The organism is Nostoc sp., from assembly GCF_036919815.1.
In the GTDB taxonomy this organism is placed as follows: domain Bacteria; phylum Cyanobacteriota; class Cyanobacteriia; order Cyanobacteriales; family Nostocaceae; genus Nostoc.
On record NZ_JBALCE010000031.1, the window covers coordinates 57,672 to 114,448 of the forward strand.

Annotated in this window: 58 protein-coding genes and 1 pseudogene (1 of these 59 only partly in view); 31 read left to right on the top strand and 28 right to left on the bottom strand. The window is 41.1% G+C overall.

The window, feature by feature from the left end; all coding sequences use genetic code 11:
* From gcvP to V7K15_RS09055, 3 genes are all read left to right on the top strand, one after another.
* On the top strand, nucleotides 1-2,709 hold the 3' portion of the coding sequence (gcvP, locus tag V7K15_RS09045) for an aminomethyl-transferring glycine dehydrogenase (RefSeq protein WP_334904962.1). 273 nt of this gene lie to the left of the window's left edge; the window shows 2,709 of its 2,982 coding nt (coding positions 274-2,982); its start codon lies beyond the left edge, outside the window; the stop codon is at nucleotides 2,707-2,709.
* Nucleotides 2,710-3,111: 402 nt separating this feature from the next.
* A complete protein-coding gene (locus tag V7K15_RS09050; protein WP_334904964.1) occupies nucleotides 3,112-3,792 on the top strand; it encodes a hypothetical protein in 681 nt (226 codons plus the stop codon).
* A gap of 29 nt (nucleotides 3,793-3,821) precedes the next feature.
* Entirely contained in the window at nucleotides 3,822-4,073 is a 252-nt protein-coding gene (locus V7K15_RS09055; RefSeq protein ID WP_334904966.1) for a hypothetical protein, read from the top strand.
* Here the strand turns inward: V7K15_RS09055 and V7K15_RS09060 are convergent.
* The 4 genes from V7K15_RS09060 to V7K15_RS09075 all read right to left on the bottom strand — a co-directional run bounded on the left by V7K15_RS09060 (nucleotide 4,070) and on the right by V7K15_RS09075 (nucleotide 8,632).
* Nucleotides 4,070-4,942: an SDR family oxidoreductase gene (locus V7K15_RS09060; protein ID WP_334904967.1), complete on the bottom strand. Its 873-nt coding sequence runs from the start codon at nucleotides 4,940-4,942 to the stop codon at nucleotides 4,070-4,072. The genes V7K15_RS09055 and V7K15_RS09060 overlap by 4 nt on opposite strands.
* Nucleotides 4,943-5,015: 73 nt before the next feature.
* Nucleotides 5,016-5,759, bottom strand: coding sequence for a tetratricopeptide repeat protein (locus tag V7K15_RS09065; RefSeq protein ID WP_334904969.1), 744 nt, complete (start codon nucleotides 5,757-5,759; stop codon nucleotides 5,016-5,018).
* Nucleotides 5,760-6,073: 314 nt separating this feature from the next.
* Nucleotides 6,074-7,768, bottom strand: a complete 1,695-nt coding sequence (gene crtO, locus V7K15_RS09070; protein WP_334904971.1) for a beta-carotene ketolase CrtO — start codon at nucleotides 7,766-7,768, stop codon at nucleotides 6,074-6,076.
* Nucleotides 7,769-7,873: 105 nt separating this feature from the next.
* The gene (locus V7K15_RS09075) at nucleotides 7,874-8,632 is read right to left on the bottom strand and encodes an LmeA family phospholipid-binding protein (RefSeq protein WP_334904973.1); all 759 of its coding nucleotides are present in this window, start codon (nucleotides 8,630-8,632) and stop codon (nucleotides 7,874-7,876) included.
* A gap of 420 nt (nucleotides 8,633-9,052) precedes the next feature.
* Here V7K15_RS09075 and V7K15_RS09080 point away from each other — a divergent pair, with 420 nt between their 5' ends.
* Both V7K15_RS09080 and V7K15_RS09085 read left to right on the top strand, forming a co-directional pair.
* Nucleotides 9,053-11,266 (top strand): phosphoketolase, encoded by a 2,214-nt coding sequence (locus V7K15_RS09080; RefSeq protein WP_334904975.1) that lies wholly within the window; start codon nucleotides 9,053-9,055, stop codon nucleotides 11,264-11,266.
* Between the two features lie 770 nt (nucleotides 11,267-12,036).
* Entirely contained in the window at nucleotides 12,037-13,368 is a 1,332-nt protein-coding gene (locus tag V7K15_RS09085; RefSeq protein WP_334904977.1) for a GIY-YIG nuclease family protein, read from the top strand.
* Between the two features lie 33 nt (nucleotides 13,369-13,401).
* On the opposite strand, the gene V7K15_RS09090 is transcribed toward V7K15_RS09085, so the two are convergent.
* The gene (locus tag V7K15_RS09090; RefSeq protein WP_334904979.1) at nucleotides 13,402-13,611 is read right to left on the bottom strand and encodes a DUF2281 domain-containing protein; all 210 of its coding nucleotides are present in this window, start codon (nucleotides 13,609-13,611) and stop codon (nucleotides 13,402-13,404) included.
* Nucleotides 13,612-13,856: 245 nt separating this feature from the next.
* Here V7K15_RS09090 and V7K15_RS09095 point away from each other — a divergent pair, with 245 nt between their 5' ends.
* The 10 genes from V7K15_RS09095 (at nucleotide 13,857) to V7K15_RS09145 (ending at nucleotide 20,401) form a co-directional block, all read left to right on the top strand.
* The gene (locus V7K15_RS09095; protein ID WP_334904981.1) at nucleotides 13,857-14,117 is read left to right on the top strand and encodes a DUF2281 domain-containing protein; all 261 of its coding nucleotides are present in this window, start codon (nucleotides 13,857-13,859) and stop codon (nucleotides 14,115-14,117) included.
* The gene (locus V7K15_RS09100) at nucleotides 14,104-14,391 is read left to right on the top strand and encodes a type II toxin-antitoxin system VapC family toxin (RefSeq protein ID WP_334904983.1); all 288 of its coding nucleotides are present in this window, start codon (nucleotides 14,104-14,106) and stop codon (nucleotides 14,389-14,391) included. Before V7K15_RS09095 ends, V7K15_RS09100 begins: the two co-directional genes overlap by 14 nt.
* A gap of 68 nt (nucleotides 14,392-14,459) precedes the next feature.
* Nucleotides 14,460-14,819, top strand: a complete 360-nt coding sequence (locus tag V7K15_RS09105) for a CopG family transcriptional regulator (protein WP_334904985.1) — start codon at nucleotides 14,460-14,462, stop codon at nucleotides 14,817-14,819.
* Nucleotides 14,816-15,217, top strand: a complete 402-nt coding sequence (locus tag V7K15_RS09110; RefSeq protein ID WP_334904987.1) for a type II toxin-antitoxin system VapC family toxin — start codon at nucleotides 14,816-14,818, stop codon at nucleotides 15,215-15,217. The genes V7K15_RS09105 and V7K15_RS09110 overlap by 4 nt, the downstream gene beginning before the upstream one ends.
* A 21-nt stretch (nucleotides 15,218-15,238) precedes the next feature.
* Nucleotides 15,239-15,466, top strand: coding sequence for a DNA-binding protein (locus V7K15_RS09115; RefSeq protein WP_334904989.1), 228 nt, complete (start codon nucleotides 15,239-15,241; stop codon nucleotides 15,464-15,466).
* Between the two features lie 5 nt (nucleotides 15,467-15,471).
* On the top strand, nucleotides 15,472-15,723 hold the full coding sequence (locus V7K15_RS09120) for a hypothetical protein (RefSeq protein ID WP_334904991.1): 252 nt from the start codon (nucleotides 15,472-15,474) through the stop codon (nucleotides 15,721-15,723).
* Nucleotides 15,724-16,041: 318 nt separating this feature from the next.
* Nucleotides 16,042-16,629: a LemA family protein gene (locus V7K15_RS09125; RefSeq protein ID WP_334904993.1), complete on the top strand. Its 588-nt coding sequence runs from the start codon at nucleotides 16,042-16,044 to the stop codon at nucleotides 16,627-16,629.
* 6 nt (nucleotides 16,630-16,635) lie between these two features.
* Nucleotides 16,636-18,567: a M48 family metallopeptidase gene (locus V7K15_RS09130; RefSeq protein WP_334904995.1), complete on the top strand. Its 1,932-nt coding sequence runs from the start codon at nucleotides 16,636-16,638 to the stop codon at nucleotides 18,565-18,567.
* A gap of 273 nt (nucleotides 18,568-18,840) precedes the next feature.
* The gene (locus V7K15_RS29940; protein ID WP_442949657.1) at nucleotides 18,841-19,296 is read left to right on the top strand and encodes a thermonuclease family protein; all 456 of its coding nucleotides are present in this window, start codon (nucleotides 18,841-18,843) and stop codon (nucleotides 19,294-19,296) included.
* 385 nt (nucleotides 19,297-19,681) lie between these two features.
* A complete protein-coding gene (locus V7K15_RS09145; RefSeq protein WP_334904997.1) occupies nucleotides 19,682-20,401 on the top strand; it encodes a hypothetical protein in 720 nt (239 codons plus the stop codon).
* A 251-nt stretch (nucleotides 20,402-20,652) separates the two neighbouring features.
* On the opposite strand, the gene V7K15_RS09150 is transcribed toward V7K15_RS09145, so the two are convergent.
* On the bottom strand, nucleotides 20,653-20,799 hold the full coding sequence (locus V7K15_RS09150; protein WP_334904999.1) for a hypothetical protein: 147 nt from the start codon (nucleotides 20,797-20,799) through the stop codon (nucleotides 20,653-20,655).
* Here V7K15_RS09150 and V7K15_RS09155 point away from each other — a divergent pair.
* Nucleotides 20,798-21,565, top strand: a complete 768-nt coding sequence (locus V7K15_RS09155; protein WP_292793901.1) for a DUF1350 family protein — start codon at nucleotides 20,798-20,800, stop codon at nucleotides 21,563-21,565. The two genes, V7K15_RS09150 and V7K15_RS09155, sit on opposite strands and share 2 nt — an antisense overlap.
* A 154-nt stretch (nucleotides 21,566-21,719) precedes the next feature.
* On the top strand, nucleotides 21,720-22,868 hold the full coding sequence (locus tag V7K15_RS09160; RefSeq protein WP_334905001.1) for a PP2C family protein-serine/threonine phosphatase: 1,149 nt from the start codon (nucleotides 21,720-21,722) through the stop codon (nucleotides 22,866-22,868).
* Here the strand turns inward: V7K15_RS09160 and V7K15_RS09165 are convergent.
* From V7K15_RS09165 to V7K15_RS09180, 4 genes are all read right to left on the bottom strand, one after another.
* Nucleotides 22,857-23,183: an STAS domain-containing protein gene (locus tag V7K15_RS09165; protein ID WP_334905003.1), complete on the bottom strand. Its 327-nt coding sequence runs from the start codon at nucleotides 23,181-23,183 to the stop codon at nucleotides 22,857-22,859. The two genes, V7K15_RS09160 and V7K15_RS09165, sit on opposite strands and share 12 nt — an antisense overlap.
* Nucleotides 23,184-23,703: 520 nt before the next feature.
* Nucleotides 23,704-24,369 (bottom strand): nucleotide exchange factor GrpE, encoded by a 666-nt coding sequence (gene grpE, locus V7K15_RS09170; protein WP_334905005.1) that lies wholly within the window; start codon nucleotides 24,367-24,369, stop codon nucleotides 23,704-23,706.
* Between the two features lie 191 nt (nucleotides 24,370-24,560).
* On the bottom strand, nucleotides 24,561-25,052 hold the full coding sequence (locus V7K15_RS09175) for a Dps family protein (protein WP_292793906.1): 492 nt from the start codon (nucleotides 25,050-25,052) through the stop codon (nucleotides 24,561-24,563).
* A 111-nt stretch (nucleotides 25,053-25,163) separates the two neighbouring features.
* Nucleotides 25,164-25,427, bottom strand: a complete 264-nt coding sequence (locus V7K15_RS09180; RefSeq protein WP_292793909.1) for a sulfiredoxin — start codon at nucleotides 25,425-25,427, stop codon at nucleotides 25,164-25,166.
* Between the two features lie 112 nt (nucleotides 25,428-25,539).
* On the opposite strand from V7K15_RS09180, the gene V7K15_RS09185 reads away from it, so the two are divergent.
* Complete coding sequence (locus V7K15_RS09185; protein WP_334905007.1) at nucleotides 25,540-27,207, top strand: SpoIID/LytB domain-containing protein; 1,668 nt, start codon at nucleotides 25,540-25,542, stop codon at nucleotides 27,205-27,207.
* 190 nt (nucleotides 27,208-27,397) lie between these two features.
* Here the strand turns inward: V7K15_RS09185 and V7K15_RS09190 are convergent, their stop codons facing one another.
* On the bottom strand, nucleotides 27,398-27,697 hold the full coding sequence (locus V7K15_RS09190; protein WP_334787692.1) for a ferredoxin: 300 nt from the start codon (nucleotides 27,695-27,697) through the stop codon (nucleotides 27,398-27,400).
* A 585-nt stretch (nucleotides 27,698-28,282) separates the two neighbouring features.
* On the opposite strand from V7K15_RS09190, the gene V7K15_RS09195 reads away from it, so the two are divergent.
* The 4 genes and pseudogenes from V7K15_RS09195 to V7K15_RS09210 form a co-directional block, all read left to right on the top strand.
* On the top strand, nucleotides 28,283-29,299 hold the full coding sequence (locus V7K15_RS09195; protein ID WP_334905008.1) for a Gfo/Idh/MocA family protein: 1,017 nt from the start codon (nucleotides 28,283-28,285) through the stop codon (nucleotides 29,297-29,299).
* Nucleotides 29,299-30,084, top strand: a complete 786-nt coding sequence (gene map, locus V7K15_RS09200; RefSeq protein WP_334905010.1) for a type I methionyl aminopeptidase — start codon at nucleotides 29,299-29,301, stop codon at nucleotides 30,082-30,084. The genes V7K15_RS09195 and map overlap by 1 nt, the downstream gene beginning before the upstream one ends.
* A 23-nt stretch (nucleotides 30,085-30,107) precedes the next feature.
* The gene (locus tag V7K15_RS09205) at nucleotides 30,108-30,737 is read left to right on the top strand and encodes a restriction endonuclease subunit R (protein ID WP_334905012.1); all 630 of its coding nucleotides are present in this window, start codon (nucleotides 30,108-30,110) and stop codon (nucleotides 30,735-30,737) included.
* Nucleotides 30,738-30,789: 52 nt separating this feature from the next.
* A pseudogene (locus V7K15_RS09210) lies at nucleotides 30,790-31,032 on the top strand (Uma2 family endonuclease); the annotation flags it as partial.
* 127 nt (nucleotides 31,033-31,159) lie between these two features.
* Here the strand turns inward: V7K15_RS09210 and V7K15_RS09215 are convergent.
* Together V7K15_RS09215 and V7K15_RS09220 are read right to left on the bottom strand one after the other, a co-directional pair.
* Entirely contained in the window at nucleotides 31,160-31,738 is a 579-nt protein-coding gene (locus tag V7K15_RS09215) for a hypothetical protein (protein WP_334905014.1), read from the bottom strand.
* Nucleotides 31,739-32,114: 376 nt separating this feature from the next.
* Entirely contained in the window at nucleotides 32,115-33,467 is a 1,353-nt protein-coding gene (locus V7K15_RS09220) for a pentapeptide repeat-containing protein (protein WP_334905016.1), read from the bottom strand.
* 30 nt (nucleotides 33,468-33,497) lie between these two features.
* Here V7K15_RS09220 and V7K15_RS09225 point away from each other — a divergent pair, with 30 nt between their 5' ends.
* The gene (locus V7K15_RS09225; RefSeq protein ID WP_334905018.1) at nucleotides 33,498-33,818 is read left to right on the top strand and encodes a hypothetical protein; all 321 of its coding nucleotides are present in this window, start codon (nucleotides 33,498-33,500) and stop codon (nucleotides 33,816-33,818) included.
* 260 nt (nucleotides 33,819-34,078) lie between these two features.
* Nucleotides 34,079-34,654 (top strand): hypothetical protein, encoded by a 576-nt coding sequence (locus V7K15_RS09230; RefSeq protein ID WP_334905020.1) that lies wholly within the window; start codon nucleotides 34,079-34,081, stop codon nucleotides 34,652-34,654.
* A gap of 146 nt (nucleotides 34,655-34,800) precedes the next feature.
* Here the strand turns inward: V7K15_RS09230 and chlP are convergent, their stop codons facing one another.
* The 4 genes from chlP to V7K15_RS09250 form a co-directional block, all read right to left on the bottom strand.
* Nucleotides 34,801-36,021, bottom strand: a complete 1,221-nt coding sequence (gene chlP, locus V7K15_RS09235; protein WP_334905022.1) for a geranylgeranyl reductase — start codon at nucleotides 36,019-36,021, stop codon at nucleotides 34,801-34,803.
* A gap of 589 nt (nucleotides 36,022-36,610) precedes the next feature.
* Nucleotides 36,611-37,252 carry a hypothetical protein gene (locus V7K15_RS09240; RefSeq protein WP_334905024.1) on the bottom strand — a complete coding sequence of 214 codons (642 nt, stop codon included), beginning with the start codon at nucleotides 37,250-37,252 and terminating at the stop codon, nucleotides 36,611-36,613.
* Between the two features lie 106 nt (nucleotides 37,253-37,358).
* The gene (locus tag V7K15_RS09245) at nucleotides 37,359-37,787 is read right to left on the bottom strand and encodes a hypothetical protein (protein ID WP_334905026.1); all 429 of its coding nucleotides are present in this window, start codon (nucleotides 37,785-37,787) and stop codon (nucleotides 37,359-37,361) included.
* Nucleotides 37,771-37,941: a hypothetical protein gene (locus V7K15_RS09250; protein WP_334905028.1), complete on the bottom strand. Its 171-nt coding sequence runs from the start codon at nucleotides 37,939-37,941 to the stop codon at nucleotides 37,771-37,773. The genes V7K15_RS09245 and V7K15_RS09250 overlap by 17 nt, the downstream gene beginning before the upstream one ends.
* Here V7K15_RS09250 and V7K15_RS09255 point away from each other — a divergent pair.
* Entirely contained in the window at nucleotides 37,934-38,950 is a 1,017-nt protein-coding gene (locus V7K15_RS09255) for a sulfate/molybdate ABC transporter ATP-binding protein (protein ID WP_334905030.1), read from the top strand. The genes V7K15_RS09250 and V7K15_RS09255 overlap by 8 nt on opposite strands.
* A gap of 198 nt (nucleotides 38,951-39,148) precedes the next feature.
* On the opposite strand, the gene V7K15_RS09260 is transcribed toward V7K15_RS09255, so the two are convergent.
* The 9 genes from V7K15_RS09260 to V7K15_RS09300 form a co-directional block, all read right to left on the bottom strand.
* Entirely contained in the window at nucleotides 39,149-39,760 is a 612-nt protein-coding gene (locus V7K15_RS09260; RefSeq protein ID WP_334905061.1) for a DUF4360 domain-containing protein, read from the bottom strand.
* 189 nt (nucleotides 39,761-39,949) lie between these two features.
* On the bottom strand, nucleotides 39,950-40,597 hold the full coding sequence (locus V7K15_RS09265; RefSeq protein ID WP_334905032.1) for a DUF4360 domain-containing protein: 648 nt from the start codon (nucleotides 40,595-40,597) through the stop codon (nucleotides 39,950-39,952).
* 388 nt (nucleotides 40,598-40,985) lie between these two features.
* Nucleotides 40,986-41,618 (bottom strand): DUF4360 domain-containing protein, encoded by a 633-nt coding sequence (locus V7K15_RS09270; RefSeq protein ID WP_334905034.1) that lies wholly within the window; start codon nucleotides 41,616-41,618, stop codon nucleotides 40,986-40,988.
* A 780-nt stretch (nucleotides 41,619-42,398) separates the two neighbouring features.
* Nucleotides 42,399-42,983 (bottom strand): Uma2 family endonuclease, encoded by a 585-nt coding sequence (locus tag V7K15_RS09275; protein ID WP_334905036.1) that lies wholly within the window; start codon nucleotides 42,981-42,983, stop codon nucleotides 42,399-42,401.
* Between the two features lie 98 nt (nucleotides 42,984-43,081).
* Nucleotides 43,082-43,816: an HAD family hydrolase gene (locus tag V7K15_RS09280; RefSeq protein WP_334905038.1), complete on the bottom strand. Its 735-nt coding sequence runs from the start codon at nucleotides 43,814-43,816 to the stop codon at nucleotides 43,082-43,084.
* A gap of 113 nt (nucleotides 43,817-43,929) precedes the next feature.
* Complete coding sequence (locus tag V7K15_RS09285; protein ID WP_334905040.1) at nucleotides 43,930-45,123, bottom strand: 30S ribosomal protein S1; 1,194 nt, start codon at nucleotides 45,121-45,123, stop codon at nucleotides 43,930-43,932.
* A 293-nt stretch (nucleotides 45,124-45,416) separates the two neighbouring features.
* Nucleotides 45,417-45,521, bottom strand: coding sequence for a photosystem II reaction center protein T (locus tag V7K15_RS09290; RefSeq protein WP_292763946.1), 105 nt, complete (start codon nucleotides 45,519-45,521; stop codon nucleotides 45,417-45,419).
* A gap of 110 nt (nucleotides 45,522-45,631) precedes the next feature.
* Nucleotides 45,632-47,161 carry a photosystem II chlorophyll-binding protein CP47 gene (psbB, locus tag V7K15_RS09295; RefSeq protein WP_334905042.1) on the bottom strand — a complete coding sequence of 510 codons (1,530 nt, stop codon included), beginning with the start codon at nucleotides 47,159-47,161 and terminating at the stop codon, nucleotides 45,632-45,634.
* A 425-nt stretch (nucleotides 47,162-47,586) separates the two neighbouring features.
* A complete protein-coding gene (locus tag V7K15_RS09300; RefSeq protein ID WP_334788283.1) occupies nucleotides 47,587-47,910 on the bottom strand; it encodes a hypothetical protein in 324 nt (107 codons plus the stop codon).
* A 723-nt stretch (nucleotides 47,911-48,633) separates the two neighbouring features.
* Here V7K15_RS09300 and V7K15_RS09305 point away from each other — a divergent pair.
* The 4 genes from V7K15_RS09305 (at nucleotide 48,634) to V7K15_RS09320 (ending at nucleotide 52,956) form a co-directional block, all read left to right on the top strand.
* A complete protein-coding gene (locus V7K15_RS09305; protein ID WP_334905044.1) occupies nucleotides 48,634-50,286 on the top strand; it encodes an ABC transporter substrate-binding protein in 1,653 nt (550 codons plus the stop codon).
* Nucleotides 50,287-50,568: 282 nt separating this feature from the next.
* Nucleotides 50,569-51,594 carry an ABC transporter permease gene (locus V7K15_RS09310; RefSeq protein ID WP_334905046.1) on the top strand — a complete coding sequence of 342 codons (1,026 nt, stop codon included), beginning with the start codon at nucleotides 50,569-50,571 and terminating at the stop codon, nucleotides 51,592-51,594.
* A 637-nt stretch (nucleotides 51,595-52,231) separates the two neighbouring features.
* Nucleotides 52,232-52,639 (top strand): helix-turn-helix domain-containing protein, encoded by a 408-nt coding sequence (locus V7K15_RS09315; RefSeq protein WP_334905047.1) that lies wholly within the window; start codon nucleotides 52,232-52,234, stop codon nucleotides 52,637-52,639.
* Between the two features lie 74 nt (nucleotides 52,640-52,713).
* Complete coding sequence (locus V7K15_RS09320; RefSeq protein WP_334905049.1) at nucleotides 52,714-52,956, top strand: hypothetical protein; 243 nt, start codon at nucleotides 52,714-52,716, stop codon at nucleotides 52,954-52,956.
* Between the two features lie 4 nt (nucleotides 52,957-52,960).
* On the opposite strand, the gene V7K15_RS09325 is transcribed toward V7K15_RS09320, so the two are convergent.
* Together V7K15_RS09325 and V7K15_RS09330 are read right to left on the bottom strand one after the other, a co-directional pair.
* Nucleotides 52,961-54,076, bottom strand: a complete 1,116-nt coding sequence (locus V7K15_RS09325; protein WP_334905051.1) for an ABC transporter permease — start codon at nucleotides 54,074-54,076, stop codon at nucleotides 52,961-52,963.
* Between the two features lie 165 nt (nucleotides 54,077-54,241).
* Nucleotides 54,242-55,123: an Npun_R2479 family HD domain-containing metalloprotein gene (locus V7K15_RS09330; protein WP_334905053.1), complete on the bottom strand. Its 882-nt coding sequence runs from the start codon at nucleotides 55,121-55,123 to the stop codon at nucleotides 54,242-54,244.
* Between the two features lie 420 nt (nucleotides 55,124-55,543).
* Between V7K15_RS09330 and V7K15_RS09335 the strand changes: the two genes are divergently transcribed.
* Together V7K15_RS09335 and V7K15_RS09340 are read left to right on the top strand one after the other, a co-directional pair.
* Nucleotides 55,544-56,020 (top strand): hypothetical protein, encoded by a 477-nt coding sequence (locus tag V7K15_RS09335; RefSeq protein WP_334905055.1) that lies wholly within the window; start codon nucleotides 55,544-55,546, stop codon nucleotides 56,018-56,020.
* A gap of 180 nt (nucleotides 56,021-56,200) precedes the next feature.
* Nucleotides 56,201-56,482, top strand: coding sequence for an endonuclease domain-containing protein (locus V7K15_RS09340; RefSeq protein ID WP_442949658.1), 282 nt, complete (start codon nucleotides 56,201-56,203; stop codon nucleotides 56,480-56,482).
* The last annotated feature ends 295 nt before the right edge of the window (nucleotides 56,483-56,777 follow it).

Consider the following 56,777-nt stretch of genomic DNA (forward strand, 5'->3'; position numbering starts at 1 on the left):
GTTTTCCGCTCATACATTGGTATGGGATATTACGACTGCATCACCCCACCTGTGATTGGACGCAATATCCTAGAAAACCCCGGTTGGTATACTGCCTATACTCCTTATCAGCCAGAAATTGCCCAAGGGCGATTAGAAGCGCTGCTGAATTTCCAAACCCTGATTATCGATTTAACAGGTTTGGAAATCGCCAATGCCTCGTTACTCGATGAAGCCACAGCCGCAGCTGAAGCGATGAGCCTAAGCTATGGTGTTTGTAAAAATCAGGCAAATGCCTATTTTGTCTCTGGTGATTGCCATCCCCAAACTATCGACGTGTTACAAACACGGGCTAAACCATTAGGGATTAAGATTATTATCGGCGATCATCAGACGTTTGATTTTGATCAAGCAATTTTTGGGGCTGTTCTGCAATATCCTGCAAGTGATGGCACCATTTATGACTACCGCGCTTTTATAGAAAAAGCTCATGCTAAGGGTGCATTGGTGACGGTAGCAGCAGACCCTTTAAGTTTAACTTTGCTAACCCCTCCTGGGGAATTTGGCGCTGATATTGCTGTCGGTAGCACCCAGCGCTTCGGTATTCCCTTGGGGTTTGGGGGACCTCATGCGGCATACTTTGCTACGAAGGAAGAGTATAAGCGGCTGGTTCCAGGGCGAATTGTGGGAGTATCAAAAGATGCTCAAGGTAAGCCTGCATTGCGTCTCGCCTTACAAACCCGCGAACAGCACATCCGCCGCGAAAAAGCTACTAGTAATATCTGTACCGCACAGGTGCTACTGGCGGTAATGGCGAGTATGTACGCCGTCTATCATGGCCCGACTGGACTGAAGCAAATTGCCGAAAATATCCACTCTTTGACGGTTTTACTGGCAGAAGGACTGAAGCGTTTGGGTTATAGCATCAGTGACAAAGATTTCTTTGATACGCTACGAGTAGAACTGGGAAGACGCAATTTAGAAGATATTCTGGCAGCTAGCGAACAACTTCAAATTAATCTGCGGGTTTTTGATGCAACTGCTGTTGGTATTTCGCTAGATGAAACAACTACACCAGAAGACTTAATCGACCTCTGGCAGATTTTCGCTGGTACAGATGATTTACCCTTTACCCTCGAAGAATTAACTTCTCCCTCTCTTACCCATCTCTCCCGTACAAGTACATATCTCACCCATCCTGTATTTAACCGCTATCATTCAGAAACTGAGTTGTTGCGCTATCTGCACAAACTAGAAAGCAAGGACTTGTCGCTAACTACATCGATGATTCCCTTGGGTTCTTGCACAATGAAGTTGAATGCGACAGCTGAGATGATTCCGGTAACTTGGGAGGAATTTGGCAAGATTCATCCATTTGCCCCGGCATCGCAAACGCAAGGTTATCAAATCCTGTTTGAGCAACTTGAAGCATGGTTAGCTGAAATTACGGGGTTTGCCGGAATTTCTCTGCAACCAAATGCTGGTTCTCAGGGCGAATACGCGGGACTTTTGGTGATTCGTCAGTATCACGAAAATCGGGGTGAAGGACACCGCAATGTCTGTTTGATTCCCACCTCTGCACACGGTACAAACCCTGCAAGTGCGGTGATGTGCGGGATGAAAGTAGTGGCAGTTGCCTGTGACTTACAAGGTAATATTGACGTTGATGACCTGAAGAGTAAGGCAGAAAAACACAGCAATAAACTCGCTGCCTTGATGGTGACATATCCCTCAACTCACGGTGTTTTTGAGGAGCCAATTCAGGAAATCTGCGCTGTTGTCCATAGTCACGGTGGACAAGTTTACATGGATGGGGCAAATATGAATGCCCAAGTGGGAATTTGCCGTCCTGGGGATATTGGCGCGGATGTCTGTCACTTGAATCTGCACAAAACCTTCTGTATTCCTCATGGTGGCGGTGGCCCTGGTATGGGGCCGATTGGCGTTGCCTCTCATTTGGTGCCATTTTTGCCTGGACATCCTGTTGTGGGGAGTGGGGAGTGGGGAGAGACGCGATTAATCGCGTCTGTACAAGATAGTGGGGAAGAAATCTTTAATTCCCAACGTGTTGGTGCGGTGGCAGCTGCACCTTGGGGTAGTGCTAGTATTTTGGTGATTTCTTGGATGTACATCGCCATGATGGGTGCAGCTGGTTTAACCCAAGCAACTAAGGTGGCGATTCTCAACGCCAACTACATCGCCAAGAAACTGGAATCCTACTATCCGGTTTTGTATCAGGGGAAAAATGGTCTAGTTGCCCATGAATGTATTTTAGATTTGCGTAGCTTGCGAGGCGCTTCGCCATCGCTTAAAAAATCGGCTGCGATCGAAATCGATGATGTTGCCAAGCGTCTGATGGATTATGGTTTTCATGCGCCAACTGTCTCCTGGCCTGTAGGGGGTACAATCATGGTGGAACCTACAGAAAGTGAATCTAAGCAAGAGTTAGATCGTTTCTGTAATGCGTTGATTTCTATTCGCCAAGAAATCGCCGAAATAGAATCAGGTAAGGTGGATAGTGAAGATAATGTTTTGAAGAACGCACCCCACACTGCCGAAAGCCTCATCATCGGAGAATGGCATCATCCCTATTCTCGTGAACAAGCTGCTTATCCTGCGCCTTGGACTCGTGAGTATAAATTTTGGCCGGCTGTTGGTCGCATTGATGCAGCCTTTGGCGACAGGAATTTTGTTTGTTCTTGTCTGCCAATGGATGCTTATTCGTCATAAAACCATACAGTTTAGTTAAAACTTGCTCCCCACAACTCTCGTTTCCAGAAAGTTGGGGGGATTTTTTTTAGAATAAACTCTCTCTCTGGGTCTGGGCGCTTCTGCGTGAGATAAAAAATATTTATTGTTGAGCTTCAGAAGGTCAACGTCGAGCCTCAGAAGGTCAAAGTTGAGGTTTGGAAACCGAAACGGCTAGGTAATGTCTACTAACAGCTACACCTATGCGCTTTGGCAATAAGTGTGAGAATCGAACCGCAGAGGGCGCGGAGGAAGAGTTTAAGAGGGTGCTTTAGCGCAGCTTACCAAAGGTATCGCTATTATATCTATACGTATTTGCTTAATTTTGGCATCAGTCGTTAGGATATATTACAGGTGTAAAAATTATCTCTACTGCTAGCGAAAATGAGTATTGACCTTGTAGTTAATGCACTTAAGAGTATTGCTAAACCTGCGGCTTCTCTAGTTATCAATCAAGCCATCCTAAATCTTTTTCGAGAAAGAGAAATTAAAAATGCTTTTTGGAGTGCTTATACTGCAAATAATCCCTTGGGTTTCTGCAAGGAAGTAGAAAAGTTTTTGAAGGGAAATGATTTAGAATATGATATCCGATTGTTGAGAATTGAACTGCGATCGCAGTTGGAGGAATTTGGGGAAATATTTATTCAGGTTGCTCAAAGAAGTAAATCAAAAGAGTTTGAGCCTTTCACTGAATGGAATTTAGACGAGTATCCAGCAGAATTTAAGTCGTTAATTAGAGAAAAAATTCGCTCGTTTTGCGGTCGTAAGTTTGTTTTTAAGGCTTTTAAGCAATTTTGCGACAAAAATCGCAGTGGTTATTTTACAGTAATAGGTGATGCAGGGATGGGCAAGAGTACCATTGCTGCTAAATACGTCTGGGACAATAAATCACCATGCTATTTTAATATTCGCTCAGACGGTCGCAATCGAGCGAAGCTATTTCTTGACAGTATTCGCAAACAATTAATTAAGCGTTACCAGTTGCAGAATGCTGAAAAAGCTAATTTAGCGGATTTACTAGAACAGGTTAGCAAAAAACTGCCTACTAGCGATCGCCTAGTTTAGAAGCATATTATCGGCAGCATTTACAGCAAATGATTCCACCTGAACAAGGGACGGAACATAGCACAGATGTGTTAAATGTCTTAATTCAGCAGCAAAAAGCAATCTCAGTAGAAGCGATTGCACAAATCATTGATACTGATGAATATGAAGTTGAGGAAGTTCTAGAAAGTTGGCTTGAATTCTTACACCAAGAACAAATTGACGGAGAAACCCATTATAGTCTCTATCATTCCAGCTTCCGTCATTGGTTAGGTACACAACAAATACAACCTGATGATTAACTATTGATTAATTTGTGCAATTCTTCTTTTAAAGATAACGGCTCATACCCTAATGCAAATGCTTTGGAACTATCCAAAGAAACATCTGCTGGTCTAGGTGCTGCCATTTTCACATCTTGTTGTCGGCAAGATTTAAGCCCAGTGACGGGAAGTTGAAATACTTCCACTAATAGCTGTCCAAAATCATAACGCGAAATCCGCTCTTTGCCACCTAAATGAATGATGCCGTTAACTTTTTCTAATGCTAATAAAAGTCCTTTGGCGGCAGTTGTTCCACTTACTGGTGTGCGAAATTCATCTATAAATAAACTTAATTCTTTTTCGGCTTGTAAAGTTTGAATAAATGGCTGAATAAAGCTTTTAGCTGTGGGTGTTGCTGCACCAAACATCAACGGCATTCGACACACTGCGGTCATCAGATATCTTTCTAGCATACCTGCTTCTGCGATCGCTTTTTGCTCACCGTAAAGATTGACAGGACACACGGGGTCTGTTTCTCGATAGGGGGCATTTAAGCCATCAAAAACTAAGTCGGTTGAGGTAAAAGCACAGGGAATAGAATTATCTGCACATAGTCCGGCTATATTACAGGATGCTGTGACGTTAATTGCGTGCGATTCTTCGGGGTGGGTTTGACAAAAATTTGGTTGCGAATGTGCAGCTGTATGAATAACTGCTGTTGGTTTAACATTACTAAATATGCGCTGCAATTCCTGAAAATCTGTTAAGTTCACTTTTAGCATTTTGATGCCAGGAATCTCTAGAGGATGGGAAAAATAAGTGCCATAAACTTCCCATTCTTGTTTTGCAAGCTGGCAAAGATGCCATCCTAAAAAACCACTTCCTCCGGTGATTAACAATTTTTTCATGTCTAATTGTAAACCGCTCAATCAAAAAATTACAGCAATTTTATATTGTATACTGAGTGGTGGTGACAAAATGCTATTGCAGTAATTCCTGAAAGCGCTTTTCACTACGCACTTTGCTAAAGTCTGGGTCAGTTTTTGCTAACTTCTTGTATTTATCAGGAACAAGCTGGATTGCTTTGTCTAAGTTCTCAATTGCTAATTCCAGATTGCTTTGTAAAGCATAAGAGCAAGCTTTGTTGTAATATACTTGGTGCAAATCTTGCTTGATAGCGATCGCTCGATCATAAGATCCGATCGCATCTTGGTAGCGGTGCAGCTTTGTTAGAGCAATGCCTTGGTTAATTAAGGCTTCATACTTGTCGGGCTGAATGGCGATCGCTTTGTCGTAAGATGCGATCGCGTCTTTGTAGCGTTGCAACGATGTTAAGGCGATGCCACGATTATACCACGCTTCATATTTGTCGGGTTTGATGGCGATCGCTTTGTCGTAAGATGCGATCGCGTCTTTGTAGCGTTGCAACGATGTTAAGGCGATGCCACGGTTAATCCAAGCTTCAGGATTCTCAACTTTGATGGCGATCGCTTTATCATAAGCTTTTATGGCATCTTCGTAGCGTTGTCCATCTAATAAATGATTGCCTTGATGAAAGAAATCTTCTGCTTTTTGCGTAGCCTTCGCTTCGATCAAAAGTTGGGTTACATTAGTTTCTTGGACAACTTGTGTAGTGTTTGCTATCGATGAGTTTTCCCCACCACTACAGCCAAATGCGAAGAAAGCTATCAAGCCAGATGCAACGAAGCAGCGCTGAAAAACCATGCTGTACCTACAAAACTTATCAGATGATGTTAAAATTTGTGCGTTTTTTGAGTATTATCAAAATACACTAGTTTTAACCCCTTAATTTACTTATTTTTTGAGAAAGAGCTTTATTGACGAGGCATAAAAGCTGCTTTAAATCAAGTGTATGTTACATTATCATATTAAATACATATAAAGCAATTGCTTTACTTAAAGCTTACTTAAACAATAATTTGCCTTGCTATATAGGCAGCGTAAGCGTAGCCCGTACTTCAACTAAAAACACAAAGAGGCAAAAGATGCGATCGCGCTTTTGCCTCTTTAGATAAAACCTAACTAATCCCAAATACTGACTCGACAGTTGACTTAATCGAATCGCGTGCATCCTTTAAAGTTTGGCTAATAGGATGTTTTGCTTGCAAAAATGCGCGGGCACAATTGCGTCCCGGCATTCCCGAAATCGAACCACCTGGATGAGTCCCTGCACCAGTCAAAAATAGATTATCAATTGGCGTTTTGTAGTTGGCTATTTCTGGCAAGGGACGGAAAAATATCATCTGATCTAAGGTCATGTCAACATGGTAATAATTCCCTTTGTATGCACCTAATCTTTCTCCTAGTTCTGCTGGACTTTCTACACGACGGGCGATAGTTGCATTCTTGACATTCGGTGCATAGTCTGCCAACTTATCAATCACCCTATCTGCAACTTTGTTTTTTAATTCATCTGTCCAACCAGTACCTTTTAAACCAGTGCCTTCTGCGCCGGCAATTTGATAAGGGGCAAAATACTCAATCCATAAGGTGTGCTTACCTGGGGGCGCTAATGTGGGGTCTAAATAACTAGGCATCACCAAATACATTGAGGGGTCAGCATCAGGAATTTCTCCCAAGGTACATTTACTATGAGCCTGTTCTACATGAGCCACGGAATCTGCAATCAAGATAGAACCGACGAGATATTCGTCTTTGTGCTCGTGGTGTGGAAAACGTAGGGGTTCGTCTAAAGCCAAATCTATCTTGAGGATGGTTTCGTTGTTGTTAACGATGCGGCGGTCTAATCTTTCCCATAAGTCAGGATCAGCTCCATCAACATCGCTTTTATCAGTCATTTGCAAAAATAACCGCTTGGCATCAATATTAGAAATAACCCCGTGTTTAGCGCGATATTCTTTACCACCAGCAACCCGCACACCCACAGCTTTCCCATCATCAATTAAAACTTTTTCAACGTGCTGGTCTGTGAGAATAACGCCACCTTTACTTGTGACTAAATTCACCAACGCTTGCACAAGTGCGCCAGTTCCGCCGCGAGGTCTGGCCATCCCAGGATTATGACGCATTGCCATCATAATTGCCCCAATTGCAAGGGTTTTTTGTGATGGTGGCGCACCAAGTTCTGATGATAGTCTGGCTAGTGGCGCTTTCAGAAATTCCTCATCAAACCATTCGTTAAGTAAATCCTCGGCGCTGGTTAACATAGTGCGAATAAAGTCCAGCGTTTTGTTTGGAGAACCAATAACCGAAAATAAATCTTTCAGTTTGGTAATGTCGTAGTTACCAAGGATATCTATAATTGACTTGGGCGGTGCATTAAACATCGGAATCATTGCACCCAATGCCCTCTGCCAAAAGTCTACAAATTCCCCGTATTTTTTGGCATCACGTTCACTATAACGGGCGATTTCTGCACAAGTCTTTTCCACCGACTTATGTCCTAAGAAATACTTGCCATCAGGATGAGGACAGAAAACAACTGGATCGCACTCCAGATAATGCAAGCCGTATTTTTCTAGTTCTAATTCTTCAACAACTGGCCCCAAATGAATAAATTCATGGTCAATAGCACACAAGTTAAATTTAAATCCCGGAGCTTCTTGGGGTAAACATTCTTCAGTTGTTGCTGCACCACCTGGAACAGAACGCTTTTCTAGTAACAGAACGCTATAACCAGCTTTCAGCAAATAAGCTGCACAAACTAGCCCATTGTGTCCAGCACCGATCAGTACAATATCATACTCTTGCATAGTTGTTCTTTTTAAATTAAGTAACTTTCAAAAGCTTATTAAATTTTTAATAAATTTACATCACTCCCTAGTTACAAAAATTATCTTTAACTAGGGTGAATACTACTAAAGAGATAGTCCACTTAACGATGACGGTATTTGCTTCAGTTGAGTTTCTACCATAAGTATTAAACTACCTGTTTCTACCTGCATATCTTTAATCGAAAAAGCTATATCCTCCCATTGAAAATATGGGATGTTCATCAGTTCTTTGGCTTTCTGCATTAATGCTGTAACCCATTCTATAGAAATACCGTTTCCCTCAGTGCAGTGAAAACTTTCCAGCATTGCGGGTTGTGAATGAGTACGTGGACGAAGCAGCGCAGTGTAAGCGAAAGGGCGAGTATTTCCCATTTCTTTTAACAGCACCTTTCCCCGACATTCTATTTTGCCATCACCAGGTAAAAATACCTGAATTTCTTCCGGCTCAAAACTCACAATTTCGCCATCTACATCCAAATCAAAGTTTGGCATCTGGCTGCGAACAAAATCTGATGCCAAGGCGCAGTTAATATCTATTTCTGTAAGTATAATGCGAGCGATCGCATTTACTGGCTGATTAAATTCTATTTGACCAAAAAGAGCGCTGAAGGGATTGATAGCAATACTTTCTGTTTGCAGTTTTATTTCCTGTACGCGAATGCCTTCTTGGATGACTAATCCTTGCCCTGTAACCGAAACTCCATCCGCTTGTCCCTGAACTATTTTCAATAGATCGGTTTTTACATCTATTTTTATTTGTTCTATTTCATCTAGCTTTTCGGATATTCTTTTTTCAGCTTCTTGGGATAGAAATTTCTCCTCCAAACGATGCTCATCAGGCATGAATTAGTAATCTCCTAAATGTTCTCTTATTAGTTACTGTAAAGGCTAGTTATGAAGAGTGAATCTATATTAGGGTAGATGTAATTCTGAGGATTAAAGTAATTGTTAATTCCTAAATAGGACTGCGATCGCTAGAGGATGTTTGCGAAAGTCACAAAGTATACTAGAAACAAAGTCAATTTTTTTAACTAACCGCAGAGGCACGGAGAACACAGAGAGAAGGAAGAAATGCTTAACTGAACTATATTGCATTAAACAGTGCTTGTCTGAACGAATTGAAATTTTGGTTGGGTGACTATTTAAATTACTTATTTTAACGTTGCAAAAAAGCAATAAACTGTTACAACCTCGAAGATGTAAAATTTTTGTTAAATTCAACAAGCATCTACAGTTTCACCTCATCGTTATAAGGTACTCAGCATGACTGCAATCTCCCCAAAGGCATCTTCAGCGCTTCCTGATTTTTCTAAAGGTATTCAATATTTTGGTGAAGCGTTACCAGATTTTGAAACTTATGGTGCGACACCTGCTATTGAGTCAGGCAAAATAGCGATCGCATCTCCTACAGATCCGAATGCAGTATATCAAACTTTACTTGCTGCCGATGCCCTTCGCTACCTGACTTTACAAGTTACCGGTAGTAAGGCTTCTGGACATCCCGGCGGATTCGCCAGCCAAACTGAGGCTTACGCATCTCTTGTCATGCTGGGATATAAGAACATTCTCACTGAAGTCGGACACCACGCCCCTGGATTTTATAGTGCCATGTTCTTGGATCGTTCGCTAGAGGATATGGGAATTTTTACAGTTCAACAATTGCGCGATCGCTTCCGAGAAAAGCACGGACTTCTAGGACACCTTTCTGGTTTCATCCCCGGTATTCTCGCACCTGCGGGGCCTTTGGGACAAGGGCAACACTTTGCAATGGCGGCTGCACTGTTACACAAAGATAAGTTGTTCCCCTTTACAGTTGGTGATGGTGGATTGGGTGAACCTTATATTGTAAGTGCGATCGCGCATTTCCATACTGCTTATCCTGCTGTCACCAACTTTTTACCAATACTAGTATGGAACGGTTACAGCCAAGAACATCACAGTATGGTTTCCCTGAAAACCAACGAACAGATGCAAGCATATTGGCAAGGTAACGGTTTTGATCAAGTCGTGTTAGTGGATGCCAAAGATTTTGACGATCAAAACCAACCAGGGGATTACGTTGATAGCACCGCCTTTTCCTTTGAGAAGCGGCTAGCATTTACTCAAGCAGTACTTTCCGGTGTAGATAAAGCAGCGCGATCGGCATTGGGCGGTAAACTTACCGTCTTCATTATTAAACAACTTAAAGGTGCAGGAGTCCACGCGCGGGGGGCAAAATCTCACAACTTGTATCCTAAAGATACGCTAGATGCACCGCATATTATCAGTGCATTGCAAACCCGTGCTTTGTCTGCGGAAGCTTGGCAATTAGTACGCACAAATGCAGAACGCGCAGGCGGTGGACCAGCAGCAAAAACTGTGGTGACAGAATTTGAATTCTCATTACCAGAATTAGGCGAATTACCTTTAGAAGAATATGCAGTTGGAGGTGAAGCCAAAGTTTCCACAACTGCGATGGGACGATTAGTAGGAATAGTTGGAAAGAAAGATCAGAATTTCCTAGTCACCAACGCCGATGGTAACGAAGCATCAGGAATTGCCAACATCAACCAAGCATTAAAGATTATCCACCCTACAACCGATGACTTATATTATCAAGCACCAAATGGACAAGTTTATGAACCATTGAGTGAAGATGCTTGTGCCGGTTTAGCTGCGGGTTTGGCGTTAATGGGTGCGAGAACTTTGTGGTGTTCCTACGAATCTTTTGCCATCAACGGAGTACCAATTTGGCAAACTGTAACCCAATCAATGGCAGAATTACGCCGTAAAACTCCCTCGACTATTACTTTATTCACAGCAGGCGCATTAGAACAAGGGCGTAACGGTTGGACTCACCAACGTCCAGAAATTGAAGCTTACTTTGCTTCGTTGATGCGAAATGGAAATGTTTTCCCATTATTTCCGCCTGATGCTAATAGTATTCAAGTCTGTTATGACTGGGCGTTGAAAAGTAAGAATAAGGGAATTGTGATTACTGCAAGTAAATCGCCGTTGCCAATTCGCACAACTTTAGAACAAACTCGTCAAGGGTTGCGCGATGGTGCAGTGTTATTACATGAAATTGCTGGTGATAAACAAGTTGTATTTGCTGTAATTGGTGATATGACATTAATGCCAGTATTTGAAGCTGCGGCTTTCTTGGAAACTGAAGGTATTGGGGCGAAGATAGTTTCTATCATCAATCCTCGGCAATTGTATCGTCCTCATGATACTGCATGGGATACCTGTTCAGAACCCTATAGCGATTTCTTAGATGATGCCAAATTTGCCGAATTATTTGATGGCGATGCGCTAATTGCTGTGACAGGTGGTGCTGCGGGAATGCTAGAACCGATTCTGTTGCGGACTACAGCCAAGCGCGACACCTTCGCTTGGAAGCGTGGGGAAACTACAGCCAGTGCTGGAGAGTTGATGGCGTTTAATGGATTGACTGCTGAAGCGTTGACGAAACGTGCGATCGCTTTAGTCCATTAAAGGTAAAATTGTTTCAACTTTAATCGCATTTATACGTATACAAACGCTGAAAGATTGCGTTCCAATGCGTATATTTGCGTTTTTTTATCAGAACTTCTAAGGCATTAAGATTAGTTTAACGCGATGTGCGACTTATTTTTAAAACCCCTCTCCAAACCTCTCCCCGAAGCGGAGAGAGGCTTTGAATCTTACTCCCCTTCCCTCTCTTCTCTACGAGAGGCTTCGCCAACGAGACGCTGCGCGAACGTAGGGAAGGGGCTGGGGGTTAGGTTTGAGATAAAGTTGCACACCGCGTTAGTTTATAAAATAAATATGGTTATATTTACTGAAATTCCTTAACATTAACAGGTTTTCAAGTTGCAAAAGCTGCTTTTCAAGTCACAAAAGCTACTTTTTAAGTAGCGAAAGCTAGTTTACGAGTTCAAAACTTGATTTACGAGTCGCAAAAGCTGCTTTTCAAGTCGCAAAAGCTACTTTTCAAGTTACAAAAGCTAGTTTACGAGTTCAAAACTTAATTTACAAGCCAGGATGAAACGCGATATTTTTATGGAAAACATGGCGTTTAATGGATTCACTGTGGAGGGTTGAGGAAAGGTGCGATCGTTTTAGTGCATTAAGATTAAGGTGTGAAATTTTAACCGCAGATGCACGCAGATGAACACAGATAAATTGGCGTTTTATTAGGTGTATTTGCGGTTTTTATTAGACAAATTTTAATGTTTACATAAAAAATAAGTTCAAATTATATATCTTCTATTTATAGTCATCCCATGTTATTAGAAAATATCAATTTATCTGAATTACCATCAGTTTATTTACTAGACAAACATCGTCTTCCTAATTGTGCAGCTATCTACTTTGTATCTGACAGTAAAGGTCAAATTATTTATATAGGTAGAACTATCAACTTAGTTGAGCGATGGAAAGCCCATCATAGATTTAATCAGCTAAAAAGATTTAATAGAAAAAATAGTCTCAATATTAGTTGGATTAGTTGTAACCGTGATGTAGAGACTCTCTCCAAGCTAGAAAATGAGTTCATTAATTTATACAAGCCACCACTTAATTGGTCTAAGGTAGTAGCACCAATTATAAAAATCACTCCTGCTGAAACTGCACTACAGAAAAGTCTTGAACATCTAGCCAAGTTGAACACTATGATATTTGGGTTTGATCCAATATTAGATAAAGAACTGCCAACAATATACTTGGTTTATCCTGTCTATGGTATGAAAGGAGTATCTGGCAGTATTAGAACTGCATTAAAAAATTTTAATAAAAAGGCTAGTTTTCTGAAGTGGAAAGAATACCAAACTCAGCCTAAGCGCTCAGGTCAATTCGGGTATTGGACTACTGAATACAACGGGTTACGAATAGATATATCTCCCGCTCAAGGCTTAGTTCACTTTATGCATAATTCAATTCGTAGGACTATAGCTGGAGTAGATTTTATGGCTTTTAGCCGCGAGCAACTAGAAGCAAGATTAGAAAATACACAGGAAAATGAGGAGAATATATCAGGTTTAGGTGCTTTAGAAGATGATCCTATTCCTATAGAGCTTGTTGATAAACATCAACCGATAAAGAGGAAAGATAAAAGTGTTATTGAAGTTGAATATTGGGAGGAATTAGAAGCCATGTCTGAAGGTGAAGTTAGAGTAATGACTCGTACATTTGTTTATGTGAATGATGTAGAAATAGAAGTATGTGCTAATGAAAATGGCAAGTATTTTGTTAGACACAATCTTTACTTGTGGATAATGTATAAAAAGAAAAATTCTGATGTTCCGAATGATATTACAATAAAACGCTTACAAGATGAAATAAATAGACTTCCTACTATTAGATGGTCTGGCTATAGGTTTAGATATGAAACGATTAGATTTAGTGAAGATGATGCAGAAGTTGATAGTTTATTAGTTCCATTAGCTATGTTTGAAGACTTAATGAAAGACAAGTATGGCATTCATAACACCAATGTTTTAGAAGAAATTAAAAAGGGTGATTACAAATCAAAGCCAGATGATAGTGAAAGAATAAAATTATTTGCATGGCTTCAATCGAATTCTTTATCTTCACTCATCCAAACCAATAACAGCTAAACAAATACAGTCATTACAGGAATCATTTGGTTTTTATTCCGCAGACAAATCACTTGGTGCTTCAACACAACCAATGTATTCTTGAGCCAGAGTCAAAGCTGAAATTCCTGAATTTTTATCTTGAGCAGATAACTCTTGCTTTTGCATTTTCGCAAGTAAAAATTCTACAAAATCTAACACCTCTTGTTGCTTATCACGAGGTAATATTCTTACCTTGTCTATAATAATTTCTTCAATGTTCATTTTTTCTAGCGTCTCGCGTAAACTAAATATATATAAATATATATATTTTAAACTTTAAAGCATTATTTGGCTGTATGCTTTTCGCCACGACTTCAATCGTTCGGCATTCAATAGGATAAATTTAGGAAGTATACATCCCATTGTTTAGATTAATTTATCACGCGCGATCGCGTCACCTCACTCAGGTTTAAAAGTAGTCTATAATAGGGTCATGCCGAAAACTTTCCTCAATTTAGAAGTTAATCATGCTGATAAAATTTGAAGAAATATATAGAGATATTGATACTTTACCAGAAGAAGCTCAAATCCTACTAATTGATTTTATTCAGTTACTCAAAAAGCGTTATCCTCAACCAAAATCAGAAAATCATAGTCAGCAAAAAAGTCTCTATGAAAAGTTTGATGAAATTGGATTAATTGGTTGTTGTTCTGTTGACGAAAATTTATCAACAACTTATAAAGAAGTTTTATCTAATACATTAATAACTAAATATGATCATTGTTGATACAGGATTTTGGTTAGCTCTTATTGATAAAAAAGATACCTACCACGAAAGCGCAAAACAAGCTTTAAAACAATATAATGAACCTTTAATTACAACATGGTGTGTTGTCACAGAAACCTGTTATCTTTTACTAATTCGCAAGGGAATTGACGCTGAAATTAATTTTATAAATAGTCTGCAACAAGAATTATTTACGATTTTTAATTTAGAACCTCACCATACTCCTCGAAATTGTAGGAGATCGCTAGTCAAAATAACCCGTTCAAGTTCTTAAATCATCTTGTCAATCTTACAGTCTCAGCCAACTATAATATACTTAAGATATTACACAAGGATGGAACCATGACCAACACTCAAAAGATGGTTCGTTTAAACTTAGATTTGTCACCTGAACTTAATCAGATATTAGACGAACTAGCAAAAAAAATAGGCACAAGTAAAAGTGATGTTCTGCATCAGGCTATAACCTTGATGCAAATTATGGTTATAGCTAAAGAGGAAACCAAAAAATTAGGAGTTCCAGAAGCAAACCAATTGATAGTGAATGAAATAATTGTCTCATCTGAGCAGCAGCCAAAACCACATCCATTAGACACATTTATGGAAAGGCTTGGCCCGTGGGAAGATGAACGTACTGCTGAGGAAATAGTCAAAGAGATTTATGATAGCCGTAGTATTTCTAACAATGACATTAGTCTATGACTTATTTACTTGATACCGATACTTGCATTTATTGGATTAAAGATATTAATTCAGTCAGAACTAAAGTTAGAGAAATAGGATGGGAGCAAATTTTTATTTGCAGTATCACCGTTGCTGAGTTATATTTTGGTGCTTATAATTCTCAACGAGTATTGGAAAATTTAACTCGTACAGAAGACTTTATTCAAAACTTACCCGTTTTACCTTTAACTGATCCTGCTCTCAGAAAGTATGGTGAATTAAAGGCAGAACTCCGTAGAATAGGACAAACAATTGCTGAATTTGATTTACTAATTGCTAGTGTTGCAGTTTCAGAAAATTACACTTTAGTCACAAACAATACTCGTCACTACAGCCGCATTTCTAATTTACAGTTGGAAAACTGGATTTTACCTTAAAAAATATTAGATAAAACAGAAATGACTACACAAGTAAATAATCAACGTATTCAAATAAATTTAGATTTATCCCCAGAGCTTTATCAGACACTAAATAATCTGGCGCAACATCTGAATGGAGATAATGCTGAGGTTTTGTTAAAAGCGATCGCACTCCTAGAAGTAGCAGTAGATGCCAAGCAAAAAGGCAAACATATCTGGATTACAGATGATAACCAAAATCTTGAAACTGAAATTGTTGGTATCTAAATAGGATGACAGACATAACAGATTTATCAAAAATAATTGCCAGTAAAGGCGATAATCCACTAATTCTGTCAATTGTAAACTTGCAGTCAGAAGAAGACGCAGAACTTGAGCGAAAGCTACGAGAACTCAAGTTTAAACAAGAACTAAGAAAAGATTGGATTTTATTTATTGTCAGAGATGTAGTAATTTTTCCTGCTGCCATTCTTTTCATTTTTGCTGTCAGTGGTTATTCGCTATTTACTCAGATTCATAGATAACTTATTCTGGCTACTATTTATAATCAACCGCAGAGGCGCTGAGTACACAGAGAAAAGAGAGATGATAGAGTTCACATCAAAAACAATTTAGAATTGTGGGAAATTATTTCTCTTCTCTCTGGGTTATCTGTGGTTATTTAAAAAATCTTACAACTTATCTAGCTCAGTGGTATTGCGTAACTAATTTTACAGACGACGAAGCCAGCTTGGTGAAAGTAGACTGATCTTTATATCCACACAAATTTTGCTGGATATAAAGATTACCGTGATTGGTAAATCTGCAAACAACTAAGTACCTGATGGAAATAATCTAAAAATATGGGGCTTTTAATATTTTCTGTTGCTTTAGTTGCCATTGTGGCTGTAATTATCATTAATGGCTACAACGATTTAGTCAAGTATCGCAATCGTTACAAAAATGCTTACTCTCAAATCGATGTTCAATTACAGCGCCGCTATGACTTAATTCCCAACTTAGTAGAAACTGCTAAAGGGTATATGAAACATGAGCGGGAAACCTTAGAAGCAGTTATTACCGCCCGGAATTCTGCAATTAATGCTAGCAGTCGCGCCGCGCAAAATCCCGGAGATCCCCAAGCGATGCAACAGTTGGGCAATGCTGAAGGGGCGCTGACAGGTGCGTTAAGTCGCTTGATGGTACTTTCAGAATCTTATCCCGAATTGAAAGCCGATCGCGCCATGACTCAGGTCATGGAAGAATTATCTTCCACCGAAAACCGGATTGCTTTTGCACGTCAGGCTTTTAATGATGCGGTGACACTTTACAACACCAAGAGCGAATCTTTCCCCAGCAACCTTGTAGCAAATACTTTTAACTTTACTATTGCAGAATTGCTCGCCGAAGCTACTCCAGAAATAAGAAATGCTCCACGCATGTCTTTTTAGGTATCTATGAATTTCTTTGAACATCAGGATCGGGCACGCCAAAATACGCAACAATTAATCGGGTTATTTTCCCTATCGATCGCAGTCATGATTATGGCGATTTATATTGCCACTTTATTTGTGTTCCGCATGGCTCCGCGGATTTGGTGGCATCCAGGATTATTTCTCTACGTGGCTGGGATTACAATAATTGCGATCGCACTGGCAAGTCTGTATAAAATTGCCTATCTCCGAGAAGGAGGAAGCGTAATTGCTCAGGATTTGGGGGGAAGACTCCTGCTACCAGAAACCGCCGATGAACAAGGGCGACAACTATTAAATATTGTCGAGGAAATGGCGATCGCTTCTGGTATTTCCGTGCCAGAAGTTTATCTCCTTGACAGAGAAACCAGCATTAATACCTTTGCTGCCGGATTTACGCCCAATGATGCTGTAATTGGAGTTACCCGTGGAACTTTGCAACACCTGAGCCGGGATGAGCTACAAGGAGTCATCGGCCACGAATTCAGTCATATTCTCAATGGAGATATGCGGCTAAATTTGCGTTTGGTGGGACTACTGCACGGGATTTTGTTCATTTATTCAACCGGGGAATTGCTGTGGCGGATTCGTGGTATTTCCCGCCAAGATAAGGGTTTCCCCCTGTGGGCTTTTGGTTTAGCACTAATGCTAATTGGTGGTATTGGATTACTCTGCGGACGCCTGATTAAAGCCGCCGTTTCTCGCCAACGCGAATTTCTTGCTGATGCTTCGGCTCTACAGTTCACACGCAACCCAAATGGACTTACCGGAGTCTTGCAAAAACTCCAACAGATGGATTCACGCTTGATTTCCCCAGGTGCAGAAGCCGCTAGCCATATGTTTTTTGGCAATGCCCTCAAGCCTTCTTTGTGGGGTGATATGTTTTCTACCCACCCGCCCCTAGCAGAACGTATCCGCCGCGTTGGGGGTTTGAGCAATGTCTACGACGGGCTACGCCGGAGCAATTTAACAGCAATGCCATCTCGCAATCAGATGCGTACTTCTTCCCAGGAATCCCTAACAATGGGCTTTACTGGTGGTGACAACGCCACACCAGAACAGGTTGTAAACCAAGTTGGAAGCGTCACACCAGAGCATTTTGCCCATGCTCAAGCGCTGTTGTCGCAGTTACCAGAATCCCTGCGCTTGAGTGTGCGGGAACAGCAAAGTGCAATGGCGCTAGCTTTAGCGCTAGCGTTAGATACGGAAAATCTCCAAATACAAGAACGTCAAATTGCTTGGTTACGCGATGTGCAGCCTGCTGATTTGGTAGAGAAAACCCTGGAATTGAGTAGCGAAATTAGCCAGTTAGATCCCAGTATTCGCTTGCCACTTGTGGATTTGGCAGTACCCGTATTACGCCAAAATTCTGCCAAAGAATGTCAAAGGCTGTGCAAATGCGTCCACGGTTTAGTTATAGCCACCGGAAGTTTATCACTGTGGCATTTTGTGTTGCAGTTAATACTGTGGCATCGTCTCCAACCTAGTATAAATCCCACACTTGTTACAACGGTAGAATTTACCGCTATAAAAGAGATTTGGCCAGATAGTTTATTAGTACTGTCGGCACTTGCACACGTCGGACACTCTCAACCTGATGCAATTACTTACGCATTTCGTTCTGGAGTTTTTCGACTTCCGAAAGCCGGAGAGCAAGAAAAACCAGATACACCAATTAAATGTAATTTCACTGATGTCAAGAAAAGTATTGAGCGCCTTCGCCTTGCCAGTCCCAAACTCAAGCAGGCTATTGTTGATGCTTGCGCTCACACGGTACTATTGGATAACAAAGTTACTCCATCAGAAGCAGATTTACTCAGAGCGATCGCGATGACGCTAGATTGTCCCATCCCGCCATTTTTAAATCCTCAGCGTAGCCTTTCAAAACAGAAGCAATCTTCTCCAAAACGAAGTTAAGATAACTAATAGGATGCAATACAAACAATGACTTAATCATTAGACATCTCCAGAAATTAAATATGCGTTACACAGAACCCTTGTAGAGACGTAGCAGTGCTACGTCAAAACAATTCTTTTTCACTCCTATGTCTAATCACATATAGCAATCTTATTTTATTTGTGAGAATTGCAACCCGCAGATCCCCGACTTCTTAATGAAGTTGGGGATCTTATTTATCACGAATGATTAAGCATTGAAAACAGTTTTGGGGACAACAGGCAACAAACAGATTGGCAGAACTTTCACCTCCTGGTCAAAAAATCGAATTGCGAGAAACGGGACGCGATCGCTATAACCGGACTGTAGCCGAAATTTTTGTTGCTGGTCAATCAGTGAATCTACAGATGGTTCAAGAGGGAAATGCTGTCGTTTATCTGCAATATCTAAATAATTGCACTTCTAACAAAAAGCAGTATCTTCAAGCTGAAGAGTATGCCAAGATACAGCAATTAGGTTTCTGGAACCAGCAAAACCCAGTAATGCCTTGGAATTTCCGACGAGGTAAGCGCAGCAATCAACCCACATATTCACCTCTTGCGGTTAATCCGAGTAACTTGTCTAAAAACTATAACTGCCCCGACTTCACAACCCAAGCGGAGGCTCAAGAAATCTTCAATAAGTATCCTAATGATCCATTTGACTTAGACCGTGATCACGACGGCATAGCCTGCGAAAACCTTCCCTAAAAGCTAATTATCGAATAAAACAGAATAGGTGGGCAATGCTCACCTAACTACAAATTAATGTCGGTACAATCTACCAAAAAAAACACGCTTATCGTTTTAACTAATGTTCTATTATTACAGGACTTACGCAAAAAAGTTCTGAAGTAGCGGTAATTCATGAATTACCGCTACGACAAATCAGGTTTTTGAGACAATTTTGCGTAAGTCCTATATTATTTATAGTGGCTGCAAGCAGCAATTTAAAAAGTATCATATTGTACAAGAAAATCTTTAGTTCCCTAGAAGTAATTAATTTACTTAAAAAAGTTTGGACAAAATGCCAGCATTTCAGAAATTTGATTGCTATATTAGATTAAATAACTATTCTGGCAAGGGTTGAAAAGCTGTGCGGGATGATTTACAGGGCTTGGAAATTAGTCAGGATGAACTACAAAAGCTGACTAATTTACCTGTCAACGAGAAACTTGTAATCATTACAAATCCTCTGAAAATATTAGCAAAGATATATATCCAAAAGCTGAAAAGCTCTGAAGGGGCAACTGTAGTGTTTATTGGATTTTCTACATTTGTTTTTGTCTATATTTTATTTGATATAATTATTAAAATTTTTGTGACGTGGATAACAATTCCATCTTGGATATTATTAATGATCTTAGGTCTTTGGGTTGGTGGTCTGACGCAAACTTTCTTATATTTAATATGGAAGACTAGAAATAAAATTGTCAACATTAATATGACAAAATCTCTGCAAGTTCTGTTAAATGAGGTTAATAGATATAATACTGTGATTAGAGTAATAGATATCAATGACCAAATAGAAGAAGCTGGTAATCCAGAAGTAATTATAAAGGAAAGAGAGGATGTTATCGAAGCGCTTAAACTCACCAAAACTGATTTAGTTCGCGCTTTAAAGACAGAAAAGGTTTTGAGGGAGAATAAGAGCTTTATCCTTAGTAATACAGAACTATTTGTCAACAACTTAGCAACTTTAACAGCTATGCAAGTAACTGAACAGGCCACTGAACATGGAAGGTTGCTCAATGAAGCATTACAAATTGCATTAGATGTGCAACACGAAATGAAAAAATTACAGACTCAGCGTTAAAGTAATTCGTAATGACGCTCTCTACGTACTCCTGGCGGAGGACAAGCTACGCCCAGCGTGTCGTTCGCGGTAGCGTTGCGTAGCAAAGACAGACGCTAATAAGCGTAGCTTGCTTCTCTGTAAGAGTACGAATACTCGCTAACGCTACGCTAACGTAATTCGTAATTTTTAATTAAGTTTTGTAATGGGGATTTAGAAAGTACTCCTGAATTCACTCAGTACTCAGTAATAGTTGGAGGAAGCCTAGATGCTCAGGGTAAGTCCATAGAGGCTGCTGGGTGGGTTGGCTTCCAACCTAGTGGCCAGACATCCTCAATGGCTTTTTCAATAATCCTTCCCACAGCTGCGATCCCCGGTCTAACATAAAGAATATTCGTAAAGCGATCGCTTATCCGCATGGACTGGAAAGAAGTCAGAGGCAACTGGGTAATCATTCCCCGAAATCCCATAGGTATCATCCATTTTTTAGGAGGTGCATTTGTCGCCACTGCACCGCACATTACTTATCGCTGGTTACTCGAAGAATTGGCAAGTAAAGGTTATGTTGTAATTGCTACGCCTTTTGTGAATACATTGGATCATACTGCGATCGCAAAATCTGTGCTGCTAAACTTTGACCGCACCCTCGAACGCTTACATGATTCTGGGGCATTACGCAAGCTTTACTTCCCCATCTACGGCGTTGGACACAGCATGGGCTGTAAACTTCACTTGCTCATTGGTAGCCTCTTTAAAGTAGAACGCGCAGGCAATATTTTAATATCCTTCAACAACTACGCCGCTAAAGAAGCTATACCCCTAGTAGAACAGTTCAATTCTACTTTGAAAATCGAGTTTACCCCCTCACCGTTGGAAACTAACAAGCTTATCCAAGAGCGTTACAATATCCGGCGCAATTTATTAATAAAATTTAGCAATGACACCATTGATCAATCGGCTGCTTTAACCAAAATCTTACAAGAACGCTTTGATGAGATGGTGACAGCACAAACGTTACCAGGAACTCACACAACACCTCTAGGTCAAGATATTAAATGGCAAACTGGAACATCTTTCAGTCCCTTTGACGCTTTAGGGCAATGGTTCAAGCAAGAAGCATACCGCGATTTGAACCAGCTAAAAAATACCATCCTCTTGTGGGTGAATCCTCTTGCACCACCATAATATTTTATGACGTTAAAAAGTCATCAATTCGACTAGAAAATACCAATGGGCTAGTAGTATCTCTGTATTGATACTACTAACTCATTAGCCCATACCATATTTTTGTTTTCTATTTTTACAGCAAGTTATTAATGAGTGTTTCCTCCAACTTTATATGTTTCAAATACTAGTAATTGATGACGACTATTCAATAAAAATACTCCTGAAAAGGATGTTGGAAAAACAGGGTTATGAGGTAGTTACTGCCAGTAGCGGGGAGGAAGGAATAGAAAAGGCACTGGCTTATAGTCCAGCACTAATTATTTGTGATTGGATCATGCCGGGCTTGACTGGACTGGAAGTTTGCCACCGCATTAAGAAAGACCCCAAATTTTCTACCACATTCTTTATTTTATTAACATCCTTAGATTCCGTTGCCGATTGCGTTAAAGGTTTAGATGCTGGTGCTGATGATTTTATCTCCAAACCTATCGATCACAATGAATTACAAGCACGGGTAAGAGCCGGATTACGCCTGCATCAATTGAGTAGAGATTTGCAGGCTCAAAAGTTGCTTTTAGAATTAGAAATGTCAGAAGCCGCAGAATATGTGCGATCGCTGCTGCCTCTTTCCATGACTGAACCCTTCAATATAAATTTCCGATTCATTCCCTCGCGGCAACTCGGCGGTGACTGTTTTGATTACTACTGGCTTGATGCTGATTATCTGGCAATTTACTTAATGGATACTGCCGGACATGGCCTCAAAGCTACTCTTCCCTCTGTTTCAGTACTGAATCTGCTGCGTTCTCGTGCGCTCAAAGGTCTGGATTACTATCAACCTAGTGATGTATTGAAGGCTTTGAATGATACCTTTCAGATGAATTATCAAAATGATAAATACTTTACGATTTGGTACGGAGTTTACAACCGAGTCAACCGTCAGTTAATTTATGCTAGTGCAGGTCATCCACCAGCAGTTTTAGTAACCGGCACATCTCCAAGGAAGTCTGAAGTTAAACTCTTGAAAACCCCCGGTATGCCAGTTGGGATGTTTCCAGAGGCAAAATATGTTGATGGATTTTGCAATATTGAAAACTTTAGCACCCTTTACATTTTTAGTGACGGCGCTTATGAAATCACTAAATCAGATGGCACACTTTGGAGTTTGGATGCTTTTATTCAGTTACTGGTTAGCTTACAACATCCTGTTGATTGTCAACTTGATCCCGTACTGAGTTATTTAATCGCTCTGAACTCCAAAGATGCTTTTGATGATGATTTATCTATTTTGCAAATTAACTTTGATGAATTAAGTCTTTGAGACTAAAACCTGATTAAATGCGTCTTGGCTGGGGAATATTTCAAATACTTTATCCATATTAGTCAGTTCAAATAATATCCTGACTTGCTCATTAATTGAGCAGAGAACAAGCTTAGTATCGGCGGCTCGCAAGGTTTTAAAAGCTAATACTAAAGCTCCCAAGCCTGAACTATCCATAAAGGTTACATCTTTAAAATCAATTAACACAATTTTCGCACCAATTTCTAAAATATCAGTGATATTTTGTCGAAATTCTTGTGCAGTTGTGGCGTTTAAATTACCACTGAGCTTAATAACTTTTACTTCTTCTTTCATAATTATGTCAGGCTTATTTTTGTAAATTATGCTATTGTATACCCATAATAGAATATTTAAGAATGCTTTTAAAATAAAAAAAATTAAGATTAAATGTTGAGTAAACATTGATAATTAATTCGGATAGATAAAGATTAATTATCAATGTTTTTATCTGATTTTTTAGTGATTATAAAAAAATCGTTAGCTTAATTAAATATAATTTTTTTATAGGGTTTCACATCAGAATCATTAGTAGATATAATCATTTGTTGACTATTGAGTACTTATGATAGTAACTAGGATCTACGCTTATTTATGTCCAATTACTTACATAATTGAAAGAATTCACCTCTGGACTAACGCTCTAGAGCCAAAAATTTCGGTTTCAACAGCGCCAAGCAAGCTCGAATCTTCGCCTCTGCTGTTTTAGTATTCCCAATAGCGGTGATTTCTGAACAGACAACACAAAAAGTAAAGAGTTATGAATTTATAACTCCTGTACAGACAGACGCGATTAATCGCGTCTCTCCAAACTCCCTCAAACAGGACTCACTTTGGCTCTGTAAAGCAGCTTGTCACGTTGAAGGTAGCCAGTATAGCGTACCTTGACTGTTTCTCCAGGTTGTGCAGTCCCCTCCATTAATTGGTGCAGTTGGGGGTTATATGGTAATTCTGCTCCCACGGGTGCGATCGCTTCCACTCCCCACGCCTGTAAAAGTTTTTCTAGGGGTTTCTGCACCAACGGTACTATTTTGACTGCTGCTAGCTGGGGATTTTCTTGTGCTTTCTGTGCTGCTGTTGGCCATTGTAATAATAAAGACTCCAGCAGTTGCAAACTCGACTGCTGGAATTCTTGTAGTAATATCTCTCGCTGCTGTTCTAGTTGCAGCTGCGATCGCTGGTACTCTTTTGTTAAATCTGTAATTTCTTCTAATAAATCCTGAGTAGGCACTGCTTTCTCTTGTAACAACTCTACGGTTGAAAAAGTTGCGATTAATTCATTCAATGGCATCTGTAGCACTGGCGACAGCTTAAGCAACACATCTATCCGCATCTGCTCTAGCTTTCCTTGTCGTAACCGCAAAAGTTGACGCTCTGAGACGCCAGCAGCGCGACTCAGCGCTTTAAAACTGGAAATACCCAGCTTTTGCATTGAATCTTGCAAAAGCTGGGTATTGGGCGTTGGGTATTGGGAATTGGGCATTGGGAATTGGGCACTTGTACTGACTTGTACTGAGCGACGTCGTTGGCGCAGCCTCTGTCTTCGACACGCTGCGCGAACGTAGAGAAGTATTGGGCATGGGGCATTGGGAATTGGGTATTGGGAATTGGCGATTAAGTTTTTCTCTATCCCCTATTCCCTATGCCCTATGCCCCATTCCCCATTCCCAATTTCTATTCTTCCAGTAAACTTCTCAACATCCAAGCTGTCTTTTCGTGTACTTGCATCCGTTGAGTCAATAAATCGGCGGTTGGTTCGTCGTTAACCTCCTCTACCACGGGGAAAATAGACCGTGCAGTTCTGACTACGGCTTCTTGTCCTTCCACTAATAAGCGGATCATTTCCACAGCTTTAGGAACTCCGGGAGTTTCTGGAATCGAACTCAGCTTGGCATATTCGCTGTAGGTTCCAGGTGCCGGATAGCCAAGCGCTCTAATTCTCTCAGCTATTAAATCAACTGCTAAGGCTAATTCTGTATACTGGGTTTCAAACATCAGATGTAACGTTTGGAACATCGGCCCGGTCACATTCCAATGGAAGTTATGAGTTTTCAGATACAGTGTATAAGTGTCAGCCAACAAGCGAGACAAACCCTCAGCAATTTTAGCCCGACTCGCCTCGTCAATGCCGATATTTATATTTTTGACTGTTACTTTCGATGACATAATTTTCTCCTAATTAGGTTATATGTAATTGGGTATTGGGCATTGAGCATTGGGCATGGGGCATTGGGCATAGGTAGGTTATTCTCCTTGTCCCCCCCATCTCCCCCTTCTCTATGCCAAGTGCATCTTCAAAACGCTTCGGGGTGCTTTACGGACTCTGGCTAAAACGGTTTCTTTGCCTAAACGCTGGCAAGCTTCATACCGATGACAACCAGAAAAGCCATAATATTGTCCATCTACTTCTAGGACATCAATAGGTTCTTGCTGCCCAATCTCCGCAATCGATTCCATTAAAGCTTGCACTTTATTTGGATCGTTTACACGGGGCAACGGCCGGTTTATCTGATTTAATGGAATTTCTTGGACTCTAACCATAAGGAGTTTATCCAACTAGTTCTGTTTTGTGTCTCTAGATAAATCATAGTCATTATGACTTCGTTTTGCAACTACTTTGGAAAAAACTGTTAATGGTATCATTGGAGCACTCATGCGACAAAAAAACCGCGCTACAAAGCAATTGGAAAATCAGCTCCAACGCCGCATTAACGGGCACAATCAGGTAGCCATGAAATTTTCGTTTTGGCGTTTTTCCCATACTGTGCTGACAATATTTTGTCTATTGGGACTAACTGCTGCATCAGGTCCTGAGAGCAACATCCAGGATAGGGAACTGAAAATTGGGATTGTGCAGCGATTTGGCGAGAAACCCACAGCCAAGCTGCAACTGGAACCCACAAAAGGCGATCGCTTAGAGCTAAAATTTAAAGTCGGCAACAAGCAGCAAATCCTGTTTACCAAGAATCCTGTAAAGCTGGAAACAGTTATGCAAGCTTTACCCCAGTCAGCAGTTGAAGAAGTAGTAGTTTTAGGCACATATCGCACCTTTGAAACTGCGGAAGATAGTGCTAATAAATGGCGTTCTCAGGGAATGGAAGTGGAAATAGCCCAGCCAGAACGCTGGCAGGTTTGGGCAAAACGAGATGTTTATAGCACTCCTTTACTGCGACGCTTGCTATTGCACAACATCCAAGTTTCTACCAAAGAAAAAGTATATCTTGATACGAAAATTCGCAAACAAGTGCCGCGAGTCAGTTGGGTGGTGGATGGTAAACGCTACAGCCCAAATGATTTGGAAATTAGCACTGATAAAAACTTGATTCGGGTGAATAAAAGCGAAAAACAAGAGTTTGCTCGTCTTTATGCTGGACGACTGAATTTGCAGCCAAATGCTTATGGCACATACACTCTAGTTAACCAAGTACCTTTAGAAACTTATTTGCGTGGAGTTTTGCCTTACGAAATAGGCACGGATGCACCAACAGCGTCCCTGGAAGCTCAAGCAATTCTCGCCCGGACTTATGCCTTGAGAAATTTACGCAGGTTTGCCGCAGATAACTATCAGTTGTGTGCTGATACTCACTGCCAAGTTTATTATGGGCTAAATGGAGCAGCTGCCAAAACAGACCGAGCGATCGCTTCAACCAGTGGTCAAGTACTAACATATAAAAATGAACTAGTAGATGCCCTGTATTCTTCTACTACTGGTGGGGTTACAGCCTTCTTCAGCGATGTTTGGAATGGCGATGATCGTCCCTACTTGCGGCCTGTACTGGATGCTGCGACTAATTTTTGGAACTTGTCTAAGCAGAGTTTAGCAGATGAAAAGAACTTCCAAAAATTTATTAATATCCAACAAGGATTTAACGAAAGTAAGTGGGATATGTTTCGTTGGCACAAGGAAACTTCTTTAAAGGATATTACCAAGGACTTGCAGAAATTTTTGCAGGTGAAAAACAGTCCCGATGCCAAATTTAAGACAATTCAGGCTATGGCAGTAGTGAAGCGAAGCCAGAGTGGACGTATCCTTGAACTTGCGGTTAAAACTGATCGTAGCACCTTTGTTCTCCACAAAGACGAAGTTCGTAGTGCCTTTGCTGCTCCTAAGAGTACACTATTTTACATAGAACCCCTGAACAAAGGCAAACCCGAACTGTGGGGATACGCTTTTATTGGTGGTGGATTAGGACATGGAGTCGGCTTGAGTCAAACTGGCGCTCAAAATTTAGCTAAATTAGGTTGGTCAAGTCCAAAAATTCTCCAATTTTACTATCCAGGCACTCAGATTCAAATTCTCAGCAAAGAGACTAAACTTTAAGCATACTTAAAAAATCAAGCAGGAACACAGTAAAATTTGTGTTCCCGCTCAATAGGAAATTAGGCTTTTTGTGAAAGTTGCTTTAAGAGGTACACATGGCATTGAGAGGGTGTTGACCCTAGATCCAGTGCTTCTATTTTTTCAACATGATTAACTCTTGCAAGAGGTTTATTGTTGAGGGGCCTAACTCTTAGTAGAGTTCTTCTTCTTTGTGAGTTTCGATTGTCACATCAGAGGTTGGGTAAGCGACACAGGTTAGTACATATCCAGCTTCTATTTGATCGTCATCTAAGAATGACTGATCACCTTGATCAACGGTACCCTTTACCAATTTACCTGCACAAGTCGAGCAAGCACCAGCGCGGCAAGAGTAAGGCAGGTCAAGACCAGCTTCTTCGGCAGCGTCTAGAATATAGGTATCGTCCTCAACATCAAGTGTTTGGTTCAGCCCTTCGGCCTCGTTGATTAGTGTCACTTTATAAGTTGGCATTGAGTAATCCTCTCTTTTTCAAACGACAGTATAAGTTATCTTAAGGCAAAGGTCACGGCTATTCTGTGGGATTAGCCGTTGGTTAAAATTTGCTTCAATTCTGATACTACGAGAAAAATTAAACGATGTAACTGGAAATTGAACCCGATTAGTAAAGAAATTTAGTTGCTTAAACCTGATAAGTTTTATTTATATTATTTTCTGCCTTAGTCAGACTGTGATTAGAAAAAACTATCTTATTGATGAAAAAACAGGAATAAGATTATATGGAACCTGTATTTTGTACGACTTACGCAGAAGAGATCGCCAACTTCTCTTAAAAAGCAGGGCTGTTTCATTCGATCAGGTAGAAATTTTGTCAATATCATCAGTGAGAAATAAAGTTTTAGTTGGTAATCTAAAAATTACCCCTATAACTCCGTAAATTTAAGTGCGTTCGGTGCTAGCCTGCGGCAAGACCAAAGGCGATCGCTATGATAATTATTGGATCAGATTTTTTAATCACCTGATTTTTTCGGGTTAGACGCTTGTAAATTAACGCCTTTTAGGAAACTGGCAGGATGAAAAACAGAACTAGTGAAGATCATGTATAATCCAGAAGCAGCTTTGGAAAAAGCAAGAGTGCGTGTAGGTTTGGTGGGTACTGGGTATGCGGCAAAGTTTCGGGCTAAGGCATTTTTCGATGATCAGCGATCGCATTTAGTCGCAGTTGTTGGTCATTGTGCAGAAAAAACAGAAACCTTTGCCAAAGAGTACGAGATTGAAGCGTTGAGTTCTTGGCAAGAGCTAGTAGAGCGTGAAGATATAGACTTGGTGGTGATTTGCACTATTAATCGAGATCATGGTGCGATCGCTCGTGCAGCACTTAACAACGGCAAACACGTAATTGTAGAGTATCCCCTTTCGTTGGATGTAGTCGAAGCTGAGGAGCTGATTACCTTAGCCAAAGCCCAACAGAAACTTCTGCACGTTGAACACTTAGAACTTTTGGGTGGTTTGCATCAAGCCTTAAAGCAAAACTTAGCCAAAATTGGTGAGGTGTTTTATGTTCGCTACAGCACCATCAATCCCCAGAATCCTGCACCCCGCAAATGGACTTATAACCACGAGTTGTTCGGTTTTCCCTTAATTGGCGCCCTGTCTCGCCTACATCGTCTCACCGATTTGTTTGGTAAAGTATTTACAGTTAACTGTCACCAGCGATATTGGGAAATAGAACCGGAATACTACCAAACCTGTTTCTGCACTAGTGACCTTTGCTTTAACAGTGGACTTTTAGCCCAAGTAGTTTATGGTAAAGGCGAAAGTATTTGGCAATCAGAACGCAAGTTTGAAGTTCACGGTGAAAAAGGTGGTTTAATTTTTGATGGCGACACAGGATGTCTGATCCAGCCAGGGGAAACAACACCTATAGAGGTTAGCCCTCGCCGGGGTTTATTCGCCAAAGACACGAGTATGGTGTTAGACCATCTTTTTGATGGCACTCCTTTGTACGTTACCCCAGAGGAGAGCTTGTATACCCTAAAGGTTGCTGATGCTGCACAAAGAGCTGCACAGACAGGGATAACTATATTTATGAAAGATACTTTAGATCAAAGTTGATGAAAACTGAATTAATTGTTATTTTATCCCAGCGAGAATTAGACAAAATGCGTCAAGCTGGGCGTTTAGCAGCCAAGCTTCTCCAGCATCTAGAACCTTTCGTGAAGCCAGGGGTTAGCACTCTCGAACTCAATGATGAAGCCGAACGTTGGACGCAAGCGCATGGAGCAAAAAGCGCACCTCTTGGCTATAAGGGTTATCCGAAGTCGATTTGCACTAGTGTAAATGAGGTAATTTGTCACGGCATTCCCAACGCCAAGCAAATTCTCAAGGAAGGTGACATCATTAATATTGATGTAACGCCGATTGTTGAGGGTTATCACGGCGATACATCCAAGACATTTTTTGTTGGTACTCCTTCCCCAAAAACCAGAAAGCTGGTAGAGGTGACAGAGGAGTGTCTCCGCCTGGGTATTGCTGAAGTTAAACCTGGCGGACGCATTGGCGACATTGGTGCAGCGATTCAAGAGTATGCTGAAGCCCAAGGCTTTTCTGTGGTGCGAGATTTTGTTGGACACGGCATCAGTAACATTTTCCATACTGCACCGGATGTTCCTCATTATGGCACACGCGGTAAAGGCAAGCGCCTCAGACCAGGGATGGTTTTTACCATTGAGCCAATGATTAACGAAGGTACTTACGAAGTCGAGGTTCTCAGTGATAAGTGGACTGCTGTAACGCGCGATCGCAAACTTTCTGCTCAATGTGAGCATACCTTAGCTGTAACTGAAGATGGGGTTGAAATCCTGACACTACCTGAAGGCGAGAATTACTGGGCTGGTTGATTTTTCTACTACTTAATTAACCTATGACTCAAACTTTTGCTGCGGAAAACATCACACTTGAGCAACTAATATTGCTCTATGGATTAGAGTTAGTTGATTCGGAAGAATTCTTTCGAGACTGGCAAGATGACCTACCAGAACTGACAAGCTTAGAAAAGCAGCTATTGGATCAAATCAAGGCAGGTTACATAAATTTACGAAACTATCCGCCTTTATTAGAAAATACAGTTAACACGACTGTTTTATCGCCACTGCTATTCATTGGCAAGTTTTATTTACCTCCTTTTCACCTCAAATTAGAGAAATCTATCGAGATTGAAACACAAGACAACCAAACTATCATCAAAGGACGAATTGACTTCTTACTTCTAAATCAAAAATTCTGGGTAACAGTCATTGAGTCAAAACAGGTTGCTTATTCTGTAGAAGCAGGACTTGACCAAATTTTGGCATATATGCTGGCTGCTCCACAGTCACAAGATGTAGTATTTGGCATGATTACTTCTGGTGGCAGTTTTATGTTCATTAAACTGCTCAAAGGTTATCCTCCTCGCTATGCGACTTCAGATATTTTTGATGTCCGTAACCGTGGCAATGAGTTATATAATGTACTCCAGATTTTGAAGCGTATTAGTCAATTGACATTTACCTAATTAAAGGTAGTTAGGAACGTGGATTAATAACTAATTTTTTATCTAGTCCTATAACTATGCTCGAAAAGTAGAAGATTACGAAGCTTTAGGCATTGGAGAGTACTGGATTGCAGATTATCTAGGGCTAGGAGGCAAACGCTACATTGGCTTATCCAAACAACCTGTAATTACAATTTATCAGTTAATCGATGGAACTTATGAAGGACAACAGTTTAGAGGAACAGAACGCCTGACATCCCAAACATTTCCAGACCTGAATTTGACAGCAGAACAGATATTTGTCGCAGGTCGCTAGAGTTAGGGATTGGGAAACACATGGCGCTCTCTGGGGATACAATATTTAAACCAAGTAAGTAGGCAAGCATTTACCGTAGGCATCGCTCTACGAGATGTATGGTGCAAGTTAACACAGAATGTCTACTTTAATTCTCTTGAACCAGCTTTGCTTGTAACTGCTGTACTTGTTCTATACTTAAACCCGTGATTTGGGCAATTTCCTGTACAATCATTCCTCTTTGCAGTAAATTCACCGCTACTTTTTCTAAAGCTTTTTGTTCCCAACTAGTAACAATTTCCATGATTTCCTCCCGCTCAGTTAACCCTATTGTATCGATAGCCGCTTGGAAAGCTTGCTCTTCGGTTGCATCCAGCCGCAAATACGTATCAACAAACCCAGAAATCAATTGCATCCTTGCTGGGTCTAATTTCAAAGTTGCCAGCAACCGCAAACATTCTGCCTTAACCTGCGGACGTTCTTCTCTTGGAATATTCATCTTTGACATCAATGCTGCTGCCACCGGATTTGGCTGCGTTAGAAAATCCCGCCAATTTAAACGATTCAACTGGATTGCTGCAAACTGAAATTCCAGCACCTTTAAGTCGCCAAAGGTGACACGATAATTTTGCACTTGGGGGCGTAGTGGTTCGTCAAACGAGAAAACTACAACTGGGTAAATTGGTAAATCATATTTTTCATGCAGACGTGCAAAATACTTAAACATCCGCTTTGCAAATGCTGTCTCAGTGTAAGATTGATTTTCAACGTGAATTAGAAAACAAGTGTCTTGCTGCTAATAACGCACCTGCGCCAGCAAATCAATCTCTTTTTTTTCGTAACATCAGTAAATACTTCTTGGGGTAAAAATTGGATGGAATAGCGGTCTATTTGGCTGACTACTTTCTATTTGGCTGACTACTTGAGGTAGAAATAAATCGAGAAACTCAACAAAGAATGTAGATATTAATTCTTTGAAAAGCCTGTCATGGTCAATCATCTCAACAACTCCTCCAACACATCCAAATCTCCGCATTCGGCACAAAAGTTAGTAGCCGGTAAATGCTACGATGATTAATTTGTACAGTGCGTAAGTCCTATAACTATCGTCCCAACTTATTAGGAATACCTTCACAACCACCAGGAATAGTACCTCTGGTTTTTTCGCCACCCCAAGTGCAACAGTAGCAACGTGCAGACTCAGACATTCGTTGCACATTCGTAAAATCGGCATTTTCCACCACAGCGCCAGTGTGTTCGCCCGTTTGATAATCTGGTGCTTGGGTGCGACTGCGGGGTGATGCTTTGTCCACTACACCGTAAAATAGGCGAATCCCGTTGATATCAGCACCACTGAGATTAGTATTATATAAAATTGTGCGCGAGAAGTTGGCTTTTACTAAGTCACAACTCTCCAAATTAGCGCGGACAAGATTAGCTTCGCTTAGGTCAGTCCAACGCAAATCAGTACCAGAAAGGTCTGCTCCCGCTAGCATTACGCCTAAATCAATCACACGCACACCTTCTAGGCGATCTTCTGCATATCCACCACTCCCGTCGAGAATGGGGCGACCTAATCGTTGATCGCGTTTTAGGGGCGACAGCAACTTGGAACGTGAGAGAAAGCGGAGAATTTTCGCTTTACCACTACCATCAACACTACTTAAAATTGCCGCAGTGCGTCCTTCAGCGATCGCTCTCTCTTGAGGCCAATCTTCTAATAATCCTTCTTCATCTAATACTAAGTCTGAAACCCCTTGAAAATAGGAATCAATTGTCTGCTGCTGAGTGATAATATTTTGCTGAACTGTTAGCAGGTTTTGCTGAATTGTCAAGTCTTTGGAAATAATATATTGTCGCCACGCCACGTAAACGGCAATAACCGCAATGAAAATTTGCCCCAAAGCGCCAAACCAGTCTGCTAGGGTTCCAGCAATATCCCAGTTAATCTGGCGTCCCCAAAGCAGTAAGCGATCGCCTACACCTGTGAACCGGATCAAGCCAATGATCGCTACTAATAGCCCCAAAAAGGCCACAATCAACGTGCGTTCTTGGGGTGAAAACCACTCGGTTAAAACTTTTTGCAACCAAGGCAATAATATCGCTAGGGATAACAACAAAGTGATCAGCGTTCCGATAATGCCGATGATCCTGTTATTGAGGATAACTCCAATAAAAGTGATGGCGATCGCCAGGAGAATGATCAGCAATGCCCTCGGCTTAACAGTGAATTGGTTGCTAGTGGGTTGCTTGAAGTCAGAACGGGCTTGTTTGAGAGCAGTTGTATGTTGCGGAGATTGCAAAGATGCGATCGCTGCTAGGGCTTGTTGTGTCGCTAGTACTTCTGAGCTTAGGTTCTTCTCAGTTGCACTCCCATCAAAGTCATCTGGTTGCAAGTCGTTTTCGGGGATTGGTTCTGGGGTTGGTAGATTAGAGGAATCGGATTCAATCGTCATGTTTTCTATTTTGCCGCCTCAATCCACGTTATGCAGCATTCCTACCGCAGTAAATTCTTAAAAAACAGGCTGAAGATTATCCTGCTTGTCCTTGTGGCAACTACCACTATTGCCATGACAGTCATCGCCAGACCAGTTACTCACCTAACTTTAACAGCCTGGAGCGATCGCGACGATCGTCAACCCCTGCCTCTTGGTATGGTTGATGATGCCAGTCACCTGAACCAGACACAGGTGACAATTAAACAGGTTAAGAGTCAGCCTGGAGTTACTGAGGTGATACTACAGTCTGTACTTAGAGATGCCTTACGTCAAGCTAAGAAGGTAGCGATCGCTGGTTCAAACTGCTGAAATGCTTCTGCAATAAAAATTTTGGCAGTTTTTTATCCTTATTTAGTCATTTTTTTTAATAAATCTTGGTTAATGTATATTTTAAAATTTACGTCTAATGTGAATTGAGTGCCGAAAACTTTGTAATTTCGTCGATAGTTTCAAAACCACGATTTTTACACAAGTCTTGAAACCCTTATGGAGAAAGAGGCGTTTTTAATTCACATCAGGCGTAATTTAGTAAAATCAAACATGATTTATGCCTACATACTGAGGGCTTCATGATTAATAACATTTTCAAACGATTTGCAGTCAGTACGGCTTGTGCTGTACTTAGTTTAGGTGTCATGAAAGCAAACCCAACTTTAGCTGCAACATTTTCAATTTCAGCGCGGGAAGTAGCAACTGATGGTAATTTGACTTTTTTACGTAACTATTTTGGTGCATTTAGTGGAGAAAATTCTGACAATGATTTAATCTTGACACTAGGTGAACTGACAAATTTTACTTTTGAATCGGAAACTTTCTATGGACAAAGAAAATTTGCCTATGAACTCGCTGATCTTGAAAGTTTTACTTATAACTTAAGTAATAATCAACTAGATTTATTTGCAAGCAAGTTCTTTGATTTTTCTTGTGTAGTGGGTTCTGATGTGAGGCTGTATTACAGTTCAGATAGTGGAAGAGGAGGATTAGCAGCTGATTGTGATGGTACAGTTTTAACTTCATTGCAAGTTGCAAAAATTCCTTCTGAACCTCCAGTATCAATTCCCGAGGCTGGGACAACTACTGCATTGATTCTCTGGGGTGTGGGTGGACTGTTAAAGAAAAGGGCATATCTGACGAAGACACTGTAATTAGTTAGACTGCTTAATTCTGCCCGAAGTATTGATATATATTGTGGGGTGGGCATCTTGCCCGCCCTGATTAATCAGCGTGTAAGATATCCACCCCACAAAATTGAGTAATTTATTTGTTGGAATTCCCAGTCCTTTACCCTCAATTAAGGTGCAAGGGCATTACCCCGAATTAGGCTACCAATGGTTTTGGCAGTAATCTTCAATTGGGTGATGGGATTAGCTGGGACAACCGTCTTATACAGATAGCTATCGAATGTTAGCCGTTGTACATCAAGGTCATCGCACATTTCCACAAACGCCTCGCGGGTGGCATTGGAACGATAGAACACGCTTTGCAAAATGTCCAACACCTTGTAAGTGAGTCCGTATCTTTTATCCCAACGCTTCAGATAAACCTTGAGGTCATCTTCTGTAGGAATACGGCTACCACTATTAGATGTTTCTACAATAGTTTCAGCACACATCCGCCCAGATTTAGCGGCAAAATAAATACCTTCACCAGAGGACTTGGTAACGTAACCAGCAGCATCTCCCACCAAAGCGATGCGACCGACAACACGACGGGGACGGGGATGTTCAGGAATCGGGTGGGCTTCGACTTTGATGATTTTACCGCCTGCCAGTTTCTCGGAAGCACGAGCGCGGATACCAGCTTGTAACTGTTTGATGCTGGCTTTATTGATGTGCATCGTACCAGTACCGACAGCTACGTGGTCATGTTTGGGGAAAACCCAAGCGTAGAAATCAGTCGAAACGTCATCACCGACATACATTTCGGCGAGGTCGTTATAGTAGGCCATTTTGTCTTCGGGTAAGCGAATTCGCTCTTGAAAGGCGATCGCATAATTGTAATCCCCAGCGTCCATTTCCTTAGCAACGCGAGAATTAGCCCCATCCGCCCCAATAATTAGATCCACCTTCAAGGTTTTGGCAATACCCTGTGATATCCCATCTGTATGGTCAATGTAATGGATGGTATAGGGGTCAGTATTGTTTCCTGGTATATCGAGTTTATGAACAGTAGCATTAATTAAATTTGCGCCTACTTTTGCCGCGCGATCGCGCAAAAACCCATCTAGCACTTCCCGGCGGCACATTCCTATATATTCATCTTCATTTACCAGATTGATATCAACCTCCCGATTGGAAGGGGAAATCATTTTCATCTTCCGTACCCGGCGATCGATAATTTCTGGTGGTAGATCAAACTCACTTACCATACATAGGGGAATTGCACCCCCACAAGGCTTTGCATTGTCTAGCTTCCGCTCAAACAGGTAGGTTTCAATCCCAGAGGCTGCCAGCGTTTCTGCGGCAGATGAACCAGCAGGGCCTGACCCAATAACAGCAACCCGTAGTGTCAAAGGTCTTTCTCCCAAATCTTCACATTTACCCAGAGCATACTATCACGGTCTTTCGGCTGATTTGACGCTTTCCCTTCAGGTTTCTGTTGAAATGCAATATTCCTTAATGTTTCGATACGAAAAGCGAGATGGGGAATGGAGAATTAGGTTAATGGAAAATTTATCAAATTCTGGGGGTTTAACCCATATTCCGCACTTATTCGGGTAAGATTCGGCAAATCTAGTACTAAATCTAGGGTGAATTGGCTCTCTAGTGGTTGGACTACCTGGGAAAAGAGATACAGCGTTTTTCAGGTAAATGAAGTACACAGCTGCCTCCGGCTTCCCTCTCATTACTAAGGAGAGGGATTGAGGGTGAGGTTTGATCTTATATTTAATTACGCCTACCTACTTATTGTGCCTAAATTAAGTAGATTTTTTTCTCCGAGTCCTATCTGCTTACAGCACTTCCTGCTGTTATAAAGTACAGTTTGTCCCCTCCCCGCTACCTCCTGTAGCCTTTCAGGACTAAGAACGTACCTCACAATAGCGGAAACTGCTGTAGCAGGGGTGTTTAATTTATAACCCAACCCAATTACTACCCTTAGTATTAATCGTTGTAAGGTTGTGGATCGAGAATCTCTATATCACTAGGTGATATTTCCCTCAATCCACCAGTTGGATATAAATCTTCTTGATTAAGAATTTCAACGATTATTTTAGAACCCTGACTACCCAATTGATATCCACCAAAAACGGCATATTCACCTGTACTCTTGATTATTAAAATTAACTTGTAAGCTTGTCCTGAAGTCCTAACAGCTTTGTACTCTCTACCTAACATCTGTTTCTCCTTATTCAAAAGCTCTTTCAGCAATCTTGCAGCTTGATCATTATTTTTTGGTAGAAATTTGGGCAACCAGTATGAAGCCTTACGTACTTCCTGAGCGTGTTCTGATAATTTGTCAGATAGGATGGCCATAACACGTCGGAAGCCAAGACGCGGGAGTAAATACTTTAGCCAAAGTTCTATTTCACTAGCATTTGCTTCCGCTACTCCTCGCTCAAGCAGAATCTCAAAGTATCTTTTATTCTTCAGTACGGCATTAGCTAACTTTAGACCGATGAGAGAATCTCGATCTAAGATAGCGTTTATTTCATTGAACTGAGCTTCTTGCGGTAAACTCATCAGCCTTCGTTGTAAAGCCTTATGGTCTTCAAAATCTTTATCACCAATAAATCGGCTAATCATATTCTTTGTACCTATTAATATCTGATAATATTTATGACCAGATTTAATTTCACCCCAATGTTACCAAATGCCATCTTCTATCTATCATGGCGGAGGCTGTTTTCTCTTAATCATTACCAGGGATTGAATTGAGACTAATTAGACTTTGGAATTGACCTGGCTCAAAAAGTTCTTGAGGTAGTAAATCTGCATTGCTCATCGATTTAGCAGCAGGCCGATAATGTCCAGATTCATTAGTCCACTTGCGGAGGATGCCTCTATTAGCGCGTCCTGAAAAGTAGAGCCGGCCAGCGTATTTTACATCCTCTCCCTTTGCTAAATCTATATGACCAATTGCTCTATCTGCAACCCTAGCACTGGCTCTACGAATAAACACTATTCCCTCTAGAGTGACAATAAAATTATAGACTCCTGATGCGGTGCGTTCTTCGCGTTTGTATGTAACCTCTTGCCATTTTCCTGACTTGAGAACAAGCCGCGATCTTTGAATGATTCTTGGCGAGTCTTTAGGAAACAGGTTAGGGAATCTCTTCAACCCCAAGGCTCCTCATTGTAGCTTCCTCGATCGCGGCAGCTGCGGCAGCTAAATCTTGTTCATCTATAAATAACGATGTATGGTATATGTAAGACACAGTAATCCTACCAAGGATATGTAGATTTAGTTGCAGAGGTACAGAGGCAGTGGGCATAGTAGTTGAGAACGTCTCCAAACAATTCGGGAGTTTCAAGGCAGTTGATCAGGTCAGCCTGGAAATTAAGAGTGGTGCGCTAGTTGCGTTGCTCGGTCCATCAGGATCAGGTAAATCTACGCTACTACGGTTAATTTCAGGTTTAGAAATGCCAGATAGCGGCAAAATCCTGCTTACTGGTAAAGACGCTACATACCAAAGCGTGCAACAGCGTAATATTGGTTTTGTATTTCAGCACTATGCCCTATTCAAGCATCTGACTGTCAGACAGAATATTGCCTTTGGCTTAGAAATTCGTAAGGCACAGCCAAAGAAGATTAAGGGAAGGGTAGACCAGTTACTAGAATTGGTGCAGTTGACTGGATTAGGCGATCGCTATCCATCACAACTTTCTGGAGGTCAAAGACAACGGGTAGCATTAGCCAGGGCGCTGGCAGTAGAACCAGAAGTATTACTGCTAGATGAACCTTTTGGCGCACTTGATGCTAAAGTCCGCAAAGACTTACGCGCATGGTTACGCCGCCTCCATGATGAAGTTCATGTTACCACGGTTTTCGTCACCCATGACCAAGAAGAAGCAATGGAAGTCTCCGACGAAGTTGTGGTCATGAATAAAGGGCGGATCGAACAGGTAGGGACACCAGCAGAAATTTACGATAATCCTGCCACCGCATTTGTGATGAGCTTCATCGGCCCGGTGAATATATTACCCAGCACATCGAAGATTTTTCAAAGTAGCGGATTTGATGCGCCACACCCACAAGTATTTTTGCGTCCGCAAGATGTGATTTTAGAAAAGGTTGCTAACGGTGCCACTACACCTGCGACAGTGAGCCGATTGGTACATTTGGGTTGGGAAATTCAGGTGGAATTAACTTTCGATGATGGACAAGTGGTGATGGCGCATTTAACACGCGATCGCTTTAATGATTTAGAGTTAGAAACAAAACAGCGAGTGTATGTGAAGCCAAAAGATGCGAAGTCCTTCCCACTGTCTTATTCAATTTAGTTGGCAGTATTGCACGAAATTCTAAACCATTTACGGACTTGTCTAAATATTCTGGCTTTATAGTCATTGAACTCAGTTTTTAAAATAACTGAGGTAATTTATCATGTCTATATAAAATTGTTCGCGGATATTCTCCGCGAACACATCTTTTTTGTCCAAAGTCCAAACTTTCTAAATGCCCCGCTATATCTGCCCCTCCTAACAAGGAGTAAAAGTAAACTTAATTTGATAGCCACGATCGATTAGAATTTTAGTTTGTTGCCCCGCAGCTACATCTCTGGCACGCGCTATCAAAGTTGTGTTGATGCCGAAAACCGAATTCACTGGGTTAGCACACGCGTTTATTGCATCTGGTGTAATAGCTACATTTTTTACCCATCCATTTGAAAAGCCAGACGGGAAGTTTGCGTTTGGATCATTACTAGAATTTGGAACATTTTTGCCTTGAAACACTAATGTAACTTTTAGGTCAGCACTGCCTCCCTTAGGCACATTTGCAAAGCCAACATATTTAATGTTAATGGGCTTAACTTTGTACCCCTTAGGCACATTCAGACCAATTCTCAGATTGCAAGATTTTGATACAACCTTAGGAGCTAAAGCTGTAATCTGAAATTGAGGTAAAGTTACAGACAGAATATCTCCTTTCAAACTTGGTTGGGGATTTCCCGACGGGCAGCCATTGCCGAAAACAGTTACTGGAACTTGTTGAAACTGAAATCCTTGTGTTTGAGCCTGTACCTGAGATAAACCTAGAACATTTAAACTCAGTAACGTCAAACTAGAAACAAGAGTGCTTAAGACTTTCATAATTAAATAAGGAGAGTTTATCAGCTTTGTTGTCAATACTATTCCTAAACACAGACAGTCAAAGATTTCTTCCGAACGATTGGAAGAAATCTTTCGACAAGTTGCTAAAGCAGCTTTAGAGAGTTTAGGTTTTGTGAAAAACTAAATGCAAAACTTACTATGCATTTAAAAACCTCACAAGGATTAGAATCAAGTTTGATTTGGAACACAAGGAGTAAAATCAAACTTGATTTGGAACAATACAGGACCGATTGTTGTGTCGATTGTATCAATTCTGATTTGAGTTTCTTGATTTGCAGGTATATCTTTAGCTCTTGCCGTCAGAGTTGAATTGATACCAAAAATCGAACTTACTGGGTTTTTACAGGCATTTATTGTTCCTAATACAATACCTATATCTTTGCTCCAAACATCTGAGAAGCCAGGACTAAAAGTTGCTTTTGGTTTATTGATAGTTCGAACTTCTTGACCTTGAAAGAGTATTTTAACGTTCACGTCAGCACTGCCTCCTTGAGGCACATCTGCAAAGCCAAGATACTTGACGTTAATCGGCTGAACGTTCAATCCAGAAGGTACATTCAGACCGATCCGCAGATTGCAGGATTTTGATACAACCTTAGGAGGTGAAGCTTTAGCTTCAAACTCAGAAAATGTTATTGAAAGAGTATCTCCATTCAAAATTCCCTCTGCTGTTCCATCTGGGCAACCAGTTCCTAGAAGAGTTACTGGAACTTTTTGAAACTCAAATCCTACTGGTTCAGCCTGTACCTGAGATAAGCCCAAAACATTTAAACTCAGTAGTGTCAAACTGGAAATAAAAGCACTTAAAATCTTCATACAAGGACTCCGCTAAAACGTCTAATTTCTTCTGGACCTTAGCTACAACTGAAAACTCCCTAAGACACTTCTAAACAAAGGAATTTAACCCAGCAGCCTCTTTGGGGTTTGGGGATTTATAGCAATTCTTATTTGTGTTCAATACGCTCTAGTTAAGGTAGACAGAAATAGGAAAAAACAAGGAATTTCTGACTATTAAATTATTTATTAGCGTATTTCATTTATTTGAGAATTGCTATTTTGTTGTCAATACTATTTATCAAGACAGAGAGTCAAAGATTTCTTCAGAGTGATTGGAAGAAATCTTTCCAGAAGTTGATAAAGCAGCTTTAGAGGGTTCAGCTTTTATAAAAAAATAAATGCAAAACTTACTCTGCATTTAAGAAACCTAACAAGGTTTAAAACCAAACTTGATTTGGAACAATACAGGACCGATTGTTGTATCGATTGTATCAATTCGGATTTGGGTTTCTTGATTTGCAGGTATACCTCTAGCTCTTGCCGTCAGATTGGTATTGATACCAAAAATCGAACTCACTGGGTTTTTACAGGCATTTATTGTGCCTAATACAACACCCACATCTTTAGTCCAAACATCTGAGAAGCCAGGTCCAAACGTTGCGTTTGGATTATTGATAGTTGGAATTATTTGACCTTGAAAAAGTATTTTAACGTTCACGGCAGCACTGCCTGCTTGAGGCACATCTGCAAAGCCAATATACTTGACATTAATCGGCTGAACGTTCAATCCAGAAGGTACATTCAGACCGATCCGCAGATTGCAGGATTTTGATACAACCTTAGGAGGTGAAGCTAAAGCTTCAAACTCAGAAAATGTTATTGAAAGAGTATCTCCATTCAAAATTCCCTCTGCTGTTCCTTGTGGGCAACCAGTTCCTAGAAGAGTTACTGGAACTTTTTGAAACTCAAATCCTACTGGTTGAGCCTGTACCTGAGACAAACCCACAATATTTAAACTCACTAGCGTCAAACTGGAAATAAAAGCACTTAAAATCTTCATACAAGGACTCCGCTAAAACGTCTAATTTCCTATGGACATTAGCTGCAACTGAAAATTCCCTAAGACACTTCTAAACAAAGGAATTTAACCCAGCAGCCTCTTGGGGGTTTAGGGATTTATACCAATTCTTAATTGTCTGCAATACGCTCTGGTTAAGGGAAACAGAAAATAATAAAAAACAATGAATTTATTTTCTGGCTCTTAAATTATTTATCAGCGTCTTTTATTTATTTAAGAATTGACATAACAAGAACCTGTTAATAATCATACTGTAACATCATAATTACATTGAATCTCTCCAAAGAGATATGTTTTGTAATTATTTACACAAATTAACTAATAGCTGACGATTAGCTCATTTTTTATAAAGTTAAAAGAAGGTTTGGCTAAAACCTAGACTTTTTCAAAAGATGGGAAATTGAGAGCTAGCAACGTATCGAGCTTTTCTTTTTTGCAGTGGCAATAGAATTAGCGTAGGTGCAGCCCACTGTAGACATCGCTAACTTAAAATCATCAAACTCAGTAGAGTACTTTGAATACAAGCATTTATTTCTGACAAAGCACGAAAAGTTTTCAAGCAAGTTAAACTTTGGTGAAGATGAAGTTAAACTTTGATGAAAATGAAGGTAAGTAACAGAGTTTTATACCCAGTTTTTTGGACTATGTTTGAACAAGTTGGCACAACTGAAATTTTGCGTTATCCAGAATAAGTATTATGGCTATATTCAGTCCTAAACCAGCTACTATTTAACAGTAGCTGAAAAATATTTTCCTTTTTACCTAAGTTGCTCTCAACAGTGGTAAAATTTCCAAAACTGCAATGCTTAAATCAGGAAACTGTAAAGGTGAAATAATCCCATCTTCCTCTACAATTACTTCACTTTGATAGCCATCCTCAGTCGGTTCTCGAAAGACGTGCAATTGCCGGCCAATCACATCTAGCACCCAATAATCTATAATTCCCGCCTTTGAGTAAGCTTTTCCTTTAGTTTCACAGTCTAGTTTAAAGCTGCTATCTGCTACCTCAATAATTAGATAAACTTCAGAAGGGGTAGGATGATGGTCTGCATAGTCCAGTGGATCTACTTTAACGACAGCAATATCCGGTTCTGGCTCAGACCGTTCATTTAACTTTACTGGGTCTTGAATGGATACCCAAGCCCGATTTCCTAACCTATTTTTCAGTAAGTAGTCTGTTCTCCCCACTGCTGACCTATGGGCTGTCCCTTTTGCAATCATCCAGATAATCTTTCCTTCCAGGAGTTCCACTCGTTCATCTGCACTAAAAATCCCAGCATCAGCCATCCGGTGGTATTCCTCTACTGTCCACAGGCGCAGTTTTAACGTCGTTTCTGTGTTTTGCATGGCTTGTTTAGCAACTGTGAGGAGCAATTAATATCCTAGCATTTTTAACTTGACATACCAGAAATAGTATGATATTAGAAAAATATTTTGTTTATAAATTAATCCTCTAAAATCTGGATTTCATCAAGTTGATTAATCACCACATCCGCACCTCGGACATTATCTGACTTACCTACCCAAGTGATACCAATACAACCTGCGGCTTTAGCATTACGCGCCATTTGCATATCACCAACTGAATCACCTACCATCAATGTAGCTCCTGGTTCGACTTTCAAAGCTTGGCAAGCTTGCAAAAATAGCACTGGATCTGGTTTACTCGGTCCCTCATCGACTCCCATTTCCAACTGGATATAATCACTTAATTGGTGATTAGCGACAAACTTACGTACTTCTTCAGTTGTCGCAGCTGAGAGGATACCGAGTTTTAGTCCGCCTTCTTGCAGGGATTTCAAAACTTCTAAGCTACCCACAAATAGTGGTGAAGGAGTTTGTCCAATGTATTTTTCCGCTTCATCCAAAGCTTGACGGGCTATTTTTAACGACTCAAACCAACCCTTACCAGTTTCGGCTATATATGCTGCTGCTGCTACTTCTGTTTCACGGCGGCTTGCGACTGATATTAAACCTGCGGCATCTAGAAGATTACCATTGACGCCAAATGCCATTAATAGGGGTTCCCCAGTTCCAGGAATTTGAGCATCTATTAATCTTGCTGCTTTTTGTGCGAGCGATCGCAAATACATTTCAGAATCTTCTAGAGTACCGTTTTTGTCAAACAAAATTGCCTGGATATGATTAAAAATGATATTTCTACATTTAATGGTTGCCACAATCTTTAACTCTTAACTTTTACCGATTCTCCACATAAAAAAAGAGGGAAAACCCTCTTGATAAAATGATGTGATACTCTTACTTAAAGACAAGTAAAGCTATAAAAAATCTACTACTCTTCAATAGCTACTGGAATTTCTTCTTCAGTTTCCGTTGCTGCTGGAATCTCCTTTTCAATTTCCGCAACTACTGGAATTTCTTCTTCAGTTTCCGTCGCTGCTGGAATCTCTTCTTCAATTTCCGCAACTACTGGAATTTCTTCTTCAAGTTCTGCTGCTGGTGGAATTTCTTCTTCAATTTCCGCAACTACTGGAATTTCTTCGTCAAGTTCTGCTGCTGGTGGAACTTCTATTTCTTCGTCTGCTACAACTTCCGCAGGTGCAGCCGGCGCAGCAGTAGCACCTTGCTGCTTGGCTAACTGCTGTTCACGATACTTAGCAGCCATTTCTTCTGCCTTATCGTAAACCAAATCCCGGTTTTTAATCATGTCGCCGGGTTCTGGTTCTAGCTGCTTGGTAGATAGGGAAATCCGACCCCTTTCTGCATCCAAGTCAATGATCATAACTTTCAGTTCATCATTGACATTGAACACGCTGTGAGGCGTATCAATATGTTCGTGGGAAATCTCAGAAATGTGCAGTAGACCACTGACACCACCGATATCGATGAAAGCACCGTATGGCTTGATGCCACGAACAGTACCAATTACTACTTCGCCGACTTCTAGGCGGTTCATCTTGCGCTCAACCAACGCCCGACGGTGAGATAGAACTAGGCGATTACGTTCTTCATCCACCTCTAGGAATTTCAATGGTAAATCTTCGCCTACCAATTCTTCTTTAGGTTTGCGGGTACTGATGTGGGAACCTGGGATAAACCCACGTAATCCCTCAATCCGTACTAATGCTCCGCCGCGATTGGTTGCAAATACGCCAGAACGTACAGTAGCATCTTCTGCTTGCAGCTGTCGCACGCGCTCCCAAGCCCGCATATATTCAATACGGCGAATGGAAAGAGTTAATTGTCCATCTTCGTTTTCATCGGTAAGGATGAAAAATTCCCGCGTTTCGTTTGACTGTAAAACTTCTTCCGGGCTATCTACCCGGTTAATAGACATTTCTTGTATAGGTATATATGCTGCGGTTTTAGCACCAATGTCAATCAGAGCGCCGCGCGGCTCTATACTGAATACTGTTCCTGGTACAACATCACCAGGGCTAAAATGATAATCGTATTTGTCAAGTAGAGCAGCGAAATCTTCGTGAGTGAATCCAATTTCTGTAGCGGTTAAATTCTGATTGACCATGCTAATTTGTTCCTGGTTCTAGTCTCCGTAAAGGTTGGGCGATATAGCGCGATGTCTTATGCAAGCGCTTTTATGGCAGCTTACACTTAAGACCTTTTTCATCCTAGCGCAGAAAAGCTAGTATTAACACATATCTAGTCCAAAGATCGGAAATTATATCACAATCTTAAAATGATTGGTCATTTACTTAGAGTTAGAACCAACAAAGGACAAATATAATAATATCCGTTGCTACTATCCTTGGTAGCAACGGATATTAATATTAAATCCGCTTGAAGGTCTGGGAATAGGATCTACTTATCTTTTTTCTCAAAACGAGGGGGTTCACGAAATGCGATCGCAAAAAAGATAGTACCTATACAGAGTGTAAAAATCAAGATGTACGCAACGCTTTCCATATTACGATTTCCTGCCTATCTAGCCAGTAATTAAAGTTATGAGTGCTGAGTACTGAGTGCTGAGTCAGAGCCTTAACTCCAAACACAGCACTCATAACTCAGCACTGAAATTAGAGAGCTTCCTTCCGGCGCGTTGACTTGTCACCCACTTTCTGGAACAGACCCCATTCAACTTGTTCTTCTAGATCGGCATCAACACCAGCAAATACGTCTCGGTAGATTGTCCGAGCGCCATGCCAGAGATGACCAAAGAAGAACAGCAGAGCAAATACAGCATGTCCAAATGTAAACCAACCTCTAGGACTGGTGCGGAATACACCATCAGAGTTCAAGGTTTCCCGGTCAAATTCAAAGATTTCACCGCCTTGAGCCTTACGAGCATACTTCTTCACATCAGCTGGCTCTGTAAAGGTCTTACCATTCAGATCGCCACCATAGAAGCTAACGGTGACACCAGATTGCTCGAAGCTATACTTAGATTCTGCCCGACGGAAAGGAATGTCAGCGCGGACAATTCCATCTGCATCAGTCAAAATCACTGGGAAGGTTTCAAAGAAGTTGGGGAGACGACGCACGGTCAATTCCCGTCCTTCAGAATCTTTGAATACGGCGTGACCTTGCCAAGACTGGGCAATGCCATCACCTTTGACCATCGGACCGGTGCGGAATAGACCGCCTTTCGCGGGGCTATTGCCGACGTAATCGTAGAAAGCCAGCTTTTCTGGAATCTCCGACCAAGCTGCCGTTAGGCTTGCACCTTGAGCAACGCTAGTTTGAACGCGACGATCAATTTCCTGACGGAAGTAGCTTTGATCCCATTGATAGCGGGTAGGGCCAAATAATTCGATGGGTGTGGCGGCGTTACCGTACCACATAGTACCAGCAACAACGAAAGCAGCAAAGAAGACTGCTGCAATACTGCTAGAAAGTACTGTTTCAATGTTCCCCATCCGCAGGGCTTTGTACAGCCGTTCGGGGGGTCTGACTGTCAGGTGGAATAAGCCTGCAATAATACCAACAACACCAGCTGCAATGTGGTGAGCCACAATCCCACCGGGGTTATATGGGTTAAAACCATCTGGTCCCCATTCCGGTGCTACTGCCTGCGCGGCGCCAGTTATACCATAGGGGTCAGTAACCCACATCCCTGGGCCAAATAGTCCGGTGAGGTGAAAAGCACCAAACCCAAAACAAAGTAGACCAGATAAGAACAGGTGAATGCCAAACATCTTTGGCAAGTCTAGGGCAGGTTCACCAGTGCGGGGATCTCTAAAGAGTTCCAAATCCCAGTAAACCCAGTGCCATACGGCGGCTAGGAACAAAAGACCGGAAAGAACGATGTGAGCGGCAGCAACGCCTTCAAATGACCAGAAGCCAGGATCAATTGCTGGACCACCAGTAACATTCCAACCACCCCAAGATTGGGTGACACCTAGACGTGACATGAAGGGCAGTACGAACATTCCTTGACGCCACATCGGGTTGAGAACCGGATCGCTAGGGTCAAAAACAGCCAGTTCGTAGAGTGCCATCGAACCAGCCCAGCCTGCTACTAAGGCTGTGTGCATCAGGTGTACAGAAATCAGCCGACCTGGATCATTCAGAACGACTGTATGTACTCGATACCAGGGTAGTCCCATCGACTACGCTCCTCCTCTATGAGTTAGTTTACAAAGCAATTTTCTTACTGAGGTTTTGAGAGACGAAAGCCGCCACTCAGAAAACTCTCTCTTGTTTTTTGTTATTGCCAGAGCCAGAGTATTACCGCAGCTTAGTCTTAGAAGTCAGACAGCGTGGGTGCTTTGGCAATGCTTACTCGCTTTGGGAGGTTTACCCCGTAGGGTAGCCATGGCCTAAGCAAAAATGAGAATGTTTTAAAAAGTGTAACTATTGATGGAATTGTTTGCAAGCGTGTAAATTGATGCGATCGCGTAGCATCTGAAAGTTTTTTCGCTACCAATCACTGTCGGGGATTAAATTTGCTTATATTTTCTTTACAAGGAGAGACAAGGGGAAATTATTGAACAAGTCTCTCCCTTGTCTCTTTTCCATGCCCAATGCCCTACTAAACCACCAACTGGATATTTTGCAATTGACACTTCGCCTCAGCCGTACCCAGGCGTTCAATTACCTGTTCAGCACTCATCAGACGCTTGAGTACTACTTGTCCTATGGCTTTACTGGCAATTACTGGTGTTGTTGGCTTGACTTCTACGGTTAAAATGGCTTCTTCAACTCGATAAAGCCATAGCAATTCGTTTTGTTCCACTAAACAGATATTCATTTGCTGAATATCTGGTTGGCGTCGCCATGCAGTTATTTGCCATAGTCCATCAGATGCCCAGACTCTAGCAACTGCCCATCCCTCAGATAGAAAGAAATACTTCACGATCTTAGTCTCACTGTTTGGACTTTCTATTTGCTATTTACCATATCGTACATATCTCATTTGTTAATGTATAACTAATAATATTTTAAATTTAAGACTATTTAATTTAGTGCCCACGTTTTAATAGCAAAAATCGTTATTTACATCAGATGACTCAGTAGAAAAAATAACAATTTCATCACATCTGATTTCAACCTAATAATTTGATTATTTTACAAAGTTTATCAGAAATATTTATGTATACTATTCTGAGCAAAGAAGGAATATAATTTTATCAATACTTTAGGTAATTATCAACAAACCTATAAACTCACCATTTAGATATTCTGGTGGAAAATTTTATGCTCGTAATTTGATTCTTAATCATATCCCCTCTCACTCTGGGGGCAGGTCTATCTTCTTTATAAAAGATAAAGTAAATAGTAATTGGCTCAATCATATTGATGAATTATTAATAAATACCTTATTAATAATTCGAGATAAACCCGAAGGGTTAATAAATTTTTTATAAGGTGAAAATCTACATACTATAATTAGCATTTAAACGAGTCAACCATCACAGCTTTCTAAGTATTTTTATTTAAAAATCTCAAATATATCTATTTGTTTGAGCAAAACCCTGTATTAAAAGTGGGTAAATTAGTAATTAATTGTAATAAATGCTATAAAACTAACGAAGATATAGTATAATCACTGACCGCTAGTTACATAAAATTTAACTCTATGACCTGGTTTTCTTTGTCCGTGAAACGGTGGGGTCGGATTACACAATTCCTATCTTTGTTCTGTCTATGTTTATTATTAGTTGTTAGTTGCGCTCCTCGTCCTCAGCCTTCTACGCCACCATCCGGTTCTGTAAATAGCCCTACAGGTGATGGTCGGATTACTATAGGTACAACAGCAAAGCCAAGAACCCTTGATCCGGCTGATGCTTATGAGTTAGCATCTTTAGGTTTGGTGTTTAATATGAGCGATCGCCTCTACACCTACGAATCAGGAAGCACGGAAATTAAGCCCCAGCTAGCTACAGCATTACCGAAAGTCAGTCAAGATAGCTTAACTTATACCATTCCCTTACGTCAGGGAGTCGTTTATCACGATGGGACTCCTTTCAATGCTAAAGCAATGGCGTTTACCATCCAGCGCTTTATTGAAAATAAAGGAAAACCCTCATTTTTACTAGCTGATATAGTAGATTCGGCAAAACCTACAAGTGAGTATGAGTTAACAATTAAGCTGAAAAAGCCCTTTTCAGCATTTCCTTCACTGCTGGCGTTTCCTGGGGTGTGTGCAGTTTCGCCAAAAGCTTACGAAGTCGGTGCTGGTAAATTCAAGCCGAATATTTTTGTGGGGACTGGCCCTTACAAGTTAGCGCAGTATGGTACTGATTCAATACGATTTGATGTGTTTGATAAGTATTGGGGAGAAAAACCAGCAAACAAGGGTGTTAACGTCCAAATTCAAACTAGTCCGGTTAATTTGTTTAATGCTTTCCGTACAGGCGCAGTCGATGTAGCTTATCTGTCGCTGCAACCAGATCAAACTCGCAGCTTAGAAGACGGTGCTAAAAAAGGGGATTGGCAAGCGATCGCTGCTGAAGGTAGTGTAGTAAGTTATCTGGTATTAAACCGGAATCAAAAGCCTTTAGATAAATTAGAAGTAAGACAAGCGATCGCCTCAATCATTGACCGTCCACTTTTAAACGAGCGAGTATTACTTGGTCAAGCAAATCCGCTTTATAGCATGATTCCCACGACGTTTAAAGTTTCTGTGCCATTATTCAAAGATAAATATGGTGATGCTAACTTTGAGCAAGCTAAAAAATTGTTAACTACTGCTGGTTTCTCCAAAGAGAATCCCGCAAAAGTGCAAGTTTGGTATCCTTCTAGTTCGCCTACTCGTAGTTTGGCAGCACAGACACTCAAATCTCTTGTCGATGTCAAAATGGATGGAATACTGCAATTTGAAGTCACCCCCGCCGAAGGTCCTACATTTTTTAAAGACATCTCCAAAGGATTATATCCAGCAGCTTTACTTGATTGGTATCCAGACTTTTTAGATCCAGATAATTACGTCCAGCCGTTTTTGTCTTGTGCCAAAGGTTCTGTTGCCAAAGGATGTGAAGATGGAGGCAGTCAAACTCAGGGTTCGTTTTACTATAGCGAAGCCATGAATAAACTGATTGATCAGCAACGCAAGGAACAAAACCCCGAAGCGCGTCAGAAAGTTTTTACAGAAATTCAAACGCAAGTAACCACTGAAGTACCTTACGTTCCCTTATGGCAAAACAAAGACTATGTATTTGCCCAAAAAGGTGTTAATAGCGTACAACTTAACCCTACCCAAATTCTGGTTTACCAGACAATTAAAAAGTAGTTATTTAGCCCTTTCAAGGTGGATAAAAATTTTGGACAAGAAATTCCTCTTTAACCTCTTAACTCTGTGTTCTCTGCGCCTCTGTGGTTCAATTAATTACTTTTTAACCACAGAGACGCAGAGAGCGCAGAGAGAAAAAAGAGATTTTAACAGTCACCTTGAAAGGGCTATGGTCAATTTTTTTACTTTTGACTCTTAACTTCTAAGTAAATATGTTTCGTATCTACTTTATATCCAGATCAATAACCAAGATGCTTCCAGAAATTAAATTTTTAATTGTTTATGTCTCGCTCTAAAGCTTTACAATATTACATTGTTTCCCGGTTGCTTCTCGCGCCACTTCAGCTATTAACTATTATCACCATTGTATTTCTCTTACTAAGAGCAACACCAGGAGATCCAGCAGATGCAATTCTCGGTGGACGTGCGCCAGAAGCAGCTAAACAAGAATTGCGAAAACAACTAGGTTTAAACCTCCCCCTGTGGCTACAGTACTTAAACTATTTGGGAAGCATACTGCGCTTTGACTTGGGAACCTCTTTAATGAGTCGGGGAGAGAATGTTTGGGACATAATTGGGCAATATTTCCCGGCGACGGTGGAATTAGCAGTATGTAGTATGGCGGTTGCACTCATCGTTGGGATTGCGGTTGGGACTCTTTCGGCTTCCCGTCCTGGGACATATTTTGATGTCGGTGGGCGTTTATTTGGGATCATCACCTACGCACTTCCGATGTTTTGGGCGGGAATGCTTTTGCAGTTGATTTTCTCAGTCCAATTGGGTTGGTTTCCTAATTCCAACCGCTTTCCGCCTAATCTTCCGGCTCCTACGACTGTCACTGGATTGTATACAATTGATAGCTTACTCGGTGGAAATTTCACCCAGTTTTTCACATCTTTGCACCATCTTGCGCTACCGAGTCTCACACTAGGAATTTTGCTCAGTGGGATTTTTGAGCGAATTGTAAGAGTGAATTTAAAGCAAACCTTGCAAGCAGATTATGTAGAAGCCGCTAGAGCCAGAGGTATTGGTGAAAATAAGATTTTAGTCTCCCATGCCTTGAAAAATGCCCTAATTCCAGTAATTACAGTCTTGGGATTAACCTTTGCGTCTCTGTTGGGTGGGGCGATTTTAACAGAAGTGACATTTTCTTGGCCTGGGTTAGCCAATCGACTGTATCAAGCGATCGCCGATCGCGATTATCCTACAGTCCAGGGAGTGCTGGTCTTTTTTGGTGCGATCGTTGTGAGTGCAAGCATTTTGATTGATATTTTAAATGCTTATGTAGATCCGCGAATTCGATATTAGAGCATCGATTTAGTAATCAAAAACCTCACCCTGGTTATGCTACGCAAAACCTGTCCCTCTCCTTAGTAAGGAGAGGGATGTCCGTTAAGACAGGTTGAGGTATTGTTTTGGTTAATTCGATGACTTGTGTGTACAGGCAACTGAAATTACTGCCCAACATCCAAGATAAAGTAGAAAGTATTGTCAACAATTCTGTTGCTGCCAACATATTTAACAATAGGTATGTTGACTCGGTGCTGTCCTGGTTCAAGCTTCCAGCTTTTTTGGAAGTTCACAATATTATGACAACTAGCATTAATCGGGAAGTTAGTGAAAGTGAAAAGACCATTTTCATAACTCTCAACTCCATTTTTAAACAGATACGCTTTTACTTCTACTCGATTGACTAGAGCTTGAGATGGTATGCAATAGCTGAGGTTTGATAATCTTATACCAAGTTGCGATAGATAGTATTATTTGATCAAAAGTTAGTCCAGTAGCGGCCTTGATTCCAAACAAGACTAACTTTGGCAACTTGGTATTAGAGTATCTTTAGCTTTTAGAGGTATGCGTTTAACAGTGGTAGTAGTGTTGCTCTTATAGGCAAGAAAGGCCTCGGTAAATCCTCTTTGCTATAACTTTAGATGAAATTTATGCTTTGACACATGGTCAACCATATTTAGTGCAACTGCTGGGTTTTCAGCTAGTGCGCGGCTACAATGACTTTGTTTTTGAGCAAGGACGACCCCGTGAGCCAGTTTTCAGGGTGGAAGACGTGGAAGCAGTTATCAATGACCCTGGGTTTTTTAAGCGGGGACGCTACTACTTTGATGGGGTTTGCGGTCAGGCGGCGCGGGGTGCTGGGGGTCAACAGGCAATAATACAACTACTTGCACCTCACCCAGAGGGGTTAAGTCTGGATGCCTTAGCTCAGTCTACAGGTATGAACGACGCCAATTTACAGGAAGCGCTGAATACTCTGAAGCGTCATGACGTTGTTGAAGAAACTCAGGAAAGCTGGCGGATTATGGTGGAACTGTTTCGCCGTTGGGTTTTGCAGCAGTAGCGAATAGAAGGCGAATGGAATTCACGGCTACACAGGCAAAGTCCGCGAAGGCGGACTAATTTTAGCGATCGCATTTGCTATTTCAGCGATCGCATTTGCTATTTCAGCGATCGCATTTGCTATTTCAGCGATCGCATTTGCTATTTCAGCGATCGCATTTGTTATTTCGGCGACAGAATTTGTTATTTCGGCAACAGCATTTGCTATATCGGCGATCGCATTTGCTATTTCAGCGATCGCATTTGTTATTTCGGCGACAGCATTTGTTATTTCGGCGATCGCATTTGCTATTTCAGCGATCGCATTTGCTATTCTAAGAGCCTATCTTCTTAAACTACGAGGATCGAGGGCATCTCTCAGCCCATCACCGAGTAAGTTGAATGCTAGCACTGTGAGGATAATCAGCACAGCAGGCGGCCAAATTAACCAAGGTTGCAATACCAAAATTGAAGCATTGCTAGCCAGAGAAAGCATATTGCCCCAAGAAGGGTCTGGTTGTTGAATTCCCAAGCCGATGAGACTCAGTATCGCTTCAGCACCAATAAAGCTGGGAATTGCAAGAGTCGCAGAGATAACTATATAACTAGCCGTTTGCGGCAAAACGTGGCGGAGGATGATATAAAGTGGATTCCCGCCCATTGCCCGTGCTGCTTGCACAAATTCTCGCTCTTTAATTGATAGTACCTGTCCGCGAATCACCCGTGCTAAACCAGCCCAGCTAATAACCGAAGTAATCACCACAATCAGCAAAAAGCGCTGGGTACTGCTTAAACCAGCTGGTAAGACTGCTCCCAAAGTCACCAAAAGATAAATACTAGGGAAAGTCATTAACACTTCTGCCAACCGCATAATGACGCTATCAGTCACACCGCCGAAATAGCCAGAAATTCCACCGATGAGCAAACCGAGGGGATAGGTAATGATAATACCAAAAATCCCGATAAACATACTGATGCGACCGCCATGTAGTAGGCGACTAAATTGGTCGCGGCCTTGGTCATCAGTGCCCAAGATGTTGACTTTTGCGCCACTTGTTGTCCCAAATAAATGCCAATTTAAGGGGATACCAGCAAAGATTGTGACTTCATCCCACTTCGGGGGTAATGGCAAACTCATCTGTAGCAATCGGTATTCTGCGCCGGAGACAAATAGACGCAGTGGTGAGGGCTTTTTGAAGTCTACAATGACTTGGCGATCGCCTGTTTCTAAATTCGTATCTCCCTGAGTCGTCGGATAAACATGAGGTCCGATAAACTGCCCTGACTGAGAAACCCAGTGTATCTTAGTTGGTGGCAGCAGTGAACCATTGGCTTGTGAAGCATAGGGATCATAAGGAGCCACGAAATCAGCTGCAATTACTGCTATGTAGAAAACTAACAGCAAAATTGCCCCAAATCGTGCCAAAGGATTTTTCTTCAGTCGTCGCCACCAATCCATAGTAGTTAGTAGTTATAAGTTATGAGTTCTCAAAGTTTTATCTTAATTCATAACTCATTCATGATTAATAATTCTTAACTCCCAATCTACCGATTTTAGATTTTAGATTTTTCCTTTAATCCAAAATCCAAAATCCAAAATCCAAAATCCAAAATTGAATAACTCCTAACTCGCAACTCCTAACTTTTCTAAATAGTGCTGCTGTTCTTGCTGTTGTTTTTCGTGTTCTACAACAAACACATTTGAGTAGAGATTAGCGAGAATTTGTTTTCCCTGCTGTGTCAGTGATAGATAATGCAGTCCCTCTTGGATATAGGGAAAGACGCCATTCCAGTAAAACTTAGCGTAGTTATTCCGTAAATCGGCAGGGGTTTTATAGCCCAAAACTTTATTTACACCAGTTTCTTCAAACTCGTAAAATAAAGAAGTAATTTTCTTCAAGTAACGCGGATCGCTTAGTTGCCCAATCAAATCAGCAGCACGTACTAATCCGGCAAAGCACTTTGTCTCTTGCTGATCTTCTGCCGCAGGCACAGGAAATCGAGTCAATTCAATATTGCTCTTAATTGCCTCAGCATCTATTAACTTGTGACCGCCAAAACGCTCATCAATAAACAGCTTGGCTCTATCAACATGATACGGTGTGAGACTGGCATCAGAAGCGCCAGAAGCTACAGAAATCATTCTGCCATTTTTACCTGTGGCATATAAGTCTGCTGTTTCTCGGTCTTGTCGGCAAACTCCCTTAACGTAGCCAATATCATGACACAGCAAGGAAATGATGCAATGCAACCAATCTTCACTGGAAACACCACCTTCTCTAATGTGTTTGCCACGTAAGATTTCTTGCCCAACTAGGGTGACAAGGACAGTGTGTTCAACATTGTGATAAAGGGCGTCGCTATTAGCAATGTTTTCCAAAGCCATGTTACCAGCCCAGGCGATAATGTCCTGATAATCATTTTTGAAGCAGCCATAGGTGCGACGGTAGCCTTCTCGAATTTCATTTACGAAGGCATCAATTAAAATTTCAGTGGCATTGAACATATCTGGTTACTCTGGTAAATACCAATTATTTATTGATTTGATTTCAAAATTCCATAATCAGCGCCACCCTTGCTGGAATTTAGGGCAATGGATGTTTGCTCCTTTGTAACTCATTTGTAGCTGTGGACGCTAGCTTTATCTATGCTTGGATTGCATGATGTTGCATGGCTTCCTGGTAACACAAAGGCTTTAGAGGAATTCTGGGTTACGTAGAAAAAGAATTTGCCCGATTTAATGACTTCTCTGGCAACGATTGCAGGTATTCTGTCCCCATTCCCTACTCCCATTCGGCTACGCCCTTCGACTACGCTCAGGACAAGCTCACGGCAAGCCTATTCCCCACTCCCCATTTCTTAAGACTGTGCGATCGCACTTACAAGTGGGAATCATAACAAACAGATTCACCAGAGTAAATATCCAATGTCTTACCAAAATATCACCGGCTCCCTTTCTCCAGCAGATATGCAAGAAATTAAAGCAGCGTTTGCGACTATTGAAGCAAAGTTACCTTTTCTCGTGACCCTGAGTGCAGAAGAACGACGCAACTTATTTAAGATGGGCGATAAAAGACTAGCTTTTGTCAACACTAGCCTGATTGCTGCCCAATCTAACCGAGACATTTTACCAGCCAGTTTTGATGTAGACGAATTTCTGCAGGATTATCAACTAGTCGCCACACTCACCGAAGTTTTGATTGGACTGCGACAGCTGACAGAACAAGTAGATGATACTCTAATGGCTGTCGGTAGCGAAGCAATGGGTAGCAGTTTGACAGTTTACGACTACGTAAAAACTGCTGCTAAGAAAACTCCAGGTTTAAAAACTCTTGCTCAACAGTTGGGTGAACGGTTTAAAGCTATTAGAAGTAAACCTGCAAAAGCTGCTGTCGATTCTTAAAGGCTTTTAAAAAATCCTTTAGTGATGTAGCAAATACTTTGAGATCCCCCTAAATCCCCCTTAAAAAGGGGGACTTTGACTCCGGTTCCCCCCTTCTTTAAGGGGGGTTAGGGGGGATCTCGAATGACTATGCACCAAAACCTACGCAGTATTGGGTAGGGGGTATAAACACTAGAAACTATGACAAATAAACTCAATAGTAGCAATCTCCATTTACCTTACAATCCAAAGCTTGTAGAAAGAGCAAAAGAACTTCGTAAAAATATGACCCCAGCAGAAAAAAAGCTGTGGTGTGGATATTTGAGAAAATTTCAATTTCGGGTTTTTAGACAACGACCGATTAATAATTTCATAGGTGATTTCTACTGTCCTACTTTACAAACAGTGATTGAAATTGATGGACACAGCCATTTTACAGATGAAGGTCAAGATTATGATCTGGAGAGAACAAACATTTTGTAAGGCTATGGTTTAAAGATTATTAGGTTTACAAATAGTCAAGTTTTAAATCACTTTGATAGTGTGTGTGAGCAGATACAGCGTCTGATCCCCCCTAGCCCCCCTTAAAAAAGGGGGGAAAACTTCTTAAAGTCCCCCTTTTTAAGGGGGATTTAGGGGGATCATTAAAGACTGTGCACCTTAACCGAACCGTATTGAGAGTTTCCTGATTTGCAAAACGAGATGTATTTATTTTGGTGAACGAACCTCAAAGCATCGTCGATGAACCTCAGAGCATCGTTAATGAGTCTTTAATACT

Coding starts and splice junctions, on each gene's coding strand:
- V7K15_RS09050 (WP_334904964.1), top strand. CDS start 3,112: ATGAGTATTGACCTTGTAGTTAATGCACTTAAGAGTATTGCTAAACCT.
- V7K15_RS09055 (WP_334904966.1), top strand. CDS start 3,822: ATGATTCCACCTGAACAAGGGACGGAACATAGCACAGATGTGTTAAAT.
- V7K15_RS09060 (WP_334904967.1), bottom strand. CDS start 4,942: ATGAAAAAATTGTTAATCACCGGAGGAAGTGGTTTTTTAGGATGGCAT.
- V7K15_RS09065 (WP_334904969.1), bottom strand. CDS start 5,759: ATGGTTTTTCAGCGCTGCTTCGTTGCATCTGGCTTGATAGCTTTCTTC.
- crtO (WP_334904971.1), bottom strand. CDS start 7,768: ATGCAAGAGTATGATATTGTACTGATCGGTGCTGGACACAATGGGCTA.
- V7K15_RS09075 (WP_334904973.1), bottom strand. CDS start 8,632: ATGCCTGATGAGCATCGTTTGGAGGAGAAATTTCTATCCCAAGAAGCT.
- V7K15_RS09080 (WP_334904975.1), top strand. CDS start 9,053: ATGACTGCAATCTCCCCAAAGGCATCTTCAGCGCTTCCTGATTTTTCT.
- V7K15_RS09085 (WP_334904977.1), top strand. CDS start 12,037: ATGTTATTAGAAAATATCAATTTATCTGAATTACCATCAGTTTATTTA.
- V7K15_RS09090 (WP_334904979.1), bottom strand. CDS start 13,611: ATGAACATTGAAGAAATTATTATAGACAAGGTAAGAATATTACCTCGT.
- V7K15_RS09095 (WP_334904981.1), top strand. CDS start 13,857: ATGCTGATAAAATTTGAAGAAATATATAGAGATATTGATACTTTACCA.
- V7K15_RS09100 (WP_334904983.1), top strand. CDS start 14,104: ATGATCATTGTTGATACAGGATTTTGGTTAGCTCTTATTGATAAAAAA.
- V7K15_RS09105 (WP_334904985.1), top strand. CDS start 14,460: ATGACCAACACTCAAAAGATGGTTCGTTTAAACTTAGATTTGTCACCT.
- V7K15_RS09110 (WP_334904987.1), top strand. CDS start 14,816: ATGACTTATTTACTTGATACCGATACTTGCATTTATTGGATTAAAGAT.
- V7K15_RS09115 (WP_334904989.1), top strand. CDS start 15,239: ATGACTACACAAGTAAATAATCAACGTATTCAAATAAATTTAGATTTA.
- V7K15_RS09120 (WP_334904991.1), top strand. CDS start 15,472: ATGACAGACATAACAGATTTATCAAAAATAATTGCCAGTAAAGGCGAT.
- V7K15_RS09125 (WP_334904993.1), top strand. CDS start 16,042: ATGGGGCTTTTAATATTTTCTGTTGCTTTAGTTGCCATTGTGGCTGTA.
- V7K15_RS09130 (WP_334904995.1), top strand. CDS start 16,636: ATGAATTTCTTTGAACATCAGGATCGGGCACGCCAAAATACGCAACAA.
- V7K15_RS09155 (WP_292793901.1), top strand. CDS start 20,798: ATGGACTGGAAAGAAGTCAGAGGCAACTGGGTAATCATTCCCCGAAAT.
- V7K15_RS09150 (WP_334904999.1), bottom strand. CDS start 20,799: ATGCGGATAAGCGATCGCTTTACGAATATTCTTTATGTTAGACCGGGG.
- V7K15_RS09160 (WP_334905001.1), top strand. CDS start 21,720: ATGTTTCAAATACTAGTAATTGATGACGACTATTCAATAAAAATACTC.
- V7K15_RS09165 (WP_334905003.1), bottom strand. CDS start 23,183: ATGAAAGAAGAAGTAAAAGTTATTAAGCTCAGTGGTAATTTAAACGCC.
- grpE (WP_334905005.1), bottom strand. CDS start 24,369: ATGCCCAATTCCCAATACCCAACGCCCAATACCCAGCTTTTGCAAGAT.
- V7K15_RS09175 (WP_292793906.1), bottom strand. CDS start 25,052: ATGTCATCGAAAGTAACAGTCAAAAATATAAATATCGGCATTGACGAG.
- V7K15_RS09180 (WP_292793909.1), bottom strand. CDS start 25,427: ATGGTTAGAGTCCAAGAAATTCCATTAAATCAGATAAACCGGCCGTTG.
- V7K15_RS09185 (WP_334905007.1), top strand. CDS start 25,540: ATGCGACAAAAAAACCGCGCTACAAAGCAATTGGAAAATCAGCTCCAA.
- V7K15_RS09190 (WP_334787692.1), bottom strand. CDS start 27,697: ATGCCAACTTATAAAGTGACACTAATCAACGAGGCCGAAGGGCTGAAC.
- V7K15_RS09195 (WP_334905008.1), top strand. CDS start 28,283: ATGTATAATCCAGAAGCAGCTTTGGAAAAAGCAAGAGTGCGTGTAGGT.
- map (WP_334905010.1), top strand. CDS start 29,299: ATGAAAACTGAATTAATTGTTATTTTATCCCAGCGAGAATTAGACAAA.
- V7K15_RS09205 (WP_334905012.1), top strand. CDS start 30,108: ATGACTCAAACTTTTGCTGCGGAAAACATCACACTTGAGCAACTAATA.
- V7K15_RS09215 (WP_334905014.1), bottom strand. CDS start 31,738: ATGTTTAAGTATTTTGCACGTCTGCATGAAAAATATGATTTACCAATT.
- V7K15_RS09220 (WP_334905016.1), bottom strand. CDS start 33,467: ATGACGATTGAATCCGATTCCTCTAATCTACCAACCCCAGAACCAATC.
- V7K15_RS09225 (WP_334905018.1), top strand. CDS start 33,498: ATGCAGCATTCCTACCGCAGTAAATTCTTAAAAAACAGGCTGAAGATT.
- V7K15_RS09230 (WP_334905020.1), top strand. CDS start 34,079: ATGATTAATAACATTTTCAAACGATTTGCAGTCAGTACGGCTTGTGCT.
- V7K15_RS09240 (WP_334905024.1), bottom strand. CDS start 37,252: ATGATTAGCCGATTTATTGGTGATAAAGATTTTGAAGACCATAAGGCT.
- V7K15_RS09250 (WP_334905028.1), bottom strand. CDS start 37,941: ATGCCCACTGCCTCTGTACCTCTGCAACTAAATCTACATATCCTTGGT.
- V7K15_RS09260 (WP_334905061.1), bottom strand. CDS start 39,760: ATGAAAGTCTTAAGCACTCTTGTTTCTAGTTTGACGTTACTGAGTTTA.
- V7K15_RS09265 (WP_334905032.1), bottom strand. CDS start 40,597: ATGAAGATTTTAAGTGCTTTTATTTCCAGTTTGACACTACTGAGTTTA.
- V7K15_RS09270 (WP_334905034.1), bottom strand. CDS start 41,618: ATGAAGATTTTAAGTGCTTTTATTTCCAGTTTGACGCTAGTGAGTTTA.
- V7K15_RS09275 (WP_334905036.1), bottom strand. CDS start 42,983: ATGCAAAACACAGAAACGACGTTAAAACTGCGCCTGTGGACAGTAGAG.
- V7K15_RS09285 (WP_334905040.1), bottom strand. CDS start 45,123: ATGGTCAATCAGAATTTAACCGCTACAGAAATTGGATTCACTCACGAA.
- V7K15_RS09290 (WP_292763946.1), bottom strand. CDS start 45,521: ATGGAAAGCGTTGCGTACATCTTGATTTTTACACTCTGTATAGGTACT.
- psbB (WP_334905042.1), bottom strand. CDS start 47,161: ATGGGACTACCCTGGTATCGAGTACATACAGTCGTTCTGAATGATCCA.
- V7K15_RS09305 (WP_334905044.1), top strand. CDS start 48,634: ATGACCTGGTTTTCTTTGTCCGTGAAACGGTGGGGTCGGATTACACAA.
- V7K15_RS09310 (WP_334905046.1), top strand. CDS start 50,569: ATGTCTCGCTCTAAAGCTTTACAATATTACATTGTTTCCCGGTTGCTT.
- V7K15_RS09325 (WP_334905051.1), bottom strand. CDS start 54,076: ATGGATTGGTGGCGACGACTGAAGAAAAATCCTTTGGCACGATTTGGG.
- V7K15_RS09330 (WP_334905053.1), bottom strand. CDS start 55,123: ATGTTCAATGCCACTGAAATTTTAATTGATGCCTTCGTAAATGAAATT.
- V7K15_RS09335 (WP_334905055.1), top strand. CDS start 55,544: ATGTCTTACCAAAATATCACCGGCTCCCTTTCTCCAGCAGATATGCAA.
- V7K15_RS09340 (WP_442949658.1), top strand. CDS start 56,201: ATGACAAATAAACTCAATAGTAGCAATCTCCATTTACCTTACAATCCA.